60 protein-coding genes and 4 tRNA genes (2 of these 64 cut by a window edge) are annotated in these 57,671 nt (G+C 36.9%); 28 read left to right on the forward strand and 36 right to left on the reverse strand.

The features are described from left to right. From M2306_RS08045 to M2306_RS08055, 3 genes are all read right to left on the reverse strand, one after another. Positions 1-603, reverse strand: partial view of a beta strand repeat-containing protein gene (locus M2306_RS08045; RefSeq protein ID WP_259188276.1) — the 5' end (the start) only. 6,459 nt of this gene lie to the left of the window's left edge; only the first 603 of its 7,062 coding nucleotides appear in the window; the start codon lies at positions 601-603; its stop codon lies beyond the left edge, outside the window. A 102-nt stretch (positions 604-705) separates the two neighbouring features. After that, a complete protein-coding gene (locus tag M2306_RS08050) occupies positions 706-3,882 on the reverse strand; it encodes a phage tail-like protein (protein WP_259188275.1) in 3,177 nt (1,058 codons plus the stop codon). Between the two features lie 762 nt (positions 3,883-4,644). After that, positions 4,645-5,217, reverse strand: coding sequence for a lipocalin family protein (locus M2306_RS08055; protein ID WP_259188274.1), 573 nt, complete (start codon positions 5,215-5,217; stop codon positions 4,645-4,647). Positions 5,218-5,423: 206 nt separating this feature from the next. Between M2306_RS08055 and M2306_RS08060 the strand changes: the two genes are divergently transcribed. Together M2306_RS08060 and M2306_RS08065 are read left to right on the forward strand one after the other, a co-directional pair. Next, positions 5,424-6,131 carry an SMI1/KNR4 family protein gene (locus M2306_RS08060; protein ID WP_259188272.1) on the forward strand — a complete coding sequence of 236 codons (708 nt, stop codon included), beginning with the start codon at positions 5,424-5,426 and terminating at the stop codon, positions 6,129-6,131. 40 nt (positions 6,132-6,171) lie between these two features. Continuing rightward, positions 6,172-6,642, forward strand: a complete 471-nt coding sequence (locus M2306_RS08065) for a hypothetical protein (RefSeq protein ID WP_259188271.1) — start codon at positions 6,172-6,174, stop codon at positions 6,640-6,642. A 48-nt stretch (positions 6,643-6,690) separates the two neighbouring features. Here the strand turns inward: M2306_RS08065 and M2306_RS08070 are convergent, their stop codons facing one another. Next, positions 6,691-7,458 carry a methyltransferase domain-containing protein gene (locus tag M2306_RS08070; RefSeq protein ID WP_259188270.1) on the reverse strand — a complete coding sequence of 256 codons (768 nt, stop codon included), beginning with the start codon at positions 7,456-7,458 and terminating at the stop codon, positions 6,691-6,693. A 115-nt stretch (positions 7,459-7,573) separates the two neighbouring features. Next, on the reverse strand, positions 7,574-8,200 hold the full coding sequence (locus M2306_RS08075; protein ID WP_259188269.1) for a helix-turn-helix transcriptional regulator: 627 nt from the start codon (positions 8,198-8,200) through the stop codon (positions 7,574-7,576). Positions 8,201-8,393: 193 nt separating this feature from the next. Here M2306_RS08075 and M2306_RS08080 point away from each other — a divergent pair, with 193 nt between their 5' ends. The 4 genes from M2306_RS08080 to M2306_RS08095 are packed head-to-tail and all read left to right on the forward strand — an operon-like array spanning position 8,394 to position 10,472. Then, positions 8,394-9,017, forward strand: coding sequence for a superoxide dismutase (locus M2306_RS08080; RefSeq protein ID WP_115089880.1), 624 nt, complete (start codon positions 8,394-8,396; stop codon positions 9,015-9,017). 54 nt (positions 9,018-9,071) lie between these two features. Then, positions 9,072-9,569 carry a DUF2480 family protein gene (locus M2306_RS08085; protein ID WP_115089879.1) on the forward strand — a complete coding sequence of 166 codons (498 nt, stop codon included), beginning with the start codon at positions 9,072-9,074 and terminating at the stop codon, positions 9,567-9,569. A gap of 11 nt (positions 9,570-9,580) precedes the next feature. Next, positions 9,581-10,117 carry an NADPH-dependent FMN reductase gene (locus M2306_RS08090; RefSeq protein ID WP_115089878.1) on the forward strand — a complete coding sequence of 179 codons (537 nt, stop codon included), beginning with the start codon at positions 9,581-9,583 and terminating at the stop codon, positions 10,115-10,117. A 4-nt stretch (positions 10,118-10,121) separates the two neighbouring features. After that, on the forward strand, positions 10,122-10,472 hold the full coding sequence (locus M2306_RS08095; RefSeq protein ID WP_115089877.1) for a 4Fe-4S dicluster domain-containing protein: 351 nt from the start codon (positions 10,122-10,124) through the stop codon (positions 10,470-10,472). A 64-nt stretch (positions 10,473-10,536) separates the two neighbouring features. Here M2306_RS08095 and M2306_RS08100 read toward each other — a convergent pair whose 3' ends face one another. Further along, complete coding sequence (locus M2306_RS08100) at positions 10,537-11,412, reverse strand: AraC family transcriptional regulator (RefSeq protein ID WP_115089876.1); 876 nt, start codon at positions 11,410-11,412, stop codon at positions 10,537-10,539. 864 nt (positions 11,413-12,276) lie between these two features. Beyond that, entirely contained in the window at positions 12,277-12,732 is a 456-nt protein-coding gene (locus M2306_RS08105) for a hypothetical protein (RefSeq protein WP_115091599.1), read from the reverse strand. A gap of 570 nt (positions 12,733-13,302) precedes the next feature. On the opposite strand from M2306_RS08105, the gene M2306_RS08110 reads away from it, so the two are divergent. After that, positions 13,303-14,583, forward strand: a complete 1,281-nt coding sequence (locus M2306_RS08110; RefSeq protein WP_259188268.1) for an aminotransferase class I/II-fold pyridoxal phosphate-dependent enzyme — start codon at positions 13,303-13,305, stop codon at positions 14,581-14,583. A 55-nt stretch (positions 14,584-14,638) separates the two neighbouring features. On the opposite strand, the gene M2306_RS08115 is transcribed toward M2306_RS08110, so the two are convergent. The 5 genes from M2306_RS08115 to M2306_RS08135 form a co-directional block, all read right to left on the reverse strand. Next, positions 14,639-15,307: a DUF6304 family protein gene (locus tag M2306_RS08115; protein WP_115089874.1), complete on the reverse strand. Its 669-nt coding sequence runs from the start codon at positions 15,305-15,307 to the stop codon at positions 14,639-14,641. Between the two features lie 72 nt (positions 15,308-15,379). After that, positions 15,380-15,820: a hypothetical protein gene (locus M2306_RS08120; protein WP_259188266.1), complete on the reverse strand. Its 441-nt coding sequence runs from the start codon at positions 15,818-15,820 to the stop codon at positions 15,380-15,382. An 87-nt stretch (positions 15,821-15,907) separates the two neighbouring features. Continuing rightward, a complete protein-coding gene (locus tag M2306_RS08125) occupies positions 15,908-17,035 on the reverse strand; it encodes an FAD-dependent monooxygenase (RefSeq protein WP_115089872.1) in 1,128 nt (375 codons plus the stop codon). A gap of 895 nt (positions 17,036-17,930) precedes the next feature. Further along, on the reverse strand, positions 17,931-18,734 hold the full coding sequence (locus tag M2306_RS08130; protein WP_115089871.1) for a DNA alkylation repair protein: 804 nt from the start codon (positions 18,732-18,734) through the stop codon (positions 17,931-17,933). A gap of 68 nt (positions 18,735-18,802) precedes the next feature. Continuing rightward, entirely contained in the window at positions 18,803-19,420 is a 618-nt protein-coding gene (locus M2306_RS08135; protein ID WP_259188265.1) for a hypothetical protein, read from the reverse strand. A 737-nt stretch (positions 19,421-20,157) separates the two neighbouring features. Here M2306_RS08135 and M2306_RS08140 point away from each other — a divergent pair. The 3 genes from M2306_RS08140 to M2306_RS08150 all read left to right on the forward strand — a co-directional run bounded on the left by M2306_RS08140 (position 20,158) and on the right by M2306_RS08150 (position 22,829). Then, positions 20,158-20,766, forward strand: a complete 609-nt coding sequence (locus tag M2306_RS08140) for a hypothetical protein (RefSeq protein ID WP_259188264.1) — start codon at positions 20,158-20,160, stop codon at positions 20,764-20,766. A 627-nt stretch (positions 20,767-21,393) separates the two neighbouring features. Continuing rightward, positions 21,394-22,161, forward strand: coding sequence for a sensor histidine kinase (locus tag M2306_RS08145; RefSeq protein ID WP_259188263.1), 768 nt, complete (start codon positions 21,394-21,396; stop codon positions 22,159-22,161). After that, positions 22,158-22,829, forward strand: a complete 672-nt coding sequence (locus tag M2306_RS08150; RefSeq protein ID WP_259188262.1) for a response regulator transcription factor — start codon at positions 22,158-22,160, stop codon at positions 22,827-22,829. Before M2306_RS08145 ends, M2306_RS08150 begins: the two co-directional genes overlap by 4 nt. Positions 22,830-22,855: 26 nt before the next feature. On the opposite strand, the gene M2306_RS08155 is transcribed toward M2306_RS08150, so the two are convergent. Both M2306_RS08155 and M2306_RS08160 read right to left on the reverse strand, forming a co-directional pair. Next, positions 22,856-23,329: a GNAT family N-acetyltransferase gene (locus M2306_RS08155; protein ID WP_259188261.1), complete on the reverse strand. Its 474-nt coding sequence runs from the start codon at positions 23,327-23,329 to the stop codon at positions 22,856-22,858. A gap of 34 nt (positions 23,330-23,363) precedes the next feature. Next, positions 23,364-24,215: an alpha/beta hydrolase family protein gene (locus tag M2306_RS08160; RefSeq protein ID WP_259188260.1), complete on the reverse strand. Its 852-nt coding sequence runs from the start codon at positions 24,213-24,215 to the stop codon at positions 23,364-23,366. A gap of 110 nt (positions 24,216-24,325) precedes the next feature. On the opposite strand from M2306_RS08160, the gene M2306_RS08165 reads away from it, so the two are divergent. Then, positions 24,326-24,907 (forward strand): hypothetical protein, encoded by a 582-nt coding sequence (locus M2306_RS08165; RefSeq protein ID WP_259188259.1) that lies wholly within the window; start codon positions 24,326-24,328, stop codon positions 24,905-24,907. Positions 24,908-25,212: 305 nt separating this feature from the next. Here the strand turns inward: M2306_RS08165 and guaB are convergent, their stop codons facing one another. Both guaB and M2306_RS08175 read right to left on the reverse strand, forming a co-directional pair. Continuing rightward, a complete protein-coding gene (gene guaB, locus M2306_RS08170) occupies positions 25,213-26,685 on the reverse strand; it encodes an IMP dehydrogenase (RefSeq protein ID WP_060873032.1) in 1,473 nt (490 codons plus the stop codon). A 58-nt stretch (positions 26,686-26,743) separates the two neighbouring features. Then, complete coding sequence (locus tag M2306_RS08175; RefSeq protein WP_002991470.1) at positions 26,744-27,610, reverse strand: hydroxymethylglutaryl-CoA lyase; 867 nt, start codon at positions 27,608-27,610, stop codon at positions 26,744-26,746. Positions 27,611-27,795: 185 nt separating this feature from the next. On the opposite strand from M2306_RS08175, the gene M2306_RS08180 reads away from it, so the two are divergent. Together M2306_RS08180 and M2306_RS08185 are read left to right on the forward strand one after the other, a co-directional pair. Continuing rightward, positions 27,796-28,563: an enhanced serine sensitivity protein SseB gene (locus tag M2306_RS08180; protein WP_115091598.1), complete on the forward strand. Its 768-nt coding sequence runs from the start codon at positions 27,796-27,798 to the stop codon at positions 28,561-28,563. Positions 28,564-28,566: 3 nt separating this feature from the next. Next, positions 28,567-29,229, forward strand: a complete 663-nt coding sequence (locus M2306_RS08185; protein ID WP_259188257.1) for a CatA-like O-acetyltransferase — start codon at positions 28,567-28,569, stop codon at positions 29,227-29,229. A gap of 332 nt (positions 29,230-29,561) precedes the next feature. Here the strand turns inward: M2306_RS08185 and M2306_RS08190 are convergent, their stop codons facing one another. From M2306_RS08190 to M2306_RS08200, 3 genes are read right to left on the reverse strand one after another with little or no spacing between them, the layout of a single operon-like run. After that, positions 29,562-30,098, reverse strand: coding sequence for a hypothetical protein (locus tag M2306_RS08190; protein WP_115089861.1), 537 nt, complete (start codon positions 30,096-30,098; stop codon positions 29,562-29,564). Between the two features lie 10 nt (positions 30,099-30,108). Beyond that, on the reverse strand, positions 30,109-30,603 hold the full coding sequence (locus tag M2306_RS08195) for a hydrolase (RefSeq protein WP_115089860.1): 495 nt from the start codon (positions 30,601-30,603) through the stop codon (positions 30,109-30,111). Between the two features lie 2 nt (positions 30,604-30,605). Next, on the reverse strand, positions 30,606-31,373 hold the full coding sequence (locus M2306_RS08200) for an MBL fold metallo-hydrolase (RefSeq protein ID WP_259188256.1): 768 nt from the start codon (positions 31,371-31,373) through the stop codon (positions 30,606-30,608). An 83-nt stretch (positions 31,374-31,456) separates the two neighbouring features. On the opposite strand from M2306_RS08200, the gene M2306_RS08205 reads away from it, so the two are divergent. Beyond that, positions 31,457-32,920, forward strand: coding sequence for a hypothetical protein (locus tag M2306_RS08205; protein WP_002991458.1), 1,464 nt, complete (start codon positions 31,457-31,459; stop codon positions 32,918-32,920). Between the two features lie 61 nt (positions 32,921-32,981). On the opposite strand, the gene M2306_RS08210 is transcribed toward M2306_RS08205, so the two are convergent. From M2306_RS08210 to M2306_RS08220, 3 genes are all read right to left on the reverse strand, one after another. Beyond that, complete coding sequence (locus M2306_RS08210; protein WP_259188254.1) at positions 32,982-33,488, reverse strand: META domain-containing protein; 507 nt, start codon at positions 33,486-33,488, stop codon at positions 32,982-32,984. Positions 33,489-33,585: 97 nt separating this feature from the next. Then, positions 33,586-33,915, reverse strand: coding sequence for a DMT family transporter (locus M2306_RS08215; RefSeq protein WP_115089857.1), 330 nt, complete (start codon positions 33,913-33,915; stop codon positions 33,586-33,588). 80 nt (positions 33,916-33,995) lie between these two features. Next, positions 33,996-34,640, reverse strand: a complete 645-nt coding sequence (locus M2306_RS08220) for a response regulator (RefSeq protein WP_115091597.1) — start codon at positions 34,638-34,640, stop codon at positions 33,996-33,998. A gap of 194 nt (positions 34,641-34,834) precedes the next feature. Between M2306_RS08220 and M2306_RS08225 the strand changes: the two genes are divergently transcribed. Continuing rightward, the gene (locus M2306_RS08225) at positions 34,835-35,146 is read left to right on the forward strand and encodes a hypothetical protein (RefSeq protein WP_259188252.1); all 312 of its coding nucleotides are present in this window, start codon (positions 34,835-34,837) and stop codon (positions 35,144-35,146) included. Between the two features lie 91 nt (positions 35,147-35,237). After that, the gene (locus M2306_RS08230; RefSeq protein WP_259188250.1) at positions 35,238-37,229 is read left to right on the forward strand and encodes a tetratricopeptide repeat-containing sensor histidine kinase; all 1,992 of its coding nucleotides are present in this window, start codon (positions 35,238-35,240) and stop codon (positions 37,227-37,229) included. Positions 37,230-37,490: 261 nt separating this feature from the next. Here M2306_RS08230 and M2306_RS08235 read toward each other — a convergent pair whose 3' ends face one another. Together M2306_RS08235 and M2306_RS08240 are read right to left on the reverse strand one after the other, a co-directional pair. Beyond that, a complete protein-coding gene (locus tag M2306_RS08235) occupies positions 37,491-37,799 on the reverse strand; it encodes a helix-turn-helix transcriptional regulator (RefSeq protein ID WP_498882815.1) in 309 nt (102 codons plus the stop codon). Positions 37,800-37,809: 10 nt separating this feature from the next. Further along, entirely contained in the window at positions 37,810-38,148 is a 339-nt protein-coding gene (locus M2306_RS08240; RefSeq protein ID WP_498882816.1) for a response regulator, read from the reverse strand. A gap of 309 nt (positions 38,149-38,457) precedes the next feature. Between M2306_RS08240 and M2306_RS08245 the strand changes: the two genes are divergently transcribed. From M2306_RS08245 to M2306_RS08260, 4 genes are all read left to right on the forward strand, one after another. Continuing rightward, positions 38,458-38,919, forward strand: a complete 462-nt coding sequence (locus M2306_RS08245) for a GyrI-like domain-containing protein (protein WP_115089854.1) — start codon at positions 38,458-38,460, stop codon at positions 38,917-38,919. Next, on the forward strand, positions 38,919-39,287 hold the full coding sequence (locus tag M2306_RS08250; RefSeq protein WP_115089853.1) for a DUF1801 domain-containing protein: 369 nt from the start codon (positions 38,919-38,921) through the stop codon (positions 39,285-39,287). The genes M2306_RS08245 and M2306_RS08250 overlap by 1 nt, the downstream gene beginning before the upstream one ends. Positions 39,288-39,353: 66 nt before the next feature. After that, positions 39,354-40,145 carry a carbon-nitrogen hydrolase family protein gene (locus M2306_RS08255; protein ID WP_259188248.1) on the forward strand — a complete coding sequence of 264 codons (792 nt, stop codon included), beginning with the start codon at positions 39,354-39,356 and terminating at the stop codon, positions 40,143-40,145. A 144-nt stretch (positions 40,146-40,289) separates the two neighbouring features. After that, on the forward strand, positions 40,290-40,847 hold the full coding sequence (locus tag M2306_RS08260; RefSeq protein ID WP_259188247.1) for a GNAT family N-acetyltransferase: 558 nt from the start codon (positions 40,290-40,292) through the stop codon (positions 40,845-40,847). 21 nt (positions 40,848-40,868) lie between these two features. Here the strand turns inward: M2306_RS08260 and M2306_RS08265 are convergent, their stop codons facing one another. Both M2306_RS08265 and M2306_RS08270 read right to left on the reverse strand, forming a co-directional pair. Beyond that, positions 40,869-41,711 (reverse strand): GNAT family N-acetyltransferase, encoded by an 843-nt coding sequence (locus tag M2306_RS08265; RefSeq protein ID WP_259188245.1) that lies wholly within the window; start codon positions 41,709-41,711, stop codon positions 40,869-40,871. Positions 41,712-41,730: 19 nt separating this feature from the next. Then, complete coding sequence (locus tag M2306_RS08270) at positions 41,731-42,330, reverse strand: GrpB family protein (RefSeq protein ID WP_115089849.1); 600 nt, start codon at positions 42,328-42,330, stop codon at positions 41,731-41,733. Between the two features lie 462 nt (positions 42,331-42,792). On the opposite strand from M2306_RS08270, the gene M2306_RS08275 reads away from it, so the two are divergent. The 3 genes from M2306_RS08275 to M2306_RS08285 all read left to right on the forward strand — a co-directional run bounded on the left by M2306_RS08275 (position 42,793) and on the right by M2306_RS08285 (position 43,133). Next, a tRNA-Tyr gene (locus tag M2306_RS08275) sits at positions 42,793-42,873 on the forward strand. A gap of 58 nt (positions 42,874-42,931) precedes the next feature. Then, a tRNA-Tyr gene (locus M2306_RS08280) sits at positions 42,932-43,012 on the forward strand. 40 nt (positions 43,013-43,052) lie between these two features. After that, positions 43,053-43,133 (forward strand) — tRNA-Tyr (locus M2306_RS08285). A gap of 133 nt (positions 43,134-43,266) precedes the next feature. Here the strand turns inward: M2306_RS08285 and M2306_RS08290 are convergent. The 4 genes from M2306_RS08290 to glyA form a co-directional block, all read right to left on the reverse strand. Further along, positions 43,267-43,336 (reverse strand) — tRNA-OTHER (locus M2306_RS08290). Between the two features lie 330 nt (positions 43,337-43,666). After that, positions 43,667-44,500, reverse strand: a complete 834-nt coding sequence (gene pdxY / locus M2306_RS08295; RefSeq protein ID WP_259188244.1) for a pyridoxal kinase — start codon at positions 44,498-44,500, stop codon at positions 43,667-43,669. A gap of 65 nt (positions 44,501-44,565) precedes the next feature. Then, on the reverse strand, positions 44,566-45,702 hold the full coding sequence (locus M2306_RS08300; RefSeq protein ID WP_115089847.1) for a DegT/DnrJ/EryC1/StrS family aminotransferase: 1,137 nt from the start codon (positions 45,700-45,702) through the stop codon (positions 44,566-44,568). 352 nt (positions 45,703-46,054) lie between these two features. After that, the gene (glyA, locus tag M2306_RS08305) at positions 46,055-47,335 is read right to left on the reverse strand and encodes a serine hydroxymethyltransferase (protein ID WP_115089846.1); all 1,281 of its coding nucleotides are present in this window, start codon (positions 47,333-47,335) and stop codon (positions 46,055-46,057) included. Between the two features lie 231 nt (positions 47,336-47,566). Between glyA and M2306_RS08310 the strand changes: the two genes are divergently transcribed. Together M2306_RS08310 and M2306_RS08315 are read left to right on the forward strand one after the other, a co-directional pair. After that, positions 47,567-47,989, forward strand: a complete 423-nt coding sequence (locus M2306_RS08310) for a PH domain-containing protein (protein WP_259188243.1) — start codon at positions 47,567-47,569, stop codon at positions 47,987-47,989. A gap of 60 nt (positions 47,990-48,049) precedes the next feature. Continuing rightward, the gene (locus M2306_RS08315) at positions 48,050-48,817 is read left to right on the forward strand and encodes an aminoglycoside adenylyltransferase family protein (RefSeq protein ID WP_115089844.1); all 768 of its coding nucleotides are present in this window, start codon (positions 48,050-48,052) and stop codon (positions 48,815-48,817) included. Positions 48,818-48,831: 14 nt separating this feature from the next. Here the strand turns inward: M2306_RS08315 and M2306_RS08320 are convergent, their stop codons facing one another. Further along, on the reverse strand, positions 48,832-49,635 hold the full coding sequence (locus M2306_RS08320) for a helix-turn-helix domain-containing protein (protein ID WP_115089843.1): 804 nt from the start codon (positions 49,633-49,635) through the stop codon (positions 48,832-48,834). Positions 49,636-49,726: 91 nt separating this feature from the next. Here M2306_RS08320 and M2306_RS08325 point away from each other — a divergent pair, with 91 nt between their 5' ends. Genes M2306_RS08325 through M2306_RS08335 form a run of 3 tightly spaced genes read left to right on the forward strand, consistent with a single transcriptional unit; the run spans position 49,727 to position 53,703 of the window. Next, a complete protein-coding gene (locus M2306_RS08325; protein WP_115089842.1) occupies positions 49,727-51,055 on the forward strand; it encodes a TolC family protein in 1,329 nt (442 codons plus the stop codon). A gap of 9 nt (positions 51,056-51,064) precedes the next feature. Continuing rightward, on the forward strand, positions 51,065-52,117 hold the full coding sequence (locus M2306_RS08330; RefSeq protein WP_002991407.1) for an HlyD family secretion protein: 1,053 nt from the start codon (positions 51,065-51,067) through the stop codon (positions 52,115-52,117). Then, on the forward strand, positions 52,114-53,703 hold the full coding sequence (locus tag M2306_RS08335) for an MFS transporter (RefSeq protein WP_259188242.1): 1,590 nt from the start codon (positions 52,114-52,116) through the stop codon (positions 53,701-53,703). Before M2306_RS08330 ends, M2306_RS08335 begins: the two co-directional genes overlap by 4 nt. Positions 53,704-53,861: 158 nt before the next feature. Here M2306_RS08335 and hmpA read toward each other — a convergent pair whose 3' ends face one another. The 5 genes from hmpA to M2306_RS08360 all read right to left on the reverse strand — a co-directional run. Then, entirely contained in the window at positions 53,862-55,061 is a 1,200-nt protein-coding gene (gene hmpA / locus M2306_RS08340; RefSeq protein ID WP_259188241.1) for an NO-inducible flavohemoprotein, read from the reverse strand. A gap of 149 nt (positions 55,062-55,210) precedes the next feature. Then, positions 55,211-55,648 (reverse strand): RrF2 family transcriptional regulator, encoded by a 438-nt coding sequence (locus tag M2306_RS08345; protein WP_002991399.1) that lies wholly within the window; start codon positions 55,646-55,648, stop codon positions 55,211-55,213. A gap of 104 nt (positions 55,649-55,752) precedes the next feature. Then, positions 55,753-56,178 (reverse strand): GNAT family N-acetyltransferase, encoded by a 426-nt coding sequence (locus tag M2306_RS08350; RefSeq protein WP_259188240.1) that lies wholly within the window; start codon positions 56,176-56,178, stop codon positions 55,753-55,755. Between the two features lie 90 nt (positions 56,179-56,268). Further along, the gene (locus M2306_RS08355; RefSeq protein ID WP_498882817.1) at positions 56,269-56,859 is read right to left on the reverse strand and encodes a hypothetical protein; all 591 of its coding nucleotides are present in this window, start codon (positions 56,857-56,859) and stop codon (positions 56,269-56,271) included. 3 nt (positions 56,860-56,862) lie between these two features. Then, positions 56,863-57,671 carry the 3' portion of a hypothetical protein gene (locus M2306_RS08360; protein ID WP_259188238.1) on the reverse strand. It continues 169 nt past the right edge of the window, so 809 of the gene's 978 nt are visible here — the last part of the coding sequence; its start codon lies beyond the right edge, outside the window; it ends in the stop codon at positions 56,863-56,865.

Below are 57,671 nucleotides of genomic sequence, written 5' to 3' on the forward strand. Positions count from 1 at the left end.
CTTAATGTGACCTTCTTTTACTCCATCTTGTTGGATGTTGATTGTCACATTTTGAAGCGCTGCTTTATTTCCATTGGTAATAGCAATAGAAGCATCTGTACTTTGTATCTTTTTCCCTTGAGCCGCTACAGAAGCAAAAATTTGATTCTGCACTTCTTCTTGGTTTAAGATTTCCGTAATATTCTCTACGATATTTGTTGTTACATCAATCGTTGCAATTGGCGTATCACTTGATAAGTCATAAAATTCATATACCCCTGAACCCAGTTGAGTAGCAGGATCCATTTTTTGTTCTACGCGAAGGGTGTTTGCACTAAACGTAGTTCCCAATGCTCCTGGTTTCTTATCTCCATTGGCATCGTAGTCATCCTCATTGAAATACGTAAACGTACCGTTTTGATTATCAGTCAATTCAGTTACTGCTTGATTGAGTGATAAGATTTCTTTGATTGGTTCATCTGTTGCGCTAATCCACTGTGCAGTTCCATCAGCTCCTGTTACTAAGAACTGCCCCGTTGTACCTGGTTTGATTTTAGCTGTAGTAACCGCTTGATTTTTAATGGTTGTAGTCGTTACTCCTTCATTGGCAATGGTTAATTCCATCGCATTCAATACAGCCGTATCTCCAGCTCCTCCAATTGCAATGGAAGCATTCGGTGAAGTTACCGCTTTCCCTTGTGCAGCTACGGAATGGTAGATATCGTTTTATACGCTTGTATCGTTTAAGATTTCTGTAATATTTTCGATTACACTTCCTGCAACATCAATCACTGCAATAGGAGTCGTTGCATTCGACTTATCGTAAAAGGCGTACGTATTGTCCGCCGTTTTATCGATACGAAGGGTATTGGCATCAAATTTCACGCCTTGACCTGGAATAGCATTTCCATCCGTATCAATTCCCTTTTCGTTGTAATACGTAAAAGTTCCATCACCACCATCAACTAGTAAGGTTACTTTTTCGTTGAATTCAAACGCTTCTTGGATGACTTCATCTGCAACATCTACCCATTTTACCGTACCGTTTTCATCCGTTACTAATAACTGTTTATTTCCACCTGGAGCAATTTTAGCCGTCGTAATTCCTGCATTGGCAACCGAAAGTTGCATGGCATTCAATACTGCTTGATCTCCGTTGGTTACCTTAATCGATCCATCTGCTGCAGTCGCTGCTTTTCCTTGCGCCGCTACGGAATGGTAAATATCGTTTTGTACGGTTGTGTCGTTTAAGATTTCCGTAATGTTTTCAATCACACTTCCTGCAACGTCAATCACGGCAAGTGGTGTTGTTACATCAGACTTATCGTAAAACGCATACGAATTATCGCCTCTCTTTTCAATGCGAAGGGTATTCGCATCGAACGTCATTCCCATTCCCGGAATTACAGCTCCATCTTCGTCAATTCCCTTTTCATTGTAATAGGTAAAGGTTCCATTTCCTTCATCTATTAATAAAGTTAACGCTTCGTGGTGTTCTACCAATTCTTTGATAATTTCATCCGAAGCACCTACCCATTTTACAGCTCCATTTTCATCTGTAATCAACACTTGTTTGTGATCACCAGGTGCAATTTTAATTGGCGAAACTGCTCCCGTTTTTAATTTATACGAACTAATCGCTTCATCGTCAATTTTACCTTCTGTAATGGCCTTATCCGCAATAGATAAGGTAATGTCTTTCAACACCGCATTGCTCTCTTGAGCTTCTCCATTCACCAAGATACCATTCCCTCTCAAATCTGAAGGTCTACCTTGGGCTACTTCAATTTTCTGAATAATCGTATCTAAAATTTCTTGTAGGTTTTCTCCAGGGATGTTTTCTGAATTATTTTCAAAGACAATCGAACTCGCTCTTGTACTGATGGTCATCAACGGGTTATCCGCTGTTGTAACTCCATCGTAAAAATCGTAGATTCCCTTTTCACTAACGCCTGTTCTTTCGCGTATTTGCAAGGTATTGGCATCAAACTTCACCCCTTGTCCTGGAATGGCATTTCCATCTGCATCGATTCCCTTTTCGTTGTAGTACATAAAAGTTCCATCGCCACCATCTACTAATAAGGTTACTTTTTCGTTGAACTCAAATGCTTCTTGGATGACTTCATCTGAAGCATCTACCCATTTTACAGCTCCATTTTCATCTGTAACCAACAGTTGTTTATTTCCACCTGGAGCAATTTTAGCCGTAGTAATTCCTGCATTAGCAACCGAAAGTTGCATCGCATTCAATACCGCTTGATCTCCGTTGGTTACTGTAATAGAGCCATCTGCTGCAGTCGCTGCTTTTCCTTGCGCCGCTACGGAATGGTAAATATCGTTTTGTACGGTTGTATCATTTAAGATTTCCGTGATGTTTTCAATCACACTTCCTGCAACGTCAATTACCGCTATAGGAGTCGTTGCGTTGGACTTATCGTAAAAGGCATATGTATTATCCGCTGTTTTGTCAATGCGAAGGGTATTGGCATCAAATTTCACCCCTTGTCCAGGAATGGCATTTCCATCAGCATCAATTCCTTTTTCGTTGTAGTACGTAAAAGTTCCATCACCACCATCTACTAGTAAGGTTACTTTTTCATTGAACTCAAACGCTTCTTGGATGACTTCATCTGAAGCATCTACCCATTTTACTGTACCGTTTTCATCCGTTACTAACAGTTGTTTGTTTCCACCTGGTGCAATTTTAGCGGTGGTAATTCCCGCATTGGCAACTGAAAGTTGCATCGCATTCAATACCGCTTGATCTCCATTGGTTACTGTAATCGAACCATCTGCTGCAGTCGCTGCTTTTCCTTGCGCCGCTACCGAATGAAAAATATCGTTTTGTACCGTTGTATCGTTTAAGATTTCCGTAATGTTTTCAATCACACTTCCTGCAACGTCAATTACAGCAATTGGCGTCGTTGCGTTGGACTTATCGTAAAAGGCATACGTATTATCCGCTGTTTTATCAATGCGAAGGGTATTCGCATCAAACTTTACGCCTTGTCCTGGAATAGCATTTCCATCGGCATCGATTCCTTTTTCGTTATAGTACGTAAAGGTTCCATCGCCACCATCTACTAATAAGGTTACTTTTTCGTTGAACTCAAATGCTTCTTGGATGACTTCATCTGAAGCATCTACCCATTTTACTGTACCGTTTTCATCCGTAACTAACAATTGTTTGTTTCCACCTGGAGCAATTTTAGCGGTGGTAATACTTGAAGGTTTAATACTTAATGAAGTGGCTGTAAATACCGCTCGTTCTCCGCCAACTACTTCGATGATACCATCACCTGATAGAGCTTTTGCATTTTGCGCAATCGATTCAACAATTTCATTAATGACTTCTTCTTGATTGATGATTACATTAATATTATTGATTACATCAGCAGCGACATCAATAACTGTTTGGGTATTATCTTCTGATGTATAGGTATATTTTCCTTGACCATTCGATTGAAGTGTAGTTACGAGATTAACATCCGCTAAAGGAACCGAAACGGTGTGATTTTTAGAATCGCGTAAAAACAAGGTTTGTTCTTGTATGTTAACCGCTAATTCTTCATTGGCTGCTAAATCTTCTAAGAAATCATCTGTAGAAGAAATTAAACGAACCCATTGTTTATCAAACCAGAAGTAGTACCCTGGTTTTAGTTCATTACTCTCAGTTGTATTAAATACCAAGAGACTATTTGGTGTTTTCCCCCCGTTAATATTTGAACTATTCGTTGCTGATACTAAAGGAATTCTAGGAATTAAAACTCCTTTAAAACTACCTGCGTTTGCTTCTACATCTAATAATGCCGCTGGATTTGGATTTGCAGTTCCAATACCCACTTGGGCAAATGCGAAGCCAGACATCATAAGTAATGCGACTGAAAGTACATTTTTTTTCATAAACAACTATTTATTTCGATTATGTTTAATTTTAAATAAAAAACACAAAACATGATATTTTCGTTAATACTGTTAACATACCAAATACAATGCCAGAATTCAAATATTTCTGTATTTTTTATTTAAACAAAAAAGATTTTTTATTCTACATTCAATTTTATTTCTCTTTTATCGGTGTTATAACTGCATCAATAAGCGCTTACCATTACTGGCTCAAAAAATATTTTCCCCCTAAATACTTCTCTTTTTCTTGCTGATACTTTTATTTTATCATTTTTAAACTATATGAACTTAACTTGTTGATTTTAAAAAAAATGTACGTTCCTACTTCGGACAAATCTTTAACCTTTTAAGTTTATTTTAATATAATTAAAAAACAATTTAACAGACATCTAATTTCTGTTATTTTTTTAAATAAACAATACTATATTCAGCAATTAAATTAAAAAAATATTTATATCCACTTATTTTTAAAAAATAACAACCAATAAAATGGTATTTAACCTAAATACACTATTATTCTTTACTTTAATATACATTAAAAATAAAGTTAACCTAAGATAATCTTAACATGTGACATATTGTGAATCAACAAGATGACCTCATTCTTGTTGTGTGTTTGATTATCGCACAAGGTACCTTAACCAAAAATGGCCAACTATAGATATAGCTGGCCATTTTGGTTTTGTTACTTTTATTTTTCGATAAATAACGCTTGTTTTTCTAGTACGGAGGCGTACTTTATTACATCACTTTCTTCCCTTATGGATGGGATTCTTTTGCAGATGCTTGATCGTCTTTGTCGTGGTTAACCCAAATCAAACGAGAAATATCATAACCTACCTCTTGAGCCAAGGCAAGATACTGCTGTTTAATCGCTTCTGGTATGGTTTTTTCTCGGGATAAAATCCAAAGATAATCTAGGTTTTTCCCTGCTATTAGCGCATATTGATATTCTGGATCTAAGGCTATTACATTGTAACCCGAATAAAAAGGACCAAAAAAGCTAACTTCTAGTTCAGCAATCTTCTTATCTCCTCTAAATTTAGCAATGCCTTCTGCTTGCTGCCATTCGTTGTCCTTAACGTGAAAACCACGATTGACCACCTTGACCTCTCCATCTTCATTCAAACTATACTGTGCTGTAGTATTGTCCAGATCTCGTTCAAAATAAAAGTCAAAACGCGCAATTTCATACCAAGTACCCAAATAACGCTCAACTTCAAAATTGTCCACCGCTTGTGCTTTCTCTGGTATGGAACGCCCGCCACAAGAAAGTAGAAAAAAAGAAAATAACAGCAATAAACCTCTTTGATAATATGTAAATAAACTCATACGTATTTCGTTTCTTTCAAATATAAAAAATTCAAAAACAGCAACCAATATTAATTAGAATTATTTTAAATAACGTTTTATTTGCTCGTAAAACCTTTTTCTTCCTTCCCTTACAAAAAAGAAAACCCCCAATTTTAGGGATGTTTATGTCTGAACAAATGGGTACTTTTACCTTTAGAAAAAACATACTAAATAAACCCTGCCCTATGACTGCATTACGTGAACTTGAACAAGAATTAGGAATCCAATACCCGGAACTCTATACCAAACTATATGTTGAGGGTATGTTGGATTTAGGTCCGACGGGAATGCATTGGGCAGAAATTACTTTTCCGAAACTCAAGTTAAACCCTCCGTTGTTACTCTTTGGTGAGGACATTGAGATTTGGGATCCCCTTGCATACAAGGCTGGGATTGCAGAAATAAAAGATTGTGAGGTTTATGAAATTGCAGCACCATACCAATTCATTCCTTTTGCAAAAAATGGCGCAGGCGATTTATATGTTTTTCAATACGATTTGCAAAATGGAGAGGATATTCCCATTACCTTCTTTCCTCATGATGATTGTGAAGCAGAAGTACTGGCAAAGAACCTGCAGGATTTTATTTTTAGACAATTACTAGAAGCAACCCGAGAGATTGACGATTATGCGATGGTATTTGAAGAGGAAGAAGAGGAAATCAAGCGCAATTTACAACAGCAATTACGCACCCATCGTCCTTATTTAACGGATCGACAAATCCAGCTATTAGAAGAAATCTACAATAGAGATTTGGTTACTTACACCTATCAATTACCTAATGGTGGCAAACAAGAAGCAGAAGGACTCACAACTTTTGATGAAGTTGAGGCGATCTTACAACGCGAAATTAATTTCGAACACCTCAACAAAACCTTTAACTATACCGTTTAATAAAAAGCCCGAGATAAAACCAAAATCTCTTTATTCTATTATGACAACGAACAAACAGCATACAATAAAAATAATTGGACTCCTACTTGCTTTATTTTTAGGCAATACAGCACAGCTTCAAGCCCAGGAGCATTTTATAGGACCTTCCGTTAGTTATCAATATCAAAAGGGAAGCATCCTTAAAACAGGGATATACTATGCATCTAGCTTCAACACCGATCATATCATCAAACTAGATGCTACAGCGAACTTCACTTGGATTCAAAACAAGTACGCGGTTATTCCTGAACTAGCTGCGACCTACTATTCAGAGATGTATTATATTGGATTCTTTGGTCGAGCTGAACTCACCCCTTATACTGTAAGTCCAAAAGTAGGACTCTCGCTATTTACCTTTTTCGAGATCGATTTGGGGTATGGATTTCCTCTTGCGGATAAAACAGATTACCGCCCAATCAAAGGATTTACGACTTCCATCCGATTTAATATTCCGTTGAATACCAAGTTTTAATTCTCCGTACTATTTATCCAAAAGAACCAGATGCTCTTAGTAGCTGCATCATTCTTTTACTCCATACAACAGGATTCGTTTAAATGCGTATAAAGCGGGTAATTGTGTGAAAGTTTGCGCTATTTTTACTTGAAAAGCGGTTGCAAAAGCAGTCTTATCCGCTTCTTTTAGTCGTTCCATGTAAGGAATTAAAGCAGAACCTGAAATAAATTCAAACAAGGTAGGGTGATCTGGAGCAATGATAGGATAAACCCGTTGAGAAAGGTTTAATTGACGCAACCCTTGATCAAACATCATTTGAGCATATGCATCCAGACTCAAAACCGGAGAAGGTCTATTCCACCCTTTTAATTGCGTTTTAAAAGGTTCTGAATCTGCAAGTTCATACAGCAATTTGTTGAGCATATTTTCTGATTGACAGGGCATTTGCACAGCAAATTGTCCTCCTGGATTCAATTTTGAAATCAGCTGTGGAAATAATACGGCATGATTATCTGACCATTGTAGGGTAGCATTGCTAAAAATTAAATCCCAAGTCTCTGGGGTTGAAGCGAATTCTTCGATGGTCTGTTGTTTAAAAGTAAGCCTATTGGACTGTAGGGGTTGTGCTTTTGCAAGCATTTCTACCGAAGAGTCGATCCCTGTAAAATGGGCCTGCTTCCATTTTTCCGTTAATAGGGCGGTTTGCTCTCCTGTTCCACAGCCTAAATCGACCGCTTTTAGGATACTCGATTCTTGAATTTCTTTACTTAAATCGAAAAAAGGCAAAAAACGAACGTCTTTAAACTTGTTGTATTGGGTTGGATTCCATGGCATAGTATGTGCTTTTAAATGATAATTAAAGCTACGCTATCTCATTGACAATTGAACCTTTAATTTGGTAAAAACACAGGGGGCTTTATGTGAATTTGGAAATAATTGGGTAGGAAAATTATTTTTTTGTGATTCGATATGTACAACGATGAGCACCTGAAATAATGTATTGAATGCGTTCGACCTGAAAATCGCTTCCCATTAATTGTCTAAAGTTGTTCAACTCACTCCGACAAAACCCTTGGCACACGGTTGCAGCCGCACAAATAGGGCAATGATTTTCAATAAAAATATAGCTGCCATCTTCCTCCTTCTGCCATTCGGCCATATACCCTTCTTGCGTTCGGATATTTACCAAACGATTTAATAGTTCCTCTATCGAATTTGGCTGGCCTATTACCGTCTCATAGTGTTGGTACACTTTCTTTTCTCGATCTGTAATCAATAAATCCAACGCATTCTCCCCAAAGAGTTTCCTTACAGCCTCAATCATTTCAACCGTGACTTGGGCATGTGTATCTGGGAATTTAGCTAACCCTTGATCTGTAAGGCTATAGTATGCAATTGGTCGCCCAACACCCTCACTTTTAAACACAGCGGACACCAAGCCTTCTTTCAAAAGTTTCTGTAGTTGCAAGCGGGCGCCTTCTTTTGTAATTTCCAATTGATCCGCAAGATCAGCGGCTATCACTTCCCCTCGCATTTTCAATTGCATCAAAATTCGGTCTGTTGAACTCTTTTTCATTTACCAAATAAAATATTGTTTTATTACACGAACAAAGGTATTCTTTTTTTTCTAGCAACATACAAATACCCTATATGAATTGAATTACCGAAGACTAACTCCTTCAGCTGTATCTTTAATTAAACAAGTAAAAACTTGTTTAATTAAAAATTACTACTACTTTTGTTCTAGCGTTTAATTCAAAACACAAACCATGAGTAATTTTAATTTACCGGCTCTTGCCTATGCATACGATGCATTAGAGCCACATTTTGATCAAGAAACAATGACGATTCACCACAGTAAGCATCACCAAGCGTATGTGGACAATTTAAATAATGCACTAGCAGGAACACCGAACGAGAATAAGAGCATCGAAGAAATCTTAGGAAACATCAGTACGTATGCTCCAGCAGTGAGAAACAACGGAGGAGGTCATTTCAACCACACCTTGTTCTGGAGTATTCTATCTCCTACTGCTCAACTAGCACCAAAAGGAAAACTAGCGGAGGCTATTGGACAAACATTTGGAAGTCTAGAAAATCTAAAAGAAGAAATTAAAAAAGTAGGATTAGGTCAATTCGGTTCAGGATGGGCGTGGTTATTTGTAAAAGCAGATGGTACCTTAGCGGTTACTGGAACGCCAAATCAAGACAATCCTTTGATGGATACCAATGGGGTAAACCAAGGATATCCTATTTTAGGTGTTGATGTATGGGAACATGCGTACTACCTTAAATATCAAAACAAAAGAGCAGATTATCTAGATGCTTTTTGGTCTGTATTGGACTGGTCGCTTGTTGAGCAACACTACCTTACAGCACTTGCAAATCTATAATAACACCAGTAGTCTTGTGGTCGTACACAAGGCTACTTTTTAATCTCAATTCCCATGGCAACAGATACAATCGTAAATAAAGTAGCCGCTACAGGCATCATTGCTTTTGACCTCATGACGTATGAACCCACCATCGAAGTAGTTGGATTTGATCTCAAACCACTGCTATACATGGAAATGATTATCAAGGAAAAAGAATTTAGAACTGCCGTTGCTCAGATTGATTTTTCTTGTTATCGCGATAAAGCAGTAGCTGTTTATTGCTCTGTTGATGCGATTATTCCCCAATGGGTCTATATGGTTATTGCCGATAAACTATACAGCGAAACAACTGTTTTTAAGTTTTGTACACCCGATGCTCTTAAACTTGAATTATGGGAATCTAACGTACAACAGGCAGACACGGCAGACTATCACAACCAAAAAGTAGTGGTACGAGCCAATCCAGAAGTCCCCCCTTCTCTTTATATGGTGGCATCCAAAAAATTAAAACCCCTTGTAAAATCACTCCTTTATGGGGAAATTGGAATGCCCAAAGTAATTTTTAAATAATACCTCAACTCATGAAAGCCCTCATTTTTACAGGCGCCTTGGAACGAAGAGCAGACTCTACTTCTGAGCGCTTATCTCAATATTTAAGTGATGAACTCACAACCCTTGGAATCGAAACTTCGGTATTTAAAATAGCCGAATCTGGCATTCCTCTTTTTGATATTACATCCACGCGAACACCCAATGCTGTAGAACTAATGAATCTACAGTTTCGCGAAGCAGATATTCACCTTTGGCTTACGCCGCTTTACCACGGAAGTATGACGGGTGCAATGAAAAATTGCTTCGATTGGCTGGAAATCAGCGCCAAATCTCCCAATCCGTATTTAACAGGAAAAACAGTGGGCTTGGTATGCTGGGCAGATGGTGTTCAAGCTATGCAAGGAATCAATGCCATGGATGCCGTTGCAAAAGCCTTAAGAGCATGGCCTGCTCCTTATAGCGTAGCAATTCAACGAAGTGAACTCTATACGGAAAATGGTTCGATCAACCCAAAATACCAAGAACGCTTCCGTACCCTTTTACAGCTCATCACTAAAAAACAATAGCAGTATGGCAACCATGATAACGGACCAATGTATCAATTGCGGAGCCTGTGAACCAGAATGCCCAAATAACGCAATATACGAAGGATCAGATGACTGGCGCTACAAAGAAGGAACCGTACTAAGAGGAAATATAATATTACCCGATGGAACGGAAATTGATGCAGACGAATTTCAAGATAGCATTGCAGATGATATCTACTATATTGTTCCAGGTAAATGTACCGAATGTAAAGGTCACTTTGGAGAACCCCAATGTGCAGCAGTTTGCCCTGTAGATTGTTGTATTGACGATCCAGATCACGAAGAAAGTGAGGAAGTTTTACTACAGCGTTTTTCTTTTTTACAACAGCAATAAATGCCAAGCAATAAGCCTATCTTTTTATGAAAATAGGCTTATTTTATATATTACTAGCAAATCCCTACTCTTTGGAATACCTACTTTTATACTCCAGAGGAGTAAATCCCGTTTGCTTCTTAAAAAAAACAGATAAATGATTGGCTTCCTTAAAACCCAATTGATACGAAATAACATTGACAGGAAGATCCTTATACAACAAACACCTACTGATTTCCATAACCATCCGCTTACAAATCCACTTATAAGGGGTTGTATTTTCAATTTTCTGAAAGGCATATTCAATGGTTCTCAATCCCAAATTCAACTCTTCTGCATACATCTTCACACTGTAACTCTTATTCAGTTTTCGATTGACTAAATCTTTAAATTTAGCAACAATCAATTTCTCATGCGATACGGTCAACTTTTCTTCCACCGCATTTTGGTTCAGTGCACGTTCCAAAAAAATCAAAATATTAAACAAATAATTATTCAGCACATACTGTTGCTTTGGATAATAAGGTTTTTCTAATTCTTGGTTTATGATATCAAACAACAAGACTAGTTCGTCAAAATGATTGTGTATCGCAATACTCTTACATTTACCTAAGTGCTTGAATATAGTTGAAGTATAAAAAAACTGAAAGTGCATTTCATCAATACAAAAAAAATCTTCTGTAAAAATTAAAATCTTAGCCTTGTAGTTCAAGGGCTCTTTCCATTCCACCACTTGATTTTTAAAAAGGACTAAAACTTCTTTTTCGACTACCTTTATTGGACTAAAGTCAACATCTAAAACACCTTCTCCTTCAGTAAACAAATGAATACTAAAAAAACTAAGCTCATGAGGGGTAAAAATAAAATCTTTTCTTAGCTCCAAGACTTTATCTAAATTTTCGCTATTTATATAAAGTCTACTAGAGGACCGATGCATAAACGGCTCTAAAGGTATTTTCATAATACTGTCTTTCTTTCATCGTTAAACCCTTGTTTTTAGGCTTTAATTTGAAAAAACAAAACAAAGTAAAATTGAAATAATACTAGGATATAAAACTGAATTTAAACTATACATACACGCAGATTAACACAAAACATTATGTAAATAAAAATCAAATTACCCAATAAAATAGAATCAAAAAATCAATTTTATGTCACAAATATAAATTAAACATTATTTACACTGAACGACGTTCAATATTTTTAACAAAAAAAATGTAAATAAAATTAAAATAAGAAATAACATCCCCCCTCGTCTGTTTATACAATATTGCATTTAAGCTGAAACCTAAGCGCAATATCTTTTCTTATTTTATCCAAAATCTATTATACGTTTACATTAAAATCGTGCAATGCAAAAAGCACTCGTTATTTTGAGTGCTTTTTGAAGGGATTTTCTGTTTCATTTTAAATCCTACAGTAGGATTATACTAAAAAAATTGTCTTGTTGTTTTGTTCTTTTATTTAAATAATAAAGCCACTTGGCCGTTAAGCCATAAAGATAAGCTTACACTAAACTCCTTTAGTATAGTAGTCCCCACTAACTCTCTTATCTTTTGTGTGGCTTTATTTATTCTATTTCTTCCTGTTACCTGGTAACTATAACACGGGATGATTGAGCAACTGAGATATCCTATCGCTGTTACTTTAACAAATATAAAAGTACCTCCCTCGCACAGAAGTATCGATTAACGAATAAAAAAGGGATATTACGACAAAGAAGTATTGTACGTAACATGAAAGGCTTTGAAACTGCAAAAATTTGCACACAATAGCTATTCCAGTCCTAGTTACTTAAAAAATACCCAATAGGTGTTTTCTAGTACTAATCACAATGGTCGTGTTTGTGTTTATTTTTTTTCTTGTGTTTGTTTTTGTATTTGTTACTCTTGTGGTGATGGTGGTCTCTTTTGTGATCATACGGATGATAATGGGTATACACATATACGTTGTCATTCCATTTCTCTTGTTGTTCAATGGTCAGGATATCTCCTATTTTGATTCGTACTTCTCGATACAACTGATCTCTTTTTCGATTGAGTTCTGACTCATTGTAGCGACTAGCACTCGCCCAATGACTATATTGATTTTCATAATCCCGTTGATACGCTCTGATTTGTTTCCATTGACTGTCTCTTAGTCCTAGAACGGAAGCATCGTCATAAACTAAAGACACTACTCCTCCTAAATTAACACCAATACTCGTACTGCTAATCTTTGTTTGTGCACTTGCTAAAGAAGTTAGTAACGCAAATGCTCCTGCAATTATGCTCTTTTTCATAATACTACCTGTTTTATTTTCAATTTTTATTTTGTTAGTAAGGCAAAATAATAGTTGATAAAAAACATTCTTCAGTGTATACCCCGTAACACTAAAAAGTATACACCAAATTAAACGAGATACTAACAATTTTCAAACAATATTCACTTAACATTAACTATTTAACAATGCTATTTCAGGCTATTAAACAGAAAGAGAAATCATTAGGAGCGAACGAAAACATCAAAAGAAAGAGTTAAATTTCTCATTTTTCAGGTAAAACGGCCAAAATAAATCACAAATATTCTTTATCAGACTACTTGATATCGATATAAAACCACTGTTTTTCATCAATTTCTTACTTTAAAAATTTGATATCTACCCTATTCTATACTTTTATCGTGTATTTTTTTATTTGCTACTACTCTTTTTTAATAACGCTAACCCAATATAAGACATCGCAATAAATCACTATACAGCGCCACTCTTACTCTAAATAACCTTCATCTTGCGATTAAAAAGATAAAATTATTTCTCCAACAAAGGAAATTAATCTATTTTTATAGGTATTAACCTATTAATAAATACGGTATGAATATAGACTTTACTAAAGCGAGTTTCAAAGATTTTGAAAACATCCCCGACCTAGACATTTACCAAAGAGCAAGCGCCCATGAAGGATACCTCAACTACCTTCGTGACAACGAATTCATGAACTATCGCTTACTAGCTACTTCTGGCTGTGGCCCAGAAATTGGATTAGAAGAAGATGGTTACATCAAAAGAGGAGATTATATTAGTTTTGTTTGCAACGATTATTTAGGCTTTACTCAGCATCCTGAAATCAAAAAAGCAGTAATTAATGGCATAGAGAAATACGGTACAGGAGCAGGAGCTTCTCCTTTAATTGGTGGTTACATGGATTACCATCAAGAACTGGAAGATAAAATTTCTGCTTTTTTCAAGCGCCCAAAGGGTTCTTCTATTGTATATACCACCGGGTATACGTCTAATAGTGCGTCTCTACTTTGCTTGTTAAAAAAAGAAGACATTGCTATTGTGGATATGGCGGTTCACGCTAGTGTATATGAAGGAATAGCTGGCACGACTGTCAAGCGATTCTTACACAACAATACAGAAGCCTTAGAACGTATTTTAGCTTCCTCTCAACACACCTACCGCACTAAAATGGTCATTATTGATGGCGTGTATTCCCAAGATGGCGATGTAGCCAAACTCAAAGAAATTCTTGAGCTCACTAAAAAATATGGTGGTGTGCTATTAGTAGATGATGCACATGGCATTGGGGTATTAGGAGAAACAGGACGCGGTGCCATGGAATACCATGATGTATTGGATCAAGTAGATATTATTACTGGAACGTTTAGTAAAACCTTTGCTAATGTGGGAGGCTATCTTGTAGCGAATAACCCAGATTTAATTTCTTACCTTCAGTTTCAATCGAGACAATACGCTTTCTCTGCAGCAGCAACCCCAGCCATCGTTGGAGTTACCCGAGCGATTGAGCTGATTGATGAAGAGCCTCAATGGCAAAAACAGCTTTGGAACAATGTAGAATACTATAAAAAAGGATTACTTGACATTGGATTAGAAATCGGCGCTACAGATTCAGCGATTATTCCCGTTAAAATCGGAGATGTATATGTAAATAGCCAAGTTGGTAAACTATTACTTGAAAATGGTGTTTATACCAATCCCATCATGTACCCAGCGGTATCCTTAAAAGATTCACGTATCCGTATGAGTTTAATGGCTACACATACCAAAGAACACTTAGACAAAGCATTGAATGTATTTGAATACATCAGCAATAAATTACAGCTCAAAAAACACGAGCAAACTGTTGTATAAAAAAAAACGACAGCTCCTTATTTAAAAAGGGGCTGTTTTTTTTAACTGAATCCAATTACAACACAGTTCCTCTATAACCTAAAACGCGATCTCTACATGCATACGACTCGCAGCAGAAGAGTTCTTGCTGTGTAGCATCCTGCTTTTCTAAAAGCATAAAGTCGCTTTTATTTTGCACTTCTAAATAGGCTTCCTTTTGATTCTTGAAACACAAAACAGGTCCCATAAATCCTTGTCCATAAACGGAATAATCGCCATACAAACAGCCGTAACAATTCTTAAATCGATAATTCCCTTCAAATTGACATTGTATATCGTCTAAAAGCAATTCCATTAAACTATGCTTAGCTTCATACTTCTTATCGTCTAATTGAAAGGTAAGAAGAGCGTATTCCTCTTGATTCATCAATTCGAAATGCAATTCCATCATCACTTCTTTTTCTTCCTGCGTTTGACTATCAATCAAAATTTGAGGAATTTGAAGCGATAACTGATACTGTGTCAAATCTAGGTATACTTCTTCTCGAACCTGACGCGTAACAAGGTCAAACTGTTCCAACTCCGTTGCTGTAAAATCTTCTGGATTGCACAATTCAAACGCGTCTAAATCGAATCCTTGGAATTTAAACACACCGATTTGAAAGTAAAAATTACGGTAATCATTATGTACAGCAACCGAATAAGTTCCTGTTTTATTGCTAAATTTTCCGTGATAAATAGGCATAATCGTCTACTATTACTTATTTTTCATTGATTTATATCTCTCTAATGCTTCTTTCATTGATATACAAATTCATTATTCATCCTTGGCAAGTACAGCACTACCCTGAAGAAATTCATCCATCGAAGGGGCACAATATCCTACTGAACCATCATCCAGCCAATATTCCCAAATGGATTGATTCGCTAAATTGATAAACAACCGTCCATAATCCCCTCGTAAACCAAAATAAAAAGTTTCCTTGAATACAGCTACATCAATATCCCGATCAGACGTTCGACAATACACTTTTCCTACTGGATGCTTACTAGCTGCATCAAGGAAAAACTGTGAAATCGCTTGATGCAATTGCAATTCTTGATTAAAAGGTTCTACTAATTTATCTACCGAATAAAACTCCACATCGTCACCATCGGACAACTGAATCACATAAAATTGGCGAAATGAATGCAAAATACCTCCATATACAGAAGGGAGTTTCTCAGCTAAAAATAATTGTTGAATATTCCAATTCATGTTGTAACAGAATTAAGTGCTAAAAGTAAGTATAATTCACAGCTTATGTTACCCCTAAATTTATGGATATTTCAACGAAGAGAAACCTTATACTTGATGTAATTCGAACATTTTTTTCATCTGTTTCTTCTTCATCCAAGCGGGTAAAAGACGAAAAGAAGTATTGCGCAGGGCAACAAAAAAAGGATTTTTCCATTGTGCTACTTTTCCTAAAGCCCAACTTTCTCTAACAATTGCATGGGCTTTGGCTTTACGAATAGCTGGAAATTGTTGCAGGGCTTCCTCTAACGTATATTTTTCCAAGAGTTTACTAATGACATAGACATCCTCTATAGCTTGACAAGCGCCTTGTCCTAAATTGGGCGTTGTTGCATGAGCAGCATCTCCAATCAGACAGGCCTTTTCTTTATACCATCCTTCAAAGGGTTTGAGGTCGTATATTTTATCTAGGTGAATTGTTTCTTTGGGCGTCTGCTGAATCATTTGTTGAACCCAGCTAGGGCATTCACCCAAATGCGATTCCAAATGCGATTCTTTTTGATACAATTCTTCATCTACTAAAAAATACCAATAGACCTGTTGATCAGTTAGTTTAACAAATCCCATTCGCTTTCCTTTTCCCCAACTTTCTACAGCCACATGTTCATAGGCTTGAGGGAGATCAAAAGACAGCACCCCGCGCCAACACACCTGATGTGCATCCCGCAAAGGGTAATTGCCAAACAACCCATGTCGCACTTGCGATCGCAAGCCATCTGTTCCAATCACAAACTCGTGATTAACCATCGTTTCATCTGTAAACTGAAGCGTATACCCACCAGTTGCTGTCTGCGTAATTTGCTGCAAACGCTTATTGAGCTGAATGTGCTCCTCTCCAACCGCATCCAGTAAAACACGATGCAAAGCACTGCGGTGAATCGCTATATTTGCTAGTTGATATTTTTGTTCAAAAAAAGCAAGTGGTGTTTGATCTAAAACTCGTAAATCTAAATCCGTTAGCATCACGGTAGAAATGCGAATTCCCTTCGCATTGAGTTGATCTGCAATTCCCAAATGACGATAGACCTGCATCGCATTATTCGCAATCGCAATCCCCGCACCCACAGGTTTAATTTGAGCAGTAGCTTCATAGACAACAAAAGAGATACCCGCTTTTTTCAAAGCAATTGCCAGCGTTAATCCCGCTATCCCTGCGCCAACTATAGCTACTTGCATACGAGGAAGTGATTTTTGGTTTAATTATGCAAAGATAGGATAATTTGAGTTAGGAGTTATGGGGTATGGGTGAGGGGGTGAGATTGGCGAGGGGGTGAGATTGGTGAAATCGGAACGCAGTGAAAATCGAAACGAAGTGTAGATTCATTGAACACCAAAGCCAATAAGAAATAGGTAAGATATATTCATCGAATACGCAAACAAATATAAGCCCATGAGATAGATGGTGAGATTGCCAAGTAAACCTCACAAAGTACAAAAACACAATACATTCCGCTTATCACGTGCAGCATGTCCCCCTGAGGCAACGAAGGGTCGCATCCCGCGCTCACCTAATACTGAACGGAATTACTGGCGTTGAGTAACGGATGCGACCCTTCCTTCGTCAGGGGGACATACAGAGCGGAGTGACTGAACGGAATTACTGGCGTTGAGTAACGGATACGCCCCTTCCTTCGTCAGGGTGATTACAAAGCGGAGTAACTGAACGGAATTACTGGCGTTGAGTAACGGATGCGACCCTTCCTTCGTCAGGGGGACATACAGAGCGGAGTGACTGAACGGAATTACTAGCAGTGAGTAACGGATGCGACCCTTCCTCCGTCAGGGGGACATACAGAGCGGAGTGACTGAACGGAATTACTGGCGTTGAGTAACGGATGCGACCCTTCCTCCGTCAGGGGGACATACAGAGCGGAGTGACTGAACGGAATTACTGGCGTTGAGATGGTGAAATTGCCAAGTAAACCTCACAAAGCACAAACTTCACAAAGAACAAACCTCACCAATCTCACCCCCTCATCGCCTAACCTCTTAACCCTTAACCCTGTAAATTATCCTTTAATCGATAAATCTTACAACTTCACAAAGAACAAACCTCACAACTGGTCAACCGTTAACTATTCACCGTTCTCAGTGCTTTTTTCACAATATAAGCCATAGCTTTTGTATTGCTTTCCACAAGCCAAGTCTCGCATAAATTTCGCACAAAATCGGGTTGGGTTTTACTGGCGTCATTCAACCAGTTCCCTACGCTATCCTGAACATATTTAGCAGGGTCATTACGCAAGTTTTCCAAGATTGGCAGAGCCATTTCGGGAGTTGATTTCAGCACTTCAATATGAGCACACCAAACCCCTCTAGGACGTGTAGATTCCGTTGCAAATCGTCGAATATTCGCATCCGTATGCAAGGTCCACGGTGTAAGTAGTTCTAAGCTAAGATCAAGATTCGAAATAATAGTTGGCCGTACCGCCATCCAAGCGGTCTCGCGAACTCCAAAATGGGTATCTGCAGCAAATACCTGAATAGCATTCAATTGGGCTGTAGGACTCAAATCAGCATTATGGCCCACCATATACGTTGCCCAGCAACGTGCCATATCCGCAGGATGTTGACTCAAAAAGTCAAAAAGATCTTGATCACCTACTTTGGTAGCTTCAGCTAATAAAGTTTGACCAATAGTGGCATTCTTTAAAGTAATTGTCGGCTTTTTTAATGCCTCTAGTGCCTGTAATATTGGTGCTAAATAAGATGTTTTATCGCATTCTTTCAACAAGGTAGTTAGCAGCTCCACCATATCAATCGCCAACCATTCTACTAAATTAGCGGTTTCTATTTTCCCTTGATTCAATTGTTCTAAAATTTCAGGCGGAATACTTTGTATGGTTTTCGCCCCTTTTCTCTTTATCTGATCCATTACATGCTAGTTTCAAATTCTGAAACAAAGATTAGTATCTTTTTCCATTCTGACAATACCGCATAATTTTATCCCCTATTCCGTTTGTCAATAGGACTCACATACAAACAGCAAAAAACAAGAAGTAAAAATAAAAATCCGATCAAGTATACATAATTCCCCATTCGATATAGGACTAAAGCTACTTTATCAGCTGGCTTATCTTCTACACCATTTTCATAATTAAATTGTTTATGAAACAATTCTAGCTCCAATAAATCTTGTTGTTTTTGTTCATAGTTCCTATCATAGATAAACTTAATACTATCAGTATAAACAAATGTTTCTCCTTTACTAGTAACCATAAGGTCTAGTATTTCAATATACATCCCATAAGAAATAGAAGAAAAATGAAGAACCAAACCACTATTTTCGTCTTTTTCTAAAACTATTCTTTCTGTTTCTTCTTTTGCTCTGTTCAATGAAAGTCTATCCTTGTTAGAATCTCCACGAAAGAAAAAAGGTTCCATCACTACGTTTTTAAAAGGCTGATATAATTCATCCTGACAACCAAATTCATCTTTATCTTCTATATAAGTCACAATACCCCTATAATCACGCTCAGTAAAGCTATTTTTTAAATATACAAAACCTAAAATCGGCAACAAGAATAAGGTAATCATTCCGGGTACATAATATTTTCTCATTACTTATTCAATTAGTATAGATGTGATAGAGAAATAGGAAGTTATGCTTTTATTTTGTCTACAACAAACGGATATAAAAATTAATTTTTTTCTAACCCTATAAACATAAAAAAAACGCTCTAGCAGAATACTACAGCGTTTTCAATTTAAGATATTAAAATTGTTGTGGGGACTTTTTATTCGTTGAAATATAAACATTCTCTTGTCTAGCATAAGTTAAACTTATACTATCTCATCATCTTATTTTCGCTTATCTCTTTTACATCTGAAACAAAAGTATACGTTAGTTCTCAAATTTATACCATGGAAAACCCCCAATTTAAAAAAATAGGGTTTTACCTCCTTGATTTTTAAAAAGCAATACCTGATTATTCCTACCAGCCTCAATCTCAATCATTTCTAAACTCGACATGTATCTAAACCTCCAAACACGAACACCAGTTATACCCAATTGGTATAATATTTTTTTCTTTTCCTATTAACATTTAACATTAAAATTCACACAATCAAAATTATAGTTTAATTTAAACACATTAATATTAATTCAATTTGCAACAAAAAAGTATATTTTTTTAACAAAAAAAACAACCTATTAAAAATAGATTTTGATTTTTTTTACACAAACTACCCTAAAATTATCACAAAAAAATAACTTATATTTGATTAACAATCTCAAATCATCATTCGCTTATTATAAAAACATTTTATTTAAAAAACTTTAAATTAAAACCATTTTTATGAACGATTCACAGAAAAAAAAACAATTACATTGGGTATACGAAAGTATAGTCAATTGGGCGAATTTCTCTTCTGACCGCAAGGAATTAATTGAAGCAGCAGATATGGGATTTAGTACCTTTTATTTTTTAAGAGGTATTGTAGATACAGACGATATTCATGCGTATATGGGATTTTATGAAGACACCATTTACATGCATTTTATACCAAGTTCTTTTGACATACCTTCATCATTTACAGATGAAATGGCTATTCCTAGTGAATTACACAGCTGTATTGGAACAAAATTAAATTCGGTTAAAGGTCCTGTATTGAAAGCAGAGGCAGAAGATCGCATCAGCAATTGGTCTGATAAGACCATCCGTGACGGTATCTTATCGGCACCTGAACTTTTCCAAATGTTTTGGATTCCCAATGATGATTTTGAAGGCAATACCCCTATTCAAGTGGATTTAGCAGCAAATAACAATCAACCGGATTTGATATTAACTCAGCTTAATCAAATGGATAGCTTTTTTAATACATGTAAGCCTATTCCTCCTTTTAAACCTTCGTTTATTCAAACTCAATTTGCGCTATACGAACAGGTGCTTTTGTGGAAAATTTAGTACATAAGGGAGGATGACCATTTTCGATTTCGTAACCTATATCACCTCTTTATTACCTGTCATTTTAGGTATACTCATCCTATATGCTGGAACTAAAGTACCTTTTAACGCAGTAAAACTTGCGTTATTAGGTTATCTTATGACAAGTTTAGGTTTTTATTTTATAGGCGAATTTTTAGGAAAAAACTATCACAATAATTTAGTATTAATCCCCATTTTTGGTGTTGTTGAACTTGCGTGGTTCTCCCTTATTTATTATTTAATAACCTCAAATAAACTTTATTTTTTAATTAATATTCCCTCTTTTATTTGTCTGATATATGAATTAAATACCATTAATTTTTATGAACTAGAACAAGTAGTCTCTTATACGCGATTTGTATCTACCTTGTCTTTGCTTTTATTAGCCTTACTTTATTGTTTCACCCTACTAAAAAACAGATGGAAAACATACCTTCCATCTTTATTTCTTTTCAATGCAGCTTTACTCATTTACGCCTCATTTACTTGTCTTTACTACCTTCCGCTCAATCTTTTACTCAATGGAAAATCGGAAAGCAAATTTTTATTATGGTTTATTAATATTATTATCACTTTACTGTTTTACATTATAATTACAAACGTGTTATGCAGAACGTCTGGCAAAGAGAAAATACCATCTTAATTTGGTTTATTATCGGCCTTCTCCTCATACTAATCATTAGTGTTGCTTTTGTTATTCTATTAAAATTAAACCATAAAAAACACCTTGATACAGAAGATCAAATTCAACAGTTAAATCAACAGCATTCTCAAAAATTACAACTATCCTCCGTTGATATCCAAGAAAAAGAAAGACAACGAATAGGGAGTGATTTACACGATTCTGTTATTAATGCATTGAATGTCTTATTTCTAAAATCACAAATAGGGCAAAGTGAAAATCAATTGGTGGATGAGATACAAGAAACCATACAGTTGACCCGTCGTATTTCTCACGGGTTAAATCCACCTTTACTTGATTATGCGACACTTGAGAATCTAATCAAGGATTTATTTCAACAATGGGAGGCCTTTTATGACATTAAGTTTCATTTAGATAAACGAGCTTCCGTTGAATTAACAGCAGAACAGAAAATGCACCTTTTGCGCATCATCCAAGAATTGATTAGCAATATTCACAAACACGCGCAAGCCAACCAAATTGAATTTCACCTGCGCTTATCCGAAAAAGCAATCGCTTTTTCTCTGCGTGATAACGGCAAAGGATTTCAAGCTAAAATGAAATACAAAGGGCTTGGTTTACAGAATATTCAAATCAGATCCACTATATTAAAAGCAACCGGAAAGTACAAACAACAATCGTCTATAGGAACTGTGTTCTTGTTTGTATTGCCACAACATTCAACCTCATGAGTATACAAGTAATTCTCCTCGATGACGAAGCACTCATCACCGATTTATTGTCTAATTTTTTACAACAGGACCCCGCTATTGAAGTGAAGGGTACATACAACTTTGGTGTCGCATTTTTAGAAGCCATGCAGGAAGCGACCACGTTACCCGATCTTTTCATCATCGATTATCGCATCGGAGATACAGATGGATTGGAGCTACTCAAGCGCTTGCGTGCATTAGACATTCAAACGCCAGTTATTCTGCTGTCTTCCCATTACAATGATAGCTTAATTAGCTTCATCGTTAAAACGGGATTTGCAGCTTTCTTGCCCAAAAACATGAAACCAAGCATATTAATTGAAGTAATTCACGAAGTACACAACAAGGGGTTTTACCTACTTCCTGCACAATTTGAGCACTTAAGAGAACAAATGCAGGTCAAGAATCAACCCTTAACCACAGATTTAAAAATAGCCTTAACAGAGCGTGAAGTAGAAGTTCTTCATCTTATTGCGCAACAGAAAACCGGAAAAGAAATTGCAGATCAATTATTTATTTCACTAAAAACCGTAGAAGGGCATAAAAACAGCTTATTTCTCAAAACAGGCGCAAAGAATATAGTCGGTTTAATCGTCTATGCGGTACAAAACAAGTTGATTTCACTGGATGAAATATCCATGTATTAATACAACCCAAAAGTAAAAACCCCCAATTACACCACCCCTTCTATTTCTTCCAATTGAAACTGGAAAATATTCAAGTAACGATCCTTTATTTTGGTCGGAATCTGCCCTATAATTTGCCCACCTAATTTTTGATAAAAACCATCAACATAGGGATCAGCATACAATTGTAAGCGCGAATATCCTTCCTTTCTGGCTTGATCAACTGCATGATGAAACAAAGTCTTTCCAATGCGCTTGCCGTGATATTCAGGTAAAATCCACAAACCATCTAGTTCCACCAAATCCTCCTCATACGCTAGTACATAAAAACCAGCCAAAATCCCATCAACTTGTGCTTTCACAAGAGTTTGATTCACAAATCGAGCAGGAGTAATCGTCAAATCTTCTTCCCACAACTGCATCCATTCATTAGCATACCCCCAATGTTGCTTGGCTATTTTAGCCACCTGAGTTAATTGCTCACAATCCACTTCTGAAGCAGGTATAAACGCAATATTCATCTTGATCCTTCTAATTAATTATACGCTAATCCCTTTATTCTTTGACAAGTTGTTGCTGAATAAAAGCAATTGTCTTGTTTACTACTTTCTCTAAATCATCGGGTAGCTGTTCTGCTGTATGTGGATGCCTAGCTCCGAATACATGATCAGCTCCTTCTACAATAAACAACTCCGAGTCCTTCACCCAAAGATGCAACAACTCCGCCTCCTTCACACCTACTGCCTCATCAGCTGTTCCATTCACAATCAACACCGGCTTTCTAAGATTTTGAGCGGCATATTGTATGGTTAATTCCTGTTCATGCGCTACAAAATCCTCCCAAAAAGTAAAATAATGCGGCATTTGTTGCTTGGTACGGCCATTCATACTATAAAAAACACCCTTTTCTTTCCACTGCTCAAAGTTATCTCGTTGTGGGAATCGCTTTTTAAAATCAGCCACACCCGCCCAAGAAATAGCTCCCGTTACTTGATCATTGTAATACGTTTGCAATAATACAGCTCCCCCGCCTCTACTGTGTCCAATCAAGAATACTTGTGTTTCATCTACAAATGGTTGCGCTTGATAATGGGCAATTACTCGAGCTAAATCTCGTTGTTCTTGGGTATAGGTATTTCTACCAAAAGCGTCTAAATCGACAAACTCAGTAGGTTGATCTAAGGAAGTACCATTGAGTGAAAAGTTAAACTTCACCGCTGCAAATCCAGCCTTCGCCAACGTCTGCATAGCCAAATCCCAAGCTCCCCAATCTTTAAATCCTTTGTAGCCATGACAAAAGATAACAAGAGGATGCTTTGCTGTCGCAGGATCCCAATAACAATTAGCTAAAATAGCAGGTGCTACTTCATTGGGTATACGAACTGTTTCATGCTGTAATTGTATCATGATTTTGAATATTTTTTAACAGGTTGATTTTCTTTTTTAAAACATTCTTAAGCAATAATATTTTAATTTAGCAGATACAAACCTATTTAATTAACTAATAAAAGAAGAATATGAAAACAGTAACAACAAGTACTCAGGCATGGAAAAAGGCAACTTTTGCTTCACTCCTTAGCTTTGGTTTACTTTTTACTTCATTTACTGCACTTGCTCAAGAGAAAGAACAAGTTACAATAAAAAATAAAACTTTAGCGTACGAAATAACAAAAGAAACGACCGCTAGTGATTTGGAGATGATTCAAAAAGAAATCAATGCGGAAAACATTGCTAAATTGAAATTTTCAAATGTGAAACGCAATGCTAAAAATGAAATTATTGGGCTAACTACCCAATTCAACGATGAACGCGGAACTTCTCAAAAAAAGAGCGAATACAATTCCCAAGGGATTCGTCCTTTCTCCGTTAAAATACACGAAAATGCAGATGGTTATAAATATTTAGAAATTGCACAAACCAACACGGCATTTGCTACTAAAAATACGGTAAGTAATCCATTGCTGAATGATTTATTTTCCGATGAACTAGAAGATGACATGAGCTCGGATAACATGATGGAAATGATGAAAGCCATGCAAGAAAGCATGCAACAACAGCAAGAACTTATCCAAAAACTACTGCAGGAAGAAACGAAGTAAGGTTGTTTTTTTGTGAGACGATGAGGGGGTGAGGCGATGAGATTGGTGAGGGGGTGAGGTGTGAGAAGGTGAGGCGGTGAGAGGATAATCTCACCGCCTCACAAAGCACAAACCTCACAAAGCACAAACCTCACAAAGCACAAACCTCACAAAAAACAAACCTCACAAAGAGCAAACCTCACCAATCTCACCACCTCACCTCCCCCATAAAAAAACGCCCCACTATATGGAGGCGTTTTTTCTATTGCACACAAAAAAGCCATAACGATAAGGTTATAGCTTTTCATTATTTAGTTCGCTTCTACCTATCTTGAATAGTTAGGAGCTGATTTTGTAATCGTAATATTATGTGGGTGACTTTCTCCAATACCTGAAGCAGTTAACTGCACAAAACGAGCTACTTCTTGTAACGTCGGAATATCTTTCGCACCACAGTATCCCATACCTGCGCGTAATCCTCCGATAAATTGTAACATACTTTCATTCAATTCTCCTTTGTATGGAACACGTCCTTCAATTCCTTCTGGAACTAATTTTTTCACATCATCCTCAACATCTTGGAAATAACGATCTTTTGAACCTTGTTTCATTGCTGCAACAGATCCCATTCCGCGGTATGCTTTGAATTTTCTTCCTTCAAAAATGATGGTTTCTCCTGGAGATTCTTTTGTTCCTGCTAACATAGACCCTAACATAACACAATCAGCACCAGCGCCAATTGCTTTAGGAATATCTCCTGTATAGCGTAAACCACCATCTCCAATTACAGGAACACCTGTTCCTTTTAATGCAGCTGCTACTTCCATAATAGCCGAGAACTGAGGGAATCCAACCCCTGCTACAACGCGTGTTGTACAGATTGACCCTGGCCCAATTCCAACTTTTACAGCATCAGCACCTGCTTCTACTAAGTATAAAGCTGCCTCTGGCGTAGCAATATTACCTACAACTACATCGATTTCTGGAAATGCTTTTTTCACCTCTTTCAATACTCCCACAACACCTTGTGTATGTCCGTGAGCGGTATCAATGATTAAAGCATCTACTCCAGCTTTTACTAAAGCCGTTGCACGTTCCACAGTATCATGTGTAACACCTAAAGCTGCTGCTACGCGTAAACGACCAAATTGATCTTTATTCGCATTAGGCTTAAGCGTTAATTTCGTGATATCTCGGAATGTAATTAAACCTACTAACTTGTAATCGGCATTAACTACAGGTAATTTTTCAATTTTATTTTCTTGTAAAATACCTTCTGCTTGCTCTAAAGTAGTTCCTTCTGCTGCAGTAACAAGGTTGTCTTTTGTCATTACCTCTGTAATAGGTTTTGCATTTTCTTTTTCGAAACGCATATCTCTATTCGTGATAATACCTTTTAAAACGCCTAAATCGTCAACAACTGGAATACCACCAATGCTGTATTCTGCCATTGCTTTTTTCGCGTCGCCTACTGTAGCTGTCAAGGGTAAAGTAACCGGATCGATAATCATACCTGATTCCGCTCTTTTTACCTTGCGAACTTCTTTCGCTTGCTCTTCAATCGTCATATTCTTATGGATTACTCCAATTCCTCCTTCACGAGCAATAGCAATAGCCATTTCGCTTTCCGTTACCGTATCCATCGCCGCAGATACAATTGGAACATTAAGCGTAATATTTCTTGAAAAATTTGTTTTTAAACTTACCTCTCGGGGTAATACTTCCGAATAATTTGGAACTAAAAGAACATCATCGTAAGTTAATCCTTGACCGATGATTTTTGTTGTGTGTGCTTTCATGTGCAATTGTAGTTGAATTGCACGCAAATTTAGTTTTTTTTATTCAGCTAAAAAAATCCTAGTGGTAAAAATTAAAAACTTTTAACGCTTCGTTGTATGCGCTCTCAAAAGACATGGCACTTAAATTAGTATCTATCTTATTAGCAGTAAAATAGCTCAACATCTTTTCTGTTGGCATATTACCGGTTAAGTCATCTTTAGCCATCGGACATCCTCCATACCCTTTGATTGCTCCATCATAACGCAAACATCCCGCTTTATAAGCCGCATCAATCTTCTCAAACCACGAGTCTGGAGTAGTATGCAAATGCGCACCAAATTCAATCGACGGATAAGCTGGAATCAAATTACTATACAAATAATCAATCACTTCTGGCGTTGAACTTCCTACCGTATCAGATAAAGAAAGAATACGTACTCCCATCTTCGCTAATCGTTCGGTCCACTCCCCTACGATATCCACATTCCACGGATCTCCATACGGATTACCAAATCCCATAGACAAATAAGCAACCACCTCTTTGTCTGTTTTATTGGCAATTTCCAAAATCTCTTGTAAGGTTACCAAAGATTCTGCAATCGTTTTATGGGTATTTCGCATTTGAAAGTTTTCCGAAATAGAAAATGGAAACCCTAAATACTGAATTTCTTTATGTACAGATGCTTCTTCTGCGCCTCTTGTGTTCGCAATGATAGCCAATAATTTACTTTGGGTTTTACTCAAATCCAATTGAGCCAAAACTTCTGCTGTATCTTGCATTTGCGGAATCGCTTTTGCTGATACAAAACTTCCAAAATCAATCGTATCAAAACCTACACGCAATAACGCTTGTAAGTATTGTACTTTTTTTTCTGTTGGTATAAACATTTTAATGCCTTGCATTGCATCGCGAGGACATTCGATAATTTTCACTGTTGGTTTCATAGTGCACCAAAGATAGAAGAAAGCCAGAAATTCTCAAAAACAAATTAGAAAATTAAAAATCAGCAAAATTCGCAGTTTTGAACCTCCTCTTTCAGTCGTTGATAACCTTTGAAATCTTTAAGAATATTTTAAAGAAATACCGTAGAATTAATTGTAAGTTTGAAGGACAAGACAAAACAAAAACTATGACTCAATCAACAGAAACCACTATAAACAAAAACCTGCCTTTGGCTGATATTATCGAAAAAGCAGGTACAATCCCAGAATATAGAGCTGTTTTCTACGAAAAATTCTTAAAAAACGACATTTACGTATTGGTTAAAAAAGGCTACAATGAGAACAATGAAGCCACTAGTTTCAACGCCAATGCCCCAATTATAACATTCGAAAACCAACAAATTCCGGTCTTTACGGATGCTAAACACATCTATGACCAAGGAGTCATTCAGGATGAAATGAGCTATATGAAAGTCAATGGACGATCGTTTTTAGAACTTGCAATGGGACATCACATCATCATCAATCCTTTTTCTAAGGTGTATAAAGAACTCGTTCCAAATGAAATTGCAGATATGCTCAACGGATCGATTTTCAATGTAGTCAAAGATAATGTTGCCCACATCCACATGGAGGTACTGATTGGTAAACCCGAAACAGAGCCTCAAGCTTTATTGGCTGATTTAAAAACAACGTTTACCTCTATACCAACCATTTCATCGGCTTATTTAGGCTGGATGTTCAATGAGCGAATTGATCAAAAACCACATTATATCTTCGCCGTGGAATGTGAAACAAAGAATGCAGCTGAGTTTAAAGAAATTGCAGATGTCATTTCAAATTTGTGTAAACCACACCTCAAAAAGCAAGAGTATATCGATATTATACGCTTAGAGAAAAACGGAAATTTTAGCGATTATTTTTACAACCAAGATCAACCTTTTTACACTAAATAACGCATGATTCAACCTGCTGTATTCACTCCGATTGATAAAGAAACGTGGAGTCGTTTACCTTACTATGAATACTACCGCAACACATTGAAAACAAAGTATACCATCAGCATCAAAATAGATATTACCATCTTGATGTCCGTATACCGTGAAACAACGTATAAATTCTTTCCGACCTTTCTCTATGCTATTATGCGAGCCCTGAACAACAGTGAGACCTTGCGTACTTGTATACATGAAAATCAGTTGGGTACTTGGAACTTTCTAACGCCACAATTCACTTTATTTCACGAAGACGACCATACGTTTTCTGATTTATGGAGCGACTATCATCCTCAATTCCAAGCCTTTCATCAGGCCATTACACAAGACATCGAACAGTATAAAAACGCAAAGGGAATCAAAGTAAAACCAGGACTCCCTGCTAATTTTGTCCCCATTTCTTGTATACCTTGGATTAGCTTTGAGAGCATCAGTCAAGATACTTCTCACGACTCGGATTTCCTCAAACCCATTATCCGTTTTGGTAAATATTACCAAGAACAGGAAAAAACCCTTATTCCTCTATCTATTTACGTCAATCACGCCATCGCTGATGGTTACCATACCTCGATGTTCTTAAACGACCTGCAGGGGATTGTAAATGATGCTGAGAGATGGTTGGTATGAATGGTAAGAGGGTGTGATGGTGAGGCGGTGAGAGGGTGTGATTGGTGAGGTGGTGAGAAGCTAGCTTTTGTTTGGGGTTTGTTTGGGTTTCGTTCGAGTCACCTTCGGTAAAATGGCCTTCAACCCGCATAAAACCTCAATCATCCAAAAGGATTACCGAACAAATCTACATTCAAAAAACACAAAACACTACAAATCAAGCAATTAAAAATAAAAAAACATCCAAAAAGAGGAAAATAACGGACAAAAAGGCAAAAAAAAGGAACCAAGCATGAACTTGATTCCGTTTTTCTATTTTTTATATTATCTTATTGGATTGTTTCCTGTATCACTTAAAAAAGCTCTTCCGCTCCTTCAATTGTTTGATCGGAATGAATCAACTGTAAATCGATTGTTTTAGCTGCTGTAAATCTGATTTCATCTTTATATTTCAACACCATTCCCTTTTCAGCATTGAGTTGCCAGCCGTCCTTGAAATAGATTGAATTCGTTTTATCGCTTTCCAACACAATACTTTTTTCTTGTTGGGGCAAGAAAATCTCAGCTTCTTTTCCGTCTTTAGCAAAGAGAACAAAACAGCTTACTTCGTTATTTTCTAAATCGTTTTCTAAGCTTCCTTCGTCTTCGATGGGATTCAAACGAAATCCTTGTTCAAACACGCGAATACAGTCTGCTAAGAGATAACTATAGCGATATCCTGCTGTATACGCACATCCAAATCCATCCTCTTCTCCAACAACGGTGGTACCACCATCCGTTTTGACTGTTTTTTCTCGTTCTGACGCTGTATTCTTATCCTTGAGAATAAAATCACAAGAAACTAAACTAACAGATAAGAGCACGCCTAGTACTAGTCCAATTTGTCGCATACTTCTTTGTTTAGTGAGTGGAATACAATACGGTTTCTATCGTTGAGAAGTCCGTTGGCTTTTCTGGGCTGTAAAAATATTTAATCAATACTTCGCCGTGAATGGCTCCAGAATAAAAGTCTGCTATAATCCAGCGATGATTAATAAATTGCACTTTATTAATCACACACTTTTGTCCATTCATCGCTCCATACGGAACTAGTGGATTACCCGTTTCTATGTGGTTCAATGCCAGTATTTCTTCTCGTATTTTATCCACGTCTTGATCCAACGTTTTATAATCAAAATACTCTTGGGCATCGTCATTATATCCCAAAGAAAAATACTTGGCTTCATTTAATTCTTTCGATACTAACTTCAGAGAATCTCGAACAATCGCAATGCGTTTGTGGGCTACTTCGATTCTTTTCTCTTCTGATTTCATCATGTTGCGATTGGTATTGTATAAAAGCGCTATGATTAGTACTGAAAAAACAAATAGGTAAAAAAAGACTTTATGTCTCATGTTTATGGTAGTTTTATTTGTTGTTCATCGTAGGCCAAAGATACATTTTTTGGCAATATCTTTTCCACTTCTTCGTAAAAACCTAAATCTTGCGAAATATGAATCAAGTAGGCATGACAAGGATTGATTTTCTCAATAAAAGCCAATGCTTCCTCTAAGTTGAAGTGGGTTGGATGTTCTTTGATACGCAAGGCATTAACCACCAAAATCTTGCATCCTTTTATTTTTTCTATTTCACTTTCATCGATGTATTTTGCGTCGGTAATATAGACCAAATCGTCTAATCTAAATCCAAAAATAGGCAAATCCCCATGTTGAATCAACAGCGGAATAATCGGCTTGTCTTTGATGTAAAAGGTCTGATTCGGTGTGATGATATTTTGTTGGACACTGGGTGCTCCAGGATAGCGATTCTCCGTAGTAAAAATATATTCATAGCGTTTCTCTAAGGCTTGCATCACGCGATCTGAGGCGTAAATAGGTATCGGTCCATAGAGAAAGGTCAATGGGCGAATTTCATCCAATCCTGCAATGTGATCGGCGTGTTCATGCGTAAAGAGAATGGCATCAATCTGGTTGCATTGTGCCTGTAGCATTTGATGTCTAAAATCGGGGCCACAATCAATTAATATGGTTACATCATCCCACGTAATCAAAGCCGAAGTTCGCAACCTATAATCGCGTTTATCTAAACTATTTCCCACCGGATGATCAATTGCTATTACTGGTACTCCCTGCGAAGTTCCTGTTCCTAAAAATCGTATTTCCAAAACCTAGTCCTTTTTATACAAAAGTACACTTTATCTTTTTTTTTGTTGTATAGAATTTGTTACTTTGTTTCAAAAGCTTACAGATGGAATATTTTGCAGAAGATTTAGTATTAGAGGGAGATAGAATTATAGAACAGCAACCGGCTATTTCAGATAAGGCACTCCGCATTAACATGAACCACAATATCTACGGAACATTTGCCGAAATTGGCGCAGGCCAAGAAACCGTGCGTCATTTTTTTAGAGCTGGAGGTTCTTCCCGAACGATTGCTAAAGCAATGTCTGCCTATGACAAGTCTTTCAGTGATGCTATTTACAGCGTTGAGGATGACGGGCGTTATGTAACAGAGAGCAGATTGAATAAGATGTTGGATTATGAAACAAAAAAGATTGAAGACCGCATTCCCCGCGCAGAGAATCCGACGAAAACTTTTTTTAGCTATGCCAATACTGTAGCGACTATTGATTACGCCAAAAAGAACAAAGGACATGGTTGGGTTGGAATTATTTTCCAAACTGCACCAGAAGAACCTTATAGCAAAATCGTTTTGCACATTCAGTTTAAAGAAACAGACTCTAAACTACAACAAGAAACTTTAGGTATTATTGGGGTAAACCTTATTTATGGGGCTTACTACCAACACCATGACCCTAAGAAACTAATTAGTTGTTTATACGACCACTTGGATCGCGATCAAATCGAGATTGACAGCATTAGCTTAACCGGCCATTTATTTGCTCATATTGACAATCGTCTGATGAGTTTGTTGTTGGTTAAAAACGGAATGACAGAAGCTGTTATGTTTGGACCTGATGGACAAAGTAGACTTGCAGCTAATGAATTATACCGCAAAAATATTCTAGCGCTTCGTGGAAGTTTTAGACCTGTTACTTTAGTAAACATGGACATGTACAAAAAAGCATTGGAATCTTTCGTCAACGAAAATCAATTGCAACGCCAAGATACCACTGTGATTTTTGAAATTACACTTTCAAACCTACTAATGGAAGGAAATTTAGATGAAAATGACTTCCTACATCGCGCGGATTTACTGTGCTCTTTAGGACAAACGGTAATGATTTCCAACTTCCAAGAGTACTATAAATTAACCGCTTATTTTTCTAAATACACGACGGAAAAAATTGCACTTTCTATGGGTGTTAGTAGCTTGCTTAATATTTTTGAAGAGAAATACTATGCGAATCTAACTGGAGGAATGCTAGAGGCTTTAGGTAAATTATTCCGCAATCAGATGAGAATATACCTTTATCCAATGCACGATGAAGCGGGCCAACTGATCGATTCAACCAATTTAAAAGTAGACTTGCATATCAAAGAATTGTACAAATTCTTCAAGAAGAACAATCAAATTGTAGACATCACAAATTACGATCCAAAAGACTTAGATATCTTTTCTAGAGATGTACTCCGTGCTATCCAATGCAATGAACCAGGATGGGAAGACAAGCTTCCTGCTGGAATTGCGAGCATGATTAAAGAGAAACAGCTTTTTGGTTATGCGAAACAACAAGAAGTTCACAGTTAAAAAACAGATAAACAAAAAAGCGACACTAGGTAGTGTCGCTTTTTTTTATGTTATACTCTTGTTATTTTACTTCTTGATCAATTGCAGGCGTAATTTGTTTAAACTCCATCACCACTTTATCTCCCTTCTTGAAAAGTAAAGCACTTTCTGTAATTTCGTAATTTGTTACTTCTGTTAATCCCTTCGTAAACGCAACATCAGCTACACCTTCACAAAACATTCTTGTAGCAGCTAGTTTATCTCCGATAGCAATACCATTGTTTTCCTTCACTTCGTATTCACCTGTAATATTATTACACCCATCTGTACCATGTACCATTGATTCACCCTCAAAATTAAGGGTTGGTTTTTTACCAGGGAATAAGTCTTCTACTTTTTTGTCTGCTGTATCTTCCGTGTGAATGGCAATCAATTCCCAGTTTCCAACTAAGTTTGCTTTTGTTGTTACGGCTGTTTCTACTACAGGAGCTACAGCTGCTTCAGGTGCATTTTCCGTACTCTTTTTCTCGTTACAAGCAGTTAAGGCCAAAACCATCAATCCCGCTGTTAAAACTCTCATTCTTTTCATTTTTGCAATTTTTAAATATTTCATTTGTATTTATCTAACAAATATAAATACAAAATCAGAATTAATAGCAAAAAAAACCTAAAAAGGTAATGATTTATTAAGAAGCAGATACTACTTTCAATCCAATAATAGATCCAATTAAGGTAGCGATAAAGAACATACGCCAAAAAGTTGCTGGATCTTTAAAGACTAAGATTCCAACCAATACCGTTCCTACAGCGCCGATTCCAGTCCAAACCGCATAAGCCGTTCCCAAAGGCAACGTCTGAGTAGCTTTCATCAACAAAGCCATACTCATTACTAAGGCAAACAAAAAGCCTCCATACCACCAAATCGCTTCCGTTCCTTTACTCTCATTGGCTTTTCCTAAGCAATAAGTAAATCCAACTTCAAAAAATCCTCCGATAATTAAAAAAATCCAGTTCATTTTAATTTTTTTGCGAAAGTCGGCTTATAAATTTTATTTTTTTTTATCCTATGATAAAAATTTATTGCAAAAGATTGTTATTAAATAAAGCCTTCTTCTTTGACTTTTTTCACCAACCCACCATTATCCAAGACATCAAACGTTTGTTTTAGTCCAGCAATACGCTTATTGACAGCACTTTCGCTCAAAAACAATGTTTCGCTAATTTCTTTGATTTTAAATCCTTTATCGAGCAATAATAAAATTTGCACATTTTGTTCTTGTAGAAGGGAATCTTTCTTATACACTTCTTTTAAGCCTTCATTCGCGTGCATACTATACAATCGCTCGCCTCTCCGGACAGCTTGCACGGCTTGTTTCAACAAATCTTCCGTGACATCAATCTTAAGTAATAATGCCTGAGGAACTATTTTTTTATGGATGGTATATAATACAAGAGTTCCTTCATGCCCGGTAACTAAAATTACATCTGCTTTAGGAAATTTCCGCCGGAAATAGTGGACGAATTCAACCCCATTGGCAATCTCTGCCTCTGTATCTCCTTTTCCTAAATTGTAATCGACCAACACCATATCCAATCTCGTACAATGATCAACATGAGCCACTCCCTCGGCTATAGAGGTGGCACTCAAGATCGTAGCATCTTGATACACTTGTTGTAAAACGTATTTATACCAATCGACAATCATTTGATGATCATCAATAATTAATAAAGTAAAACTCAAAATACTTTTATTTTTATTAACACATTGTATACTTTTACTGTACCTATTCAAGGCAAAATATAAATATGTTTGTTAGACAATCGCAGGATTTTATCCTAAAAAAGAATTTTAATTGTTTAAAAGACTAAATATACATTCAATTTATCTATTTTTTATTTTAATTTTTAAAAAAATCAAATATAATTTTACTACTTATGAAAAAAACTATCCTTTCCTCAGTATCTATCTTGGCTTTACTTGCATTAGCATCATGTTCAACTGATAATATGCCTACAGAAGTCAATGGTGGAAGCCATCAGCAAACAAATTTTAATGCTATCAGCACAAACACAGCGAATGATACAAGCGTTCAAACGGATTCTATTCCAAATCCTATAGACCCGACAAGTAGAACAGCAGACAATGGAGATATTGCTATTTTAAAAGACAAAAGAAAGATCATCAACAGTGCATCTAGTGCACAAGAGAACGGTGATATTGCCATATTAAAAGACAAAAGAAAATAAATCATTTCATCAGAGAATCAATCCCCTTTGTGTTGCAACAGATTGGGGATTGTTTTTTTTTTAGTTTATTTGTATTCATTACCTTCTACTTATGCAATACAGATCTTGTTTTATCCTTTTCCTATTCTTTTCACTCCTCAGTTGTTCTGATCGTCCCCTTGCGGAAAAACATTCGGCCATTTCAACAATATTAGATAGCCTTGAAGAGGATAGTCTTTCCACGCAGAAAAAGCACCGCGTCCTAGATTCTATATTTGATCACCTCGCTCACAATTCCAATAACGCACAACATCGGGAGCTTTTATTTGACGCCGCCAATACGGCTTACAATGTCAAGCATCTAGATTTATATTTACGCATCAGTCAAAACCTATTGGAGTTAGCCAAAAAAGATAAAGATACCGCCCATATTGCTCGGTCTTACTACTATTTGGGCGATTACTATGAAGATGTTGTAAAGCTAGATAGTGCCTATGCTTCGTATTCCTATGCAGTTAAGTTTTATGAAACGCAAAAAGACACCTTACATATTGGGATGATGCAAAAATCCATGGCTGTAATTCTATTTGAAGAAGGGCTTTTTAACCAAGCAGAAGTAGAAGCCTTCAATGCACTGAAGAACCTAAATCACTACAACGATAAAAAATTACTCATTGAAGCCTATTCAACAGTAGCTGGCATTTTAGATCAAAATTCTCAAAAAGAGGAAGCTATTCTTTACAATCAAAAAGCTTTGAATCTAATTAATACATTAAATTCAAAAGAAAACACCACCTATTCCAAATTGGGCATTTACAACAATATTGGCTACCAATACAATAGTTTGAGAGAGTATGAAAAAGCAGAAAAAACGTTCTTAGAAGGTCTCGCACTCTTAGATATTAATTCGAAAAAATCTCTTTTTCATGCCATGCTTCTCAATAATTTAGCATTTACTTACATCAAGACCAACCAGCTAAACAAAGCTGAAAAATTCGTTTTAGAAGCCTTTGTCATCCGAGATAGCCTTCAAAACCCTCAAGGGCTTATTTCAAGTTACAGTCGCTTAGGAGAACTGTATTTAGCTAAAAAAGACACTTTACAAGCCATTGACTATTGGAAAAAAGGATTTAAAACGTCAGAACAAGTGAAAGCGCGTAATACAGCTTTAACCAATTTGCGTTACCTCAGCTTATACGATCAAAAAAATGCGATGGAATATGCCCAACGCTATTACGAAATCAACGATAGCTTAAAGACTTTACAAATTGAAAATAGAACGAAATTTGCCCGTATTGAATATGAAACAGCGCAACTAGAAGCTCGAAATGAGTTACTCTCTCAACGCCTTACTATATTCAGTATCTTATCTATCTTGGGGGTACTCTTATCGGTATTAATCTATATTGTATTCAAACAAAAGATGATACAAAAACGCCTTTTATTTGAACAGCACCAACAAAATGACCGCGAATTAATATACAAGTTAATTTTACAACAAGAAGAAATTGCCAAAAATACCTTACTTGACGAAAGAACGCGTATCAGTGCAGAACTACACGATGGCATCATCAATACTTTATTCAACATTCGCTTAATGCTATCCAATGAATGCAAACAGGAAAATCGCGACCTCATTGCCTCTGAAATAGAAGGAGCGCAACAGCAAATTCGAAGAATTTCGCATAACCTTCAAGATCAAACCCTAACACTAGGGAGCTTTACTCCTATTCTAGAAAATTTAATTGAGAAGAATTCCACAGATCAACATGCGTTTACCTTGCTCATTGCACGCAATTTTGACTGGAGTACCTTTGATTATGAAACGAAGATGAATATTTATCGCATCATTCAAGAATCGATTCAAAATATCATTAAACACGCACAAGCGACTAGAGCGATTATCTCTATTGTTGAATCCACCTCCAATTATCATATTAAAATTCAGGACAATGGTGTTGGATTTAAAGTTAGTCAAGTAAAAAAAGGAATAGGATTAAAGAATATTCAGTATCGCGTCAACCAAATGAATGCCATTCTAACGATAAATTCCACAGAAAAGAAAGGAACTATTATCGAGGTAATCCTCTCAAAAGTAAAATAGGGATTGGTGTCCCCACAACCAATCCCTACTTACCTAAATTAATCAATAGATACTCATTTTTAAATCATTTGTTTACTTTGATCGGGTAAAAAACTAGGTTAAAAACCCCATTCAAAGCCCCTAACAAATGTGCTTGTATGATCTTATCAAGAACTAAAGTAGCTATAAGACCGCTGTATTCAAAGCATCCCGCTCTTTTTTTAACAAATATGAAAGTTGAGTATTCATTTTGGCTAAAATCAAGGGCTGGATTTCTTAAAATTAGATGAAACCTTGGAGTTTTACTTGCTTCAATAGCTCAGACAAATCATTCACTTCAAACTCCTTTTTCATGGTGGTCAACATCCGTTGCACGGTGCTCTGACTTTTAAATACAATTTCACATATTTCTTGTACTTTGTATCCTTTATCCAATAACATAAGAATTTCGATATACTGTTCTTGTTGCATCAATTGACGTTTAGCCAATAAGCTCAATACATTTTTCACTCCTTGACTATACACGACCTGTCCAATCATACACTGGCGAATCGTTTCAATCAATAATTCATCAGTAACATCGGCTTTCATCAATAATCCATCAGGCCTTACTTGTTTTGTGAATGCTGTAAATCAACAACGCTTCTTCATGCCCCGTAATCATTATGATTTTTGCTTTCGGAAATTTACTTTGAGCATATAAGGCTAATTTTTGTCCATCTGAAATACGCAGTTGAACATCAAAGTTTTTCGCCAAATTATAATCAATAATCAGCATGTCAATACTTTCCAATTCATCGAGGTATTCTAATGCCTTCGGAATAGATTCACTTGCGTAAAAGGTACTCTCTAAAAAATTTTCTCGAAGTAAGCGAATATAACTAGTCAAAATCATCGGATGATCATCAATTACTAGAAATACAGGATTATATAAATTCATAGTAGATACAATTAGAAATAAGAAAATTTTCAGTCAAAATTACGCTTTTTTTTCCCACTATCCATCATACCACTTTAGATTAACTATAAAATATATTCAAAAAATAGAGTTAAATTAAAAAATTATTCATTTTTTGATAATTTTTCAAGCACTACATAAACAATTTTACAAATGAACTCACTTTCCACTTTTACTTGTGAATTTCCTTCCGCCTCAACCTGTTAATTGTTCCTTTTCTTTGTCCTCTTGACATAGGGTTGTCATCCCTCCTATCTACTTTTGTACGCAACATTAAAAATAAATACAAGCATGCAAAAGACTCAAGTATCCGCTAAGTATATCATTGGAATTGCTATACGTACAACCAATCAAAACGAGCAATCTGCCTTGGATATTCCACAGCTATGGAACGACTTTCATACCCAGCAAATTCAAGCAAAAATCCCAGCTAAACGAAGCGAAGACATCTATGCAATATACACGGATTACGAAAGTGACTTTACGGCTCCTTATACCACTATTATAGGTTGTGAGGTACAATCATTAGCCGAAATTCCCGACGGAATGGTGGGGCATATTATCCCTAGTGGATCGTATACGAAGATTGATGTACAGGGTAATTTACTCGAAAATATTGTCATCAATGCATGGATTAAAATTTGGAATTCACCAAATCTTGAACGAACTTACACTTCGGATTTTGAAGTCTATGGACCAAAAGCCCAAAATCCTTTACAAGCAGAAGTATTCCTATATTTAGCCACAACCTAATGTTAAACGCAGTAGATTCTTTTTACTTCAAACAACCGGAGCCCAATCAAAGCTGTTTATTGGCCTTGCGTGACTTTATTCTGCAACAGGATACTCGTATCACGGAATCGCTAAAATGGGGTACGCCTTGTTTTTCTTTTCGCAATCGAATGTTTTGCTTTTTAGCACTTACAAAAGCACCTCAAACGCCTTATTTGCTATTAGTAGAAGGACATCGAATTGAGCATCCGCTCTTGGAAGTAGGAACGAGAAAACGCATGAAAAGTCTGACTATTGATCCGACAAAAGATTTGCCCTTCGCTCCTATTCAAGACATCCTTGATGCTGCTTTACATCTGTATCAATCAGGCCAAATTAAATCGAAATAATACCTTTTTCTCTCCATTCTAGGTTATCTTTGGAACAAGTAACTAATTTCAATTATACAAAAAACGATGCGAGTAGGTTTTTTTCAATATGCGGTCATTTGGAGAGATATTCAAGCGAATCTAGATTATATAGCAACAAAGGTGAGACAAGAAACATTTGATTTATTGGTTTTACCTGAGTTCTTTACAACGGGTTATGCAATGGATACACGAGAAGAGATTTTACCTTTTGTAGAAGATTTAAACAACAGCCAAACGGTTCAATTTCTAACGCGTTTGCTCCAAGAAACAGGAAATGGATTCATCTCTGGGACAATACCTGAAGTAGATCAGGGTGTTTTATACAACACCTCTATTTTAGTTAGTGCAGCAGGATTAGTTGCTTCCTATCGAAAAATACACCTACCCGATTATGAAAAGCGTTTTTTTCAACCCGGTGATACAGCCATTGTACATCAAACCCCACAAGCAACTATTGGGTTAACCATTTGCTTTGATTGTTGGTTTCCGCAACATACGTCACTCCTGAAACTACAAGAAGTGGATGTTATTTGTCATTCTTCTTGCTTTGGAGGTCCTGTAACTCCAACGATTGTTCCTATTAGAGCTTTGGAAAACCAATGTTTCTATATCAGCTGCAATCGAATTGGCGAAGAGTATTTCGAGGGTGAATTGGAATCCTATCGAGGAGAAAGTCAAATTGTCAACCCCGATGGAAAGGTCATTGCAAAAGCTGCAGACACAGAAAGCCTAACGTTAATTGACATTGATGTAAACGAGGTAAATCACCCTGATTTTGGCAGTTTAATTACGAAAGACTTTCAGTCTGAACACAACAAATACAAGATTAATTTATAGCTAAAGCGCGTTCCTGGGAACGCGCTTTTTTATTCTTTTTGAATCGCTATATGCCAACGTCTAAAAAACAAAATTGACTCCAGCACGTCAGTTTTATTTACTACTTTTACTTTTTATTCATTTCAAACTAAACTCATCTAACTGATGTTTTTCAACGAATTCCCAACCTTACAGACTGATCGCCTGCTCTTAAGAGCCCTACATTTTACAGATGCACCAGCACTATTTGATTATTTTTCGAGAGATGAGGTTACAGATTTTTACGATTTGCCTACCTTTCAATCTGTTCAAGAAGCGCAAGAATTGCTGTTAGCTTGGCAAGAACGCTACCAAGACGACAATGCTATTCGTTGGGCCATTACCTTACAGGAAAGACCTGATCGATTGATTGGTACGTGTGGATTTCACAATTTTTCTACTGAAAATGCTCGTGCAGAGATTGGGTATGAACTACATCCTAATTTTTGGAGAACTGGTATTATGACCGAGGCAATTCAAGCTCTTATTCCTTTTGGTTTTGAAACATTTGATTTACACCGCATCGAAGCGTTTATCGATCCTGCTAATATTTCTTCTCGTAAATTACTTGAAAAAGTAGGCTTACAAGCAGAAGGAGTTTTACGCGATTACTTTTTTGAAAAAGGAAAATTTGTAGATGCCGAGATTTTCTCTCTTCTTAAAAGAGACTATCACATGCGTTAACATCTACAAATTTAGGACTAATTAAAGTGTTCTTTTCATTTCGAATTGAGCTAAATCACTAGTCAAATCCAATTGATTGAAAAAAGCAGCCATGGCTGCGGATGCATCATCAATATTATAGACGTATATCGCCTTAGATTCGGTGATTTGCTGCATGGTTTGAATTAATTGTGTTGCAATTCCTTTTCTTCTGTGATTTGCGTCTACAGCTAATTGGAGTACGCGTTTAGACGTTGGATTGAAAATAAGGTAACCAACCATTTTCCCTTCACTATACGCGCCTAAGATGCGACAACGGGCTTTGCTGTTTTCCAATGCGGATACCGCATTTTGCCAAGACGGTTGAATATCCCAAAAAGAAGAAAAAACAGCCCAATTAAAATCAGTCAATTCCTTAATTTCAACTGGTTTATTCTTCTGATTCACGTCTGTTTCTCCTTCAAAACAGATTAATTTTCTGGCTTTTTGGTAACCCATTTTTTCATAAGCGCGAATAGCAGCATGGTTTCCTTCGATTACTTCCAAGACTAATTGTTCTACTTTTAAAGGCGTTAATTGCTCAAATAACCATGCATACATCTTAGCGACTAGGCCTTGCCCTCGATGCGAAGGCACTACACCTGTAGCAGCATTATAAGCCGTTAGTTTTCCTTCTACCGTATTGAGTGCATGAAGCATAAACCCCACTAATTTCTCTTGATCTAAAACCCCCACAGAAAGATTCAACTGGATGTTTTCAGCTGCTATTTTATTTTCTAATTGTTCCACAGTAAGCTGTAAAGGAATGATGTAATCCGCAAAGGATTCATTCAATACCTGAACGATGGCTTCTTTATCTACTTGACTTAAATCTATTACTTTCATATCTTAATCGTACTTCTTTCTACTTCTCATTTTCTTTATACCAACGTATCGCATTTTGCTCTTCTCTTTGGATGAATGCATCTTTACCATCGTTGTAATCATTTCCTGTCTCCCACTGTTGCTGTACCAACTGTTCTTTCAAGGCCTGATAGGCAGCTTTAACTGAAGGATGTGTACGCAAATAATCGCGAAAGGCTAAATGGCGTGTCCAATTTTCAGACGTGGTAGGAATAACGTGGATATGGGCTAAACGCAGGTTGTGGTCGTGCATTTTCTCAGGTATTTCATCCTGTACATCAATGACCTCAGGCAAGGCTAATGCACTTGGAGCGTCATGCAACAAAACAAAATAACGGCGATACGGCATATCGACATTATACTTGGGATAATACACATAATTTTGTCCTGCTAATAAGGCTGGAACTACATCTAGCTCTTCCTCATTGCGAACACCAACCATAATATCAATAATAGGTTTAGCCGCCAATCCGTCAACGGATGTGCTACCAATATGCTCAATGCGAGGTTGCAACTCTTTTAAACGAAGAGCTAATTCGCTTTTTATCTTTTCAAATTGTTCTTTCCACTTGGGATTATAGGGCTCGAAAGGTAAAATCATCTATCTTGTTCTTTAGGTTCACTTTACTATCATCGTCTCAAACAAATGTAGGCAAAACCCAAAAAAGGAGGGCTACTATTTGTTTTCATTTGTGTTCAATTTATAAGGTTTATGACAAACAAAGGATAAAAGTCCTAGGTCAACCCAATACCCATCTCTATTTATGTTCCCCTTTTCGAGTTTTTGAACTGCCTGCATGAAGGAGAAGTGAACGGGAAATGAATGGGAACATCTCCTGCGCTATATCGACTAAAAACGGCACGAAAGAAGTCGGTTTTCGGGTGTTTCTTATTTTTTGTAAAAAAAGTTTACAAAAAATTTCAAAGGCTTAGTTTTTTATAACCAAACAGTTAATGAATCTTGAGGGGATGGCGAACAAAAAAAAGCGACAAAACGCTTGCAGATTAATAAAACAGCGCTATCTTTGCACCGTTCTAATGAAGAACTGAGGCATACGCTGAAGGGGAGATACTCAAGCGGCCAACGAGGACGGACTGTAAATCCGTTGGGTAACCTTCGCAGGTTCGAATCCTGCTCTCCCCACATAAAAACATACACGATCTTATACATTATTGTTAGACTAAAATAAAAAATACCGGAGGGGGAGATACTCAAGCGGCCAACGAGGACGGACTGTAAATCCGTTGGGTAACCTTCGCAGGTTCGAATCCTGCTCTCCCCACAAAACATACATATGCTATTTTAGTTTAACAATATAAGGAGGGGAGATACTCAAGCGGCCAACGAGGACGGACTGTAAATCCGTTGGGTAACCTTCGCAGGTTCGAATCCTGCTCTCCCCACACCAAAAAAAAGCCTTCTAATTTTCATTAGAAGGCTTTTTTTGTTTACGATGTTTAGTTAACGGTGAACAGTTGACGGTGTAGGGTGTACGGTTAACTACAAACTGTCAACTATACACCGTACATCATCTCGAGGTTCCGACTGGATTCGAACCAATCTACTGATTATTGCGTAATCAGGCCTCCCAATCGGCCACGGAACCTTATTTAGTTTACATTATTAACTAATCAATATACAAAATATTTCATTGATTTCCAAATACGTACGGGCGAATAGCAATTCGCCCCATATAATCCTCTTTTTTATTTTTCATGTATACGAGTGCATTGCCATGCACTCCTACGCAATTCTTTTTTTTATTTTTCGAATATATGGGTGCATTGCCATGCAATCCTACGCAATTCTTTTTTTTTATTTTTCGAATATATGGGTGCATTGCCATGCACTCCTACGCAATTCTTTTTTTTTATTTTTCGAATATACGGGTGCATTGCCATGCACCCCTACGTATATGGGACATTACCATGCACCCCTACATTTCCGCATGCACAGTCAATACATCGTTTAAATCGAATTCACTTCTTCCTTCTTTTACGATGCGGCGCAAAGCTCTTTTAATCAAAATACTTGCTTCTTTGGCACAATCTGCATACGCCTCGTACTCCTTCAATTTAAGTAATAACACCAACGCAGCAAAGAGTTCTCCTGTACCAGGTGGATCGATGGGGACATAGTCGATTTTTACCACCTTGTAGGCTTCTTTTTGTTTAACAACAATATGAAGCAATTGATCGGTTGTATCTTTAAATCGACAACCAGTTATGAGGATATCTTTGGATTGTAAGATTGGATGCTTCTCTACTGCTCGTACCAGTGCTTCATAGGAAGTAACGGGTTGATTGAGTATCGTTTCTATTTCAAACTGATTGGGTGTCAATACATCCGCTAAGGGCAACAAATGTTCTATAATTGCCTTTGGAACTTCTTGATTGACATATAACCCTTGTGGTTGATCTCCCATCACAGGGTCACATAGATAGAGTATATCCGGATGACTCTTCTTGATGGTGCGAATAAACGCTGCTGTTTGTTCCACTAATTCAGCTGATCCGATGTAACCCGTTACAATAGAAGAAACTTCATCGAGTATATTTAGTTTCAAAATCCCGTCTAAAACCTCCTGGAACAATGCACTAGGCATCAGTCCCCCTCCTACTGTTGGCAACCCATATCGGTTTGATAGGATGACTGTTGGAACGGCAATAGCATCTTGACCTGCAACTTGTAGAACGAGGGAAGTTGTATTACTCCCTACATATCCATAAGCCACTTTACTGTGAATGATAATTGTTTTCTTGCTCTTCATTGGCGTACTAAAAAAAAGACACTTAAATTTACTACATCTCAAGGCGAATTACTCGCAATACTGCTTTATTTTTTTATTTTTTCAATTACTTCTAGGAGCTGTGTCGAGATAAAAGATAGCTCTTCTTCTGTCAATTCTGTATGAATAGGCAACGACAGCACTCTTGATACCAAGTATTCCGTATGAGGCAATTCGTACGTGCGATCTTGTAAATTCTTAAACATTTCTTGTTGATGACAAGGCACGGGATAATAAATCATCGTTGGCACACCTCGTTCTGCTAATTCACGGTGAACAAGATCTCGATCGATGCCTTCTAAAATCAAAGTATATTGATGATAGACATGGTGACTATAAGCAGGTTCAAAAGGGGTGATTAGATTGGCATGGTTAGCAAATGCACAGTTATAATACGCCGCTACAGCCCTTCTTTTGTCGCAATATTCATCCAAATACTTCAATTTTACATTCAGAATGGCTGCCTGAATACTATCCAATCGACTGTTTACTCCCACAATCTCGTGGTAATAGCGTTTTTCAGAACCGTGATTGCAAATTTTCATCATTTTTGCTGCCAGTTCATCGGAGTTTGTCATAATCACTCCCCCATCGCCATAAGCTCCTAAATTTTTAGAAGGAAAAAACGAAACACAACTGATGGTGCCGATTGTTCCTGTCTTTCTAGTTTCATTTGCTGTACTATAATTCCCTCCAATACTTTGTGCGTTATCTTCAATTACAGCAATATTATGTGCTTCTGCAAGCTTCATAATCGGCTCCATATTCGAACACTGTCCGTATAAATGCACGGGGATAATTACTTTTGTTTTGGAAGTAATAGCTTGTTCCAAGCTCTCCATATTTAAGGTAAAAGTATCTGGATCTACATCGACGAATACGGGCGTTAGTCCCAATAAAGCTACCACCTCAACTGTAGCAATAAAAGTAAAAGAAGGCGTTATTACCTCATCACCTGGTTTTAAATCCAACGCCATCAAGGCTATTTGCAAGGCATCTGTTCCATTCGCACACGGAATGACGTACTTTGCTTTGGTATAAGAAGCCAATTGAGTGGTAAAATTTTTAACAGCAGGACCATTGATAAATGCAGTACTATCAATCACTTCTTTGATTGCTGCATCAATTTCCGTTTGGATGCTTTGGTATTGTCGTTTTAAATCGACCATTTGAATGGTATCCATAGTGTACCTTTGTGTATTAGTTTGTATTTATGTTCTTCCCATCACGCTTCATTCAAGGGAGCCTCTATAGCTATTCCTATTCTTTGTTGGGTACAAAAGTAACTGCTATTTGGATCATCATACTATACCAGTTTACAACTTCTTTATAGTCCAGCAAATAATTTCAATCTTGTCTTCCTCTCTTACAAAATAGATTACTCATTTTCAATAAGATATAAAAAAACCTCGCCACTTTCGCTGCGAGGTATCTTACTTAACAAATTAAATCTAGTGCTTTTTATACGTTGTATGTAAAAAAAATTGCACTTGAACCGTATTCCTATTTCACTTTTATCTTTCCTCTAAAAACCTATTAACGGGCAAACATGGGATAATCTTTCATCATGCGTTGCACCTCTTCTTTAATTTGGCGGTGTTTCACTGCATTATCTTTGTTTTGCAACACTTCGTGAATCAATTCGACAATGATGTACATCTCTTTTTGCAACAATCCTCGGGTAGTAATTGCAGGGGTTCCCACGCGAATACCGGACGTGATAGCCGTTGATTGTTGATCATAGGGAATCATGTTTTTATTTAGCGTAATTCCCGCTTGTTCCAAGACAATTTCAGCTTCCTTTCCGGTGATTCCTTTGCTACTTAAATCTACGAGCATCAAGTGATTGTCTGTTCCTCCAGATACCAACGTATATCCTTTATCTAAAAAAGCCGTTGCCATCGCACGACTATTCTTTTGAATTTGTTGGGCATAAGTCGTAAAATCATCCGTTAAAATCTCGTGAAATGCCACCGCTTTCGCTGCAATAGTATGCATGAGTGGTCCGCCTTGATTACCAGGGAATACAGACGAATCCAACACTGATGACATCATTCGAATCTCGCCTTTTGCCGTTTTCAACTGTTGTGGATTTTCAAAGTCTTTTCCCATCAAGATAATTCCTCCTCGAGGTCCGCGCAAGGTTTTATGTGTAGTCGTCGTCACAATATGACAATGCGCAACAGGATCACTTAATAATCCCTTTGCAATTAATCCTGCAGGATGTGCCATATCCGCTAGTAAAATGGCTTGTACACTATCAGCAATAGCTCTGAAACGCTCGTAGTCAATACCTCTGGAATACGCACTCGCTCCTGCAATAATCATCTTGGGTTTTTCTTTCGAAGCAATGGCTTGTATCACATCATAGTCCAATAATCCTGTTTCTTTATTTACTCCATAAAAAACAGGTTGGTATAGTTTTCCTGAGAAATTTACTGCTGATCCATGAGTCAAATGTCCTCCGTGGGTTAAGTCAAATCCCAAAATCTTATCTCCAGGTTGTAAACACGCAGCCAAGACAGCAAAATTAGCTTGTGAACCTGAATGGGGCTGTACATTCGCATAAGTCGCTCCAAAGATAGCTTTGATGCTTTCAATAGCCATATTCTCTACTAAATCCACGTACTCACATCCTCCATAATACCTTCTGCCTGGATAACCTTCCGCGTATTTATTCGTTAAAATTGATCCATTAGCTCTTAATACCTCTTCGCTGACAAAATTTTCGGAAGCGATCAGTTCTAATGATTCTCGTTGCCTTGTCTCTTCTCTTTTAATTAATTCAAATAGAAGTTTGTTGTTGTAGTTGTTCATGATTGTTGCATTTACTTGTTGTTAAACCGCAATAAAGTAGCTCCAAATACGTCATCTACTTTATTTGAGCACAAAAGTAGGTCTATCATGGAGCAATAAAACAACACAGATTAACAATATCTAGTAGTCCAGATAAACTTTAAATCAAGCATCAATCCATTTCTCTTTTCTCAGTTGTTAAACTTAGTTATCTTTGATTTTCTCTTAAATTCAACCTCATTTTGGTTAACTATGAAAACAAAATACAGTAGTAAAGTGTCACTAGGAACAATAACACTCTTTCTTACCATAGGAATTGCTTGCCTTCTGGCTGCATTTTTTATTCAAATTTGGTACATTTGGTTGATTGCCTTAACTGTATTGGCTATGCTTATAGACGTTTACTTTCAAACCTATTATGAAATCGACACAACTCAAAACCTATTGCGTATAAGAGGAGGAATATTTGTAAATAAAAAGATTCCTATAGAAAGCATTCGCAAGATAGAAGAATCAAAAAGTGCAGTCAGCGGACCAGCTTTATCCAACCAACGTTTAGAAATTTACTATAAAACTTATGATAGTATTTTAATTTCCCCAGAAAACCCAATCGATTTTATTACGCAAATACAAACGTATAATTCAGATATTGAGTTTATTACAAAAAAAAAATAGGATCTTCTCCAAACGCTATAATTTTCGTAAATTCAATCTTTTATTCACTACTTTATTCTTATGTACCTTTCTACTACATACCCGCAAATACACAAAACCACAACAGCGCTAACTGCAATATTATCTGTAAAAATGGTAGCTATTTACTTATATGGTTCAGCTGTTGATGGTGGGTTGCGTCCTCAAAGTGATTTAGATTTTTTTGTAGTCGTTGATGCAACGGTAAGTGAAGAAGAAAAACAACGCCTCGTACAAGCCTTACTCCAAATTTCAGGAGCTATTGGCAATACGGCAGGTTTGCGTTATTTGGAAGTAACATTGGTACATCAAGAAGAACTGGACAAAGGCACTTTTTCTATCCAACGAGAATTTCAATATGGGGAATGGTTGAGAACCGATTATCTCACTGGGTTTATTCCACAAAAAACAATAGATCCAGACTTGACTATTCTCTTGCGAAAAGTCAAACAAAACAGTATTACCCTATATGGAAAAGAGGCAATGGAGGTGATTCCTGCGGTTTCAAATGAAGCGTTTATACAAGCCATTCAAGCCAATGTACCTCAACTAATTCAGGAAATTGAAGAGGATCAAACCAATGTCATCTTAACGCTTTGTCGCATGCTGTATTCTGTTCAAACGGGGCAAATTCTTCCCAAAGATCAAGCTGCAGCTTATTGCTTACCTTATCTTTCTCTTCCCTTTCACGCCTTGGTAGAAGAAGCAAAAGAAGCGTATTTGGGTACAACAACTTCTACACCAGTAACAGATTCAAAACTCCTTGCTGATTTTGGTGCAGTCATGGCTGAACTGATTCAATCTGTATAGATCTTTTATAGTTCCTAGGTTTTACTACGTACCGAAAATTGAAAATCACTCGGTCTAATGTTCAGTAACTGTTGAAATGTATTACTAAAAGCAGCAATACTTGAATATCCGACTTCAAAAGCAACTTCGCTTACATTTTTATTGTTTTCCATCAGTAATTCCATGGCTTTAATCATGCGCAACATTTTTAAATACTGTAGGAAAGAGATGGCTAAATGCGTTTTAAATAAACGCGTCAACGATCGTACACTATAACCAAACGTTTCAGCGAGATACGTCAAGGTCAATTCTTCTCCTAAGTTTTGATGCATAAAGTCTGTGATAGCCAACATATGACTATCTTCTGTTGTTGGCAATTGAATGGAAAAAGGTTTTCCTGGATCTTGCATGATATAATGCTTCATCGTCGTTAGAAATTCATAGGCCCATGTATCGGGAAATATAACGCCTTTCCATTGTCTTGCATACACTAACATTTCATACATCAGATGACTGACAGGATAAATCCCCAGTTCATCCATAAAATGATACTTCTGATCCATTTCCTCCTCGTGAAAATAAATATTCAATAGCACGATTTCTGTTGTATTCGACTTTACATTGTGAATCGTTCCTTTCGGAATCCATACATAGTGCTGAGCGGGAATATAATACTCCCTTTCTTTCGTTTTCAAATAGGCAATTCCGCCCGAAACTAATAGAATCTGACTTTTATTGTGCTTATGCGGAGGGAAACGATGTTCCAATTGCTCGCGCATGATGTAAATGCTCTTTGGATATTCGTCAATATCTTTTTCTGCTTGTTGTAAGATTTTCATACTGGCTAAAATAAGTAAAATATTGGCTAGTTATATAAAATACTTAGAATCATTCTATTCTAGTTTTGCATAGAACAAACGATATAAAACAATGAAACAAAGTCGAAACATACTACTTCTGTTCTTTTTGCTAGCCAATTATCATTTCTTATTCAGTCAAGAGGCTGCTCAATCAGCTGCTACTTTTGATTTGCAAAAAGTATGGCAGTACACCGAAGATAATTATAAAAAACTAGCAATTATCCGTTTACATGCCCAGGATAAACAAGAAAATATAAGGCAAACGCAAAGCAGTCGCTTGCCAACGGTACAACTCGAAGGAAGCTATGGCAAACGATCCGATTTGTCTCTGTATGAGGATGGATTTCTTCATCAGCCCACTGTAATTCCCATTCGATCCACCCAATACAGTACTTCTTTATCTACCGATTTGGTGCTGTATCAGGGCAATCAGAAAAATAGACAGCTTCAAATTCAAAAAGTAGAACTTGCCTCCATCGAAACGCAACTTCAACAAACTACAGCGGAAGCAAAAATTGAAAGTACAAAGTTGTTCTACGCCCTAGTTTTACATCTGAACTACCAAGAGTTAGTGGAAAAAGAGATTGCACAGGATGAAAAACAATTGAAAGATATACTGAGTTTATATGAAAATGGCACAATTCTAAAAAGCGATGTATTGCGCGCTGAGGTAACGCTATCGAATCACAACATGCTTTTAAAAGAAATTGAGAATAACCTGGTTGTTGTTACCCAACAATTGAATCTGATGATGGGACGAAAGGATACGGATGCGTTAATTCCTCACTATGCCGATTTAGATCAATTGCCAACGCTTGTCAGTTATGAAGAGCATTTGAACCAGGCTTTACTGGGGGCTTATTCCATTCAACTAGCCAATCAAGAAATTGAAAAAGGAGCTTTGACACTCAAACAAATTTCGTCTTCGGTATTACCTAAGTTATCCTTATTTGCTGATTATGGTCTTAATTATCCTCAAAACAAAACCTATCCGTATGCTCAAGCGTTATACCATATTGGTCAAGTGGGGTTGAAATTAAATATTCCTATTTCTAATTTATACCATACGAAACACCAAAAAAACAGCCAGCAAATCGTCATGCTCCAACAACAAGTAGAAAAAGAGCAACAGCAAGATCAGATTAAAAATGAGCTCCAAACCTATGTGGTCAAGTATCAAGAAAGTTTAGATCGCATTGCATTAGCGGAAAAAACCATCCGTCAAACGACAGAAACGCTGCGTATTATACGCAACAGTTACTTTAATCAACAGGCCTTACTCATCGACTTATTAGATGCTGAAACGCAGGTTTTACAAGCGCGTTTTACGCTTACAAGTGCGAAAATTAATGCCAAAATTGAATACTATCAAATCCAAAAAATAACCGGAATCTTATAAGCGTCTATCATGAATAAACATACTACAAAAACCGATCATCTTATTTTAAAAACCACTCAGATCTTAGCGCTAATTCTCTTAACGGGATTAGTGATTTACGGCTTATTGGCGAGTGTAGAATACATCAAATACGAATCGACCAATGATGCCCAAGTGGAACAATATGTCAACCCAATTAACAGTAAAGTTGGCGGGTATATTCAACGCATTTACTTTGAGGAGAATCAACTGGTTCAGGCTGGAGATACGCTTTTAATTTTAGACAGTCGAGATTACAAAGCAACCTTGTCGGAAACAGCAGCTTCTCTGGAGCATGCCCAAGCGCAATTGAGTATTCTCGATTCCAATATCAATACCTTAAACAATACAGCTCAAGTAGCCAAAGAGCAAATCAAAGTGGCACAAGCCAAACTCACCAGACAACAACAAGAGTTTAAACGATATGCCAATTTACTTGCAGAAGAATCTACCACCCAACAACAATTTGACAATGTTAAAACAGCACTTGATATCGCACAATCAGAGTACCAAGTGACACAAAATAGCTACCAAGTAGCCTTGGCTAAAATTGAAGATATCAAGGCGCAAAAATTAGCCGCGCTTTCTGAAATTAAAAAACAAGAAGCTTCTTTAAACAAGAATCAACTTAATGTGGGGTATACTGTTATTCAGGCACCTTACAAGGGTAGAATTGGCAAAAAAACCATTCAAGAAGGGCAATTGATTCAACCGGGGCAAACCCTATCTTATATTATCAATGAAGAAAGTGGTAAATGGATTGTTGCCAACTTTAAAGAAACGCAAATAGGCAAATTTCACCTGGGGCAAAGCGCTAGAATAACCCTAGACGCCTTTCCTGATAAAGAATTTAAAGGGGAAATTGAATCCATCTCCCCTGCAACAGGTTCACGCTATTCTCTTTTGCCTCCAGACAATGCAACAGGAAATTTCGTCCGCATCATTCAACGCGTTCCTGTACGAATCAAATTAGTAGAAGATTTATCTCAATATCCCAATCTATCTGCAGGAATGAATGCTAATGTTTATATCGACAAACCATGAAACTAGCTCCCCTCCCAACATTTAAAACTTGGGTACCTGATTACCTTATTCGCATTACCATCTTTCTGCTGCTATTCCCAGCCTTAGCTGTTTTTGCTTTTTATTACAGCAATAGTTTAGATACTATGGGACACTATGGAATAGAAGCGGGTGATGTACAATATTCCGTTTTATTAATGTACGGTGCCTTGGTTTGCTTTTTGCCTTTAGATGATCGATTGGTCAAGTATTTTAGCTTGCGAAAATACCTTCTCCTTGGAGTAACAATTAACACGATTACCTATGTAGTATGCGCAGTAACCCGAGATTTAACAATCTTATTTATCTGTCGTTTTATTCAAGGCGCTGTTTGTGCGCTCTTTTGCAGCATTTGTTTAAACTTACTCTTTCCGAGATTAAACTCAGCAAGAGCAAGGGTCATTGGTTATACCATTTTTTATGGGACGCTTTTAGTTTGTGTTCCTCTTTGTGGTATTTTATGTAGCTATATTTTACAGTCTTATCCCTTTGAACTCTTGTGGTATCTCTTGATTTTATCTCAAGTACCTGGGACGATTTTACTGCTGATTACAACCAATAATGTATATTTAAAACCAAGACTTCCCTTGTATCAAGTGGATTGGGTTAGTTATATCTACTTTACCGTGATTATTTGTTCCATCGGTTACATCTTTGTGTATGGACAAAAATTAAACTATTTAGAAGATGCAACAATTAGAGGTTTAAGCCTTCTCACATTATGCTCGATTCTCTTATTCGTCTTGAGACAGCAACGACTAAAAAGACCTTTTATCAACCTAGCCGTATTCCGATACCAAGACTTTTGTTTGGGTATTGCGCTGTTAATGGTATACTATTTTTTTAAAGGAACAACGGGGTTTGCTTATACGTATTTACAAACAGCTTTGGGGGTGGAGTCCATCAATTTAACTCCTATTTACCTGGGCAATTTATTGGGGACGCTCGCTGGACTACTAATTACCTCTAGGCTCTTATTAAACGGAACTGCAATTAAATACATTGTACTAGGTGGATTTGCCTTATTGCTCATCTACCATGTCCAAGTCTATTTCTTATTTTCAAGTCAAGGAGACCAAGATTCTTTTATTCTCCCTTTCTTTATTCAAGGAATGGCTATGGCAGCCCTGCATATTCCCCTAATTGTCTATACAGCAGCCTCTATTCCACCTGCTATCTCCAATGCTGTTTCCTTTTTGGGAATCAGCTTTCGATTTTTGAGTTTTTCGGTTACCATAGGCTTAACCAACTACTTTCAGCTATTTAATAGAAGTTCGCATTACAACCGAACGGCAGACTATGTAACGGAACTAAATCCGTTCCATACAGCAACCATTCAACATTTTCAACAACAGGTGCTCCTAGACGGCAAAGATGCTGCGTTAGGTACACAACTGGCAAGCAAATTATACAACACTCATATTTTACAACAAGTCAACTACCGTGCTTCCATGGATTATTACAGCTGGGCGATTTGGGGATTGGCCGGAGTTATCCTACTCGTTTTACTCGCCAAACCAACCAAAAAGGTCATTACAAAATTGAGTAGAAATTTTATTCCTTACTAAGCTTTTGTACTTTTTTCAACGGGGAATCCATGCTAAACATGGGTTCCTTTTTTTATGCCTTCTTCCAATCAAATCAAAATTACCTCAATTAAAAAATGAAACTACCTCCATTGAAGTAGTTCCATTTCTATAAAAAAGCGATTATAACAAAAAAAAAATTACAAGGTTAAAGAAGCAGGTCCAAATTCTTCAAAGAAAATAGCTGCTTTATCTACTTTTTGATCCACTAAATACTGGTAGTGTTTCTCAATAAATCCGCGAGGTCCGCAAATGTAGTATTCCGCTTCTTGTGATACAATATCCTTTTCTATTTGCGCCAATTCCACCCAACCTGTGTATGTATTTGGTGCAGCTGTTTCTACCGTATCATAAAAAATATGTTGCGTCACATTCGCATTTGCTTGTTCTACTTCTGCAAGGCGTTGCTTAAATGCATGAACTTCTAAATCTCTACAACCGTGTACCCATTTAATTGCTGGTTTCTGCTCCCCTTGAACAAGTGATTCCAACATAGCTAAAAGTGGTGTTTGCCCGATTCCTCCACTAATAAACACTTTTGTTTTAGCTGGGGTATCTTGTAAAACAAATACACCAGAAGGTGCTGAAAGATCAACTAAATCTCCCGGTTGAATAACCTTATGCAAACGGTTGCTGATTAATCCATCTGGATGTTGACTTCCACTTTCTCTTTTTACAGAAATACGGTAATATGCTCCATTTGGCGCGCAAGAAATACTATATTGTCTTGGCTGTAATAGGTTTAGTTCGGGTAAGAACATACGCAAACTAAGATATTGTCCTGGTTTAAAACCAGCAATAGGCCCTTGATCTGCTGGGTATAAATAAAAAGAAGTAATCTCCGCAGATTCTACTACTTTGTCTTTAACCACGAAAGGTCTCCAACCTGTCCATCCTCCTTTTTCATTTACTTTTTGGTTGTAGATATTTTGTTCATGTCCACTCATCAAATCTGCCAATTCTTGATAAGCTACTGCCCATGCACCTAATAAATCATCCGTAGCTAAATCACCTAGTACCTCTTTAATAGAAGCAATTAAGTGTTTTCCTACAATCGCATAATGCTCTGCTCGGATATCCAAACTGGTGTGTTTATGTCCAATAGAATCCACCACTGGAAATAAAACACTCGGATCATCAATGTGCTCTGCATATGCTAAAACAGCCATCGCCAAAGCCGTTTGCTGCTTTTCGTTTTGTTGGTTTCCTCTATTAAAAACATGTTGCAACTCTGGGTTGTGTTGAAACATGCGTTGATAAAAATGTTTTGTTAGCACTACCCCGTGCTCTCTTAGAATAGGAATCGTAGCTTTTACTAATTCTTTTTGTTCTGTTGTCATGATTTACTTGTTTTGTTATCCAGATAAAAAGAGCTTTTTATCTTTTATTTACTCATACTCTTGGTAGATTTACTCTACCTGTTTACAAATAAAAGACTTTTATCTCTTTTATTCAAGTAAAAGACGAACTTATTTTTAGTTCCTTTTTTTTATTTATTTAGGGTAAACTGCCCTTCAATCAAACCTAAATTGAATTGGCCAATAGTTGTAGTCTTCAATACGTGAGCTAAGTTATCTCTAATCTGCTTGAAATCATTGTGTAAAGGACATGGGTTTGTTTCTGAGCAATAGCTCAATCCCATCGCACAGCCGACAAAGAGTTCTTTGCCTTCTATTGCTTCTACGATTTCTGCCAAGGGGCGATTAAAATCTTCTCGTTCTAGAAAGAAACCTCCATTCGGTCCTTTCGTTGACTGAATAAGGCCCTCACGACTTAGTTTTTGGAGAATTTTAGCTAAGAAATGCTCTGGAGAATTGATTTCTTGCGCAATCTCCTTTATTCCAGACTTATGTCCTTCCTCACTTCTTTTGGCAATATATAAAACAGCTCTTAATGCGTATTCACAAGTTTTTGAAAAAATCCCCATAACTTCTTATATCTAGTATTGTATGCTTCTCGGTGGCAAATGTATGATAATTCTTCCGTATTCTATTCCCCAATGAATGAATTGCGATTTGTTAGTACCTCTTTTTATTTCAAGTATTTAACGAAATATTTAGGCACTTCTTCGTACCCTTGTCTCAAATAAAAATCATGGGCTTGGGTTCTCCTGCTATGACAGTGTAATTCAATGCGATCACAACCCATTTGTCTTGCTAAAGCAGCAACATAGTCCTCCACCTGTTTGCCTATTCCTTTACTTCTTGTTTCTGCATCTACAGCAAAATAGCTGATTCGCATAAAATCACCACGCAAGGCTAATTGAGGAATAAGAGACAATGAGATGAGGCCAATCACCTGGTCTTGCTCTTCCACTACCAGTAATTTTTCTCGGCTCTCCTGTCTCATATTGACAATTTTAGCAGGTAAAAAATCTAACGTATCTGGATAACCCAGCTGTTTCAAAAGATCAGCAACTACAGCTGCGTCTTTTTCTTCCATAGTTCGTATCTTCATCTTTGCTCTTTTTAGTCTTGTTCAAAAGAAAGTAAGGTTCCGTCTTTTTTAAATTCGATGGAATACCTCGCACGTTCATTGCTAATCGCTCTAGGATACCAACGCACTCGATTTTTTCTCGTGATCACGTACACCGTTAAATCGGTAAGGATTTCCTCCTATTTCTTCTACTTTTTCTTTTAATGCTTCATACACATTGTTTGCATGTACAAAAGGAATCTCATCTAAAGATACGATGTCTTCCTTAACTTTCGTGTGTTTTGACAATACAATTGGTTTGGGTTCCTGCCAATGTCCATCAACATAATAGTATTCATCTACATAGTTGGCATTATCTGGGTTTTGAATCTGCAGTAAAACGCGATGGTTATCGTAAAAATGAATGGATTGATAGACATAAATTGGTTTGTCTTTCAATTGCGGAAGGTTGCGCAACGCGGTTTCTACCTCTTGTAGATCTGCTCTATGTGCTGCAAATTCGGTCTTCTTTTGAGGTTGAGTAATCGCTGCTGTTTCTATAGGAAGTTCCTCTTCTACTAGCTGTTCTTTTCCTTCAACTGATTGACTGGTTGTGCTTCCGTTTTTGGTAGCTTCAATCGACTTCAAAAAATCCGTACACGAGCTTAAAAAAACAAGTGCAAATACCAATACACTACACTTAACTATATTTCTTTTCTTCATGACTTACTGTGGGTTAATATCTTGTTCAAATTGTGCTTTTGACGGTTCTTTGGGGTCATAAAACAAGCTACAATAGGTTAGATTTTTAATACTTCCCACCTCGAGTAAAGACACTATTTTCTTTATTTTTGCTTGATGGATTATCCCTCGATCATCGGTGTATTCTACATCAAATCGAACTTCGGGTTGTTCATTGATATAGGTTCCTGTTTGTTGAACGCTTACAATGGTTCCATTGGCTCGTTTACCTCTAAATTTCAAGGCCAAACTAGCCGTTCCAATATTCATTTTTCTAAAAATCAAGAACTTTACAATCACGTAAATAATGCCCGTAAATAGAATTAAAAAACCAGCACTACTAATCAAAGGATGACTCAACGTTAGAAAACGCCAACCATAGCCTTCACTTTCTAATTGATAGGAGAACGTATAGTAATACAACACCCCTGCTAAGAAAAGCAACCACAAGGCGAAGAACAATCCATTTATTCGTCCTTTGGTTCCTTCCAAAATAACATAGGGTTGTTTCTTAAAGGTTGGATCTACGCGTAGATGAATCATTTTCCCTTCGACAAAACGGTTTTGTTCCGGCTTGGAATCATTAATATCCAGCTTGTGCTCAATACTTTCGTTCTCCAGATTATGCAACTTCAAAACCAAGGATCGCATGGCTATGTTGTTTTTAAAAATTGCATTTGAACTCACTTGAGCAATACGCGCTTCTATGCGTTTACCCGTTTGATTAATTTGTGTAATATTTCGCTTAGACTGAATCGTATACTTGAAGACCAAGTACAATAAAACAGTAAATA

Origin of the sequence: Myroides gitamensis (assembly GCF_029894455.1) — a bacterium.
Classification (GTDB): domain Bacteria; phylum Bacteroidota; class Bacteroidia; order Flavobacteriales; family Flavobacteriaceae; genus Flavobacterium; species Flavobacterium odoratum.

Excerpts from the sequence above, each read along its gene's own strand:
- M2306_RS08090 (WP_115089878.1), top strand. The coding sequence starts at position 9,581 with ATGAAAGCCCTCATTTTTACAGGCGCCTTGGAACGAAGAGCAGACTCT.
- M2306_RS08175 (WP_002991470.1), bottom strand. The coding sequence starts at position 27,610 with ATGAAACCAACAGTGAAAATTATCGAATGTCCTCGCGATGCAATGCAA.
- hmpA (WP_259188241.1), bottom strand. The coding sequence starts at position 55,061 with ATGACAACAGAACAAAAAGAATTAGTAAAAGCTACGATTCCTATTCTA.
- M2306_RS08345 (WP_002991399.1), bottom strand. The coding sequence starts at position 55,648 with ATGGGGATTTTTTCAAAAACTTGTGAATACGCATTAAGAGCTGTTTTA.
- M2306_RS08065 (WP_259188271.1), top strand. The coding sequence starts at position 6,172 with ATGACAACGAACAAACAGCATACAATAAAAATAATTGGACTCCTACTT.
- M2306_RS08055 (WP_259188274.1), bottom strand. The coding sequence starts at position 5,217 with ATGAGTTTATTTACATATTATCAAAGAGGTTTATTGCTGTTATTTTCT.
- M2306_RS08100 (WP_115089876.1), bottom strand. The coding sequence starts at position 11,412 with ATGAAAATACCTTTAGAGCCGTTTATGCATCGGTCCTCTAGTAGACTT.
- M2306_RS08095 (WP_115089877.1), top strand. The coding sequence starts at position 10,122 with ATGGCAACCATGATAACGGACCAATGTATCAATTGCGGAGCCTGTGAA.
- M2306_RS08230 (WP_259188250.1), top strand. The coding sequence starts at position 35,238 with ATGCAATACAGATCTTGTTTTATCCTTTTCCTATTCTTTTCACTCCTC.
- M2306_RS08070 (WP_259188270.1), bottom strand. The coding sequence starts at position 7,458 with ATGCCATGGAATCCAACCCAATACAACAAGTTTAAAGACGTTCGTTTT.
- M2306_RS08110 (WP_259188268.1), top strand. The coding sequence starts at position 13,303 with ATGAATATAGACTTTACTAAAGCGAGTTTCAAAGATTTTGAAAACATC.
- M2306_RS08165 (WP_259188259.1), top strand. The coding sequence starts at position 24,326 with ATGAAAACAGTAACAACAAGTACTCAGGCATGGAAAAAGGCAACTTTT.
- M2306_RS08195 (WP_115089860.1), bottom strand. The coding sequence starts at position 30,603 with ATGAGACATAAAGTCTTTTTTTACCTATTTGTTTTTTCAGTACTAATC.
- M2306_RS08080 (WP_115089880.1), top strand. The coding sequence starts at position 8,394 with ATGAGTAATTTTAATTTACCGGCTCTTGCCTATGCATACGATGCATTA.
- M2306_RS08215 (WP_115089857.1), bottom strand. The coding sequence starts at position 33,915 with ATGAACTGGATTTTTTTAATTATCGGAGGATTTTTTGAAGTTGGATTT.
- M2306_RS08235 (WP_498882815.1), bottom strand. The coding sequence starts at position 37,799 with ATGAAAGCCGATGTTACTGATGAATTATTGATTGAAACGATTCGCCAG.
- M2306_RS08150 (WP_259188262.1), top strand. The coding sequence starts at position 22,158 with ATGAGTATACAAGTAATTCTCCTCGATGACGAAGCACTCATCACCGAT.
- glyA (WP_115089846.1), bottom strand. The coding sequence starts at position 47,335 with ATGAACAACTACAACAACAAACTTCTATTTGAATTAATTAAAAGAGAA.
- M2306_RS08225 (WP_259188252.1), top strand. The coding sequence starts at position 34,835 with ATGAAAAAAACTATCCTTTCCTCAGTATCTATCTTGGCTTTACTTGCA.
- M2306_RS08245 (WP_115089854.1), top strand. The coding sequence starts at position 38,458 with ATGCAAAAGACTCAAGTATCCGCTAAGTATATCATTGGAATTGCTATA.
- M2306_RS08330 (WP_002991407.1), top strand. The coding sequence starts at position 51,065 with ATGAATAAACATACTACAAAAACCGATCATCTTATTTTAAAAACCACT.
- M2306_RS08190 (WP_115089861.1), bottom strand. The coding sequence starts at position 30,098 with ATGCGACAAATTGGACTAGTACTAGGCGTGCTCTTATCTGTTAGTTTA.
- M2306_RS08355 (WP_498882817.1), bottom strand. The coding sequence starts at position 56,859 with ATGAAGAAAAGAAATATAGTTAAGTGTAGTGTATTGGTATTTGCACTT.
- guaB (WP_060873032.1), bottom strand. The coding sequence starts at position 26,685 with ATGAAAGCACACACAACAAAAATCATCGGTCAAGGATTAACTTACGAT.
- M2306_RS08210 (WP_259188254.1), bottom strand. The coding sequence starts at position 33,488 with ATGAAAAGAATGAGAGTTTTAACAGCGGGATTGATGGTTTTGGCCTTA.
- M2306_RS08075 (WP_259188269.1), bottom strand. The coding sequence starts at position 8,200 with ATGAAAAAGAGTTCAACAGACCGAATTTTGATGCAATTGAAAATGCGA.
- M2306_RS08260 (WP_259188247.1), top strand. The coding sequence starts at position 40,290 with ATGTTTTTCAACGAATTCCCAACCTTACAGACTGATCGCCTGCTCTTA.
- M2306_RS08315 (WP_115089844.1), top strand. The coding sequence starts at position 48,050 with ATGTACCTTTCTACTACATACCCGCAAATACACAAAACCACAACAGCG.
- M2306_RS08085 (WP_115089879.1), top strand. The coding sequence starts at position 9,072 with ATGGCAACAGATACAATCGTAAATAAAGTAGCCGCTACAGGCATCATT.
- M2306_RS08155 (WP_259188261.1), bottom strand. The coding sequence starts at position 23,329 with ATGAATATTGCGTTTATACCTGCTTCAGAAGTGGATTGTGAGCAATTA.
- M2306_RS08125 (WP_115089872.1), bottom strand. The coding sequence starts at position 17,035 with ATGCAAGTAGCTATAGTTGGCGCAGGGATAGCGGGATTAACGCTGGCA.
- pdxY (WP_259188244.1), bottom strand. The coding sequence starts at position 44,500 with ATGAAGAGCAAGAAAACAATTATCATTCACAGTAAAGTGGCTTATGGA.
- M2306_RS08270 (WP_115089849.1), bottom strand. The coding sequence starts at position 42,330 with ATGATTTTACCTTTCGAGCCCTATAATCCCAAGTGGAAAGAACAATTT.
- M2306_RS08050 (WP_259188275.1), bottom strand. The coding sequence starts at position 3,882 with ATGAAAAAAAATGTACTTTCAGTCGCATTACTTATGATGTCTGGCTTC.
- M2306_RS08105 (WP_115091599.1), bottom strand. The coding sequence starts at position 12,732 with ATGAAAAAGAGCATAATTGCAGGAGCATTTGCGTTACTAACTTCTTTA.
- M2306_RS08130 (WP_115089871.1), bottom strand. The coding sequence starts at position 18,734 with ATGGATCAGATAAAGAGAAAAGGGGCGAAAACCATACAAAGTATTCCG.
- M2306_RS08265 (WP_259188245.1), bottom strand. The coding sequence starts at position 41,711 with ATGAAAGTAATAGATTTAAGTCAAGTAGATAAAGAAGCCATCGTTCAG.
- M2306_RS08180 (WP_115091598.1), top strand. The coding sequence starts at position 27,796 with ATGACTCAATCAACAGAAACCACTATAAACAAAAACCTGCCTTTGGCT.
- M2306_RS08060 (WP_259188272.1), top strand. The coding sequence starts at position 5,424 with ATGACTGCATTACGTGAACTTGAACAAGAATTAGGAATCCAATACCCG.
- M2306_RS08140 (WP_259188264.1), top strand. The coding sequence starts at position 20,158 with ATGAACGATTCACAGAAAAAAAAACAATTACATTGGGTATACGAAAGT.
- M2306_RS08145 (WP_259188263.1), top strand. The coding sequence starts at position 21,394 with ATGCAGAACGTCTGGCAAAGAGAAAATACCATCTTAATTTGGTTTATT.
- M2306_RS08115 (WP_115089874.1), bottom strand. The coding sequence starts at position 15,307 with ATGCCTATTTATCACGGAAAATTTAGCAATAAAACAGGAACTTATTCG.
- M2306_RS08350 (WP_259188240.1), bottom strand. The coding sequence starts at position 56,178 with ATGAAGATACGAACTATGGAAGAAAAAGACGCAGCTGTAGTTGCTGAT.
- M2306_RS08335 (WP_259188242.1), top strand. The coding sequence starts at position 52,114 with ATGAAACTAGCTCCCCTCCCAACATTTAAAACTTGGGTACCTGATTAC.
- M2306_RS08160 (WP_259188260.1), bottom strand. The coding sequence starts at position 24,215 with ATGATACAATTACAGCATGAAACAGTTCGTATACCCAATGAAGTAGCA.
- M2306_RS08300 (WP_115089847.1), bottom strand. The coding sequence starts at position 45,702 with ATGGATACCATTCAAATGGTCGATTTAAAACGACAATACCAAAGCATC.
- M2306_RS08325 (WP_115089842.1), top strand. The coding sequence starts at position 49,727 with ATGAAACAAAGTCGAAACATACTACTTCTGTTCTTTTTGCTAGCCAAT.
- M2306_RS08205 (WP_002991458.1), top strand. The coding sequence starts at position 31,457 with ATGGAATATTTTGCAGAAGATTTAGTATTAGAGGGAGATAGAATTATA.
- M2306_RS08255 (WP_259188248.1), top strand. The coding sequence starts at position 39,354 with ATGCGAGTAGGTTTTTTTCAATATGCGGTCATTTGGAGAGATATTCAA.
- M2306_RS08135 (WP_259188265.1), bottom strand. The coding sequence starts at position 19,420 with ATGAGAAAATATTATGTACCCGGAATGATTACCTTATTCTTGTTGCCG.
- M2306_RS08185 (WP_259188257.1), top strand. The coding sequence starts at position 28,567 with ATGATTCAACCTGCTGTATTCACTCCGATTGATAAAGAAACGTGGAGT.
- M2306_RS08120 (WP_259188266.1), bottom strand. The coding sequence starts at position 15,820 with ATGAATTGGAATATTCAACAATTATTTTTAGCTGAGAAACTCCCTTCT.
- M2306_RS08240 (WP_498882816.1), bottom strand. The coding sequence starts at position 38,148 with ATGAATTTATATAATCCTGTATTTCTAGTAATTGATGATCATCCGATG.
- M2306_RS08310 (WP_259188243.1), top strand. The coding sequence starts at position 47,567 with ATGAAAACAAAATACAGTAGTAAAGTGTCACTAGGAACAATAACACTC.
- M2306_RS08250 (WP_115089853.1), top strand. The coding sequence starts at position 38,919 with ATGTTAAACGCAGTAGATTCTTTTTACTTCAAACAACCGGAGCCCAAT.
- M2306_RS08320 (WP_115089843.1), bottom strand. The coding sequence starts at position 49,635 with ATGAAAATCTTACAACAAGCAGAAAAAGATATTGACGAATATCCAAAG.